Here is a 57,671-nt window from a genome sequence, read left to right on the forward strand (position 1 = left end):
GGCAGAGGCGCGGCGGCCGCGGTCGACGGCGGCGCGGCGGGGGCCGGCTGCGCGCTCGCGGGGAGCGTGACGGCGAGGCCCAGCGAGAGCGCGGCGAGCGGCGCGAGGCGGCGCGCGAGGCCGGGGATCGACGTGCGCTTGCGTGTGTCCATGGGCGGAGTCCCTTTCATCGTCGATCCACGGCTCAGAACTGCCACCGGAGCGCAGCGGCCCGCGGGCCGACCACGACCTCGGGGCGCGGATCGAATGCGGTCGGGGTGCGCGAGACGAACTTCTCGTCGGAGAGCAGCCCCGCCACGAAGAGCGCGACGCCCGTGGCCTGCCCGAGGCCGTCGAGCATGAGCATGAAGACACCAAAGCTCTCGGCGTCGGAGGTGCTGATCGCGACGAAGGGACCGATGACCGGGATGAAGAGCGGCGTGTAGTAGCCGGAGACCACGCCTTCGCTGCCGGCGAAGCTGCCCGCGAAGAGGACCGACATCCCGTAGAGCGGCGCGAACGTCGCGAGGCCCGCGGTCGCCATCTTGTAACGCGGCCTCGTCTCGATGCCGTAGCCGGGCGGGATCGGATCGCCTTCCTTGTACGGCAAGCGCGAGGGTCCGAAGATGGGCGGCGCATAGGAGCCGCGCGGCGGATACCCCGGCGGCGCCGCGCCCATCGGCAACGGAGGTTGTTGCGGGAGCGCGCCCGGCGGCGGAGGCTGCTGCTGCGGCATCGCGCTCGGCGGCGGAGGTTGTTGCTGCGATGGCATCACGCCCGGCGGCGGAGGCGGCTGCGCCCCCTGCGCCTGGGAGATGCTTGCAACACCAAGGATCGTCAGCGCTGCGCTGAAAGAAAGGAGCGTTCGTCGCGTCGTCACATCGTCCCCACGAGGCCCAGACCCGCTCCATGCGGGCCGAACCGGAGAGGCATCACGGTCACGGAGGCATCGGTGGATCGGACGAGCCGCTTTTCCTGGGCGACGACGCCGGCGATGAACATCGCGATGCCGCCCGATTGCGCGATCCCGTCGAGCGCGAGCCAGAAGGTCCCGGCCCCCTCGGAGTCGAGCGTGCCCATCGCGACGAAGGGCCCGACGCCCGGGATGTAGAGCGGCCAGAGCCCCGAGTCGCTCGAGACGCTGTCGCCGATCGAGGCGATCATGGCGGAGAAGAACCACGCGACGCCGAACGTCACGCCGCCGCCGATGGCGAGGCCCTTGCGAATGCGGCTGTCGACGCGGTAGCCCGGCGGGATCGGATCGCCCTCCTCGTACGGGAGCGTCGCGGGGAGCGAAGAGCCTGGCGGGCCGTATCCATAGCTGTTTGGCCCGTACCCCGGCGGCGGATATCCCGGCGGCGGATACCCCTGCGGATACCCGGGCGGCGGCGCGTACCCCGGCGGCGGATAGCCCTGCGGATACCCTTGCGGATAGCCCTGCGGATACCCGGGCGGCGGCGCGTACCCCGGCGGCGGCAGCGGCGCGACCTGCGGTGCCGTGGCCTCGTAGCCCGGCGGCGGCGGCGGAGGCGCCGACGTGTCGGGCTGCGCGGGCGCTTGCGCGGCGGCGCTCTGCGAGGAGACGCCTACCGCGACGAAGAGCGCCGCTGCGAGCGCACGAGGAGCTCCCTTCGTTCTGTTCGCCTTCGCCTCGAGCATGCAGGTTCCTCCGCCCTCGCGCGTGGTGCTGCGCGCACGCGCGTAAAAACGGAGAATACGTGAGGCACCCAGGAGGTCAACGCGGCTTTTTCGTTCCGGACCGGCCCGCCGCGGCCTCGACGCGGAGCTCTCGCGCACGTGCCGCCGCCCACGCGGAAGCGGGCGCGAACGCGGCCACGTGCCTCGCCTCGACGAGCGCGTCGGGCCCGGCGAGATCGAGATCGGGGACGAACCCACGCGTCTCGTCGAAGTCGCCGAGCGGATCCACGACAGCGCGCGTGCCGAGCGTGATCACGAGGCGCGAACGCGGGAGCAAGAACCACGCGACCTCGCCGACCGCCATGCTGCCGCGCGTGCGCTCGCCTGCGACGAGCAGCCCCGGGATCTGCCGCGCCAGCGCGACGAACATCTCGCACGCCGAAGCGCAGCCGCGATCGACGAGGACGACGCCGCGACCCGCGAGCGGCGCGGGCGCCGTGCCTTGCAAGCTCTCGCCGTTGCGGACGATCTCGACGCGTCCTTCTCCGCGCGCGGCGAGATCGTCGGCGAGCTGTTCGAGCCGCGTGATGTGTTCGAAGAACATCGCGCGCGCGGCCTCCGGCACGTCGCCCCGCGCGAGGCGCCTCTTCGCCGCGTTCACGCGCCCGAGCGCGGCGGTCACGGACTGGACCTCGCGCGTGCCGAGCGCATGGATCGGCCCGTGCGCGAGCGCGAGCAGGAAGCGCTCGGCGAAGGCGTAGTTCCCGCCGCCGTTGCCGCGCAGATCCACGACGAACGCTGGCGCCGCGCGGAGGCGTTCGGCGAGGCGCGGCAACGTGCCGAGCGCCGCGGCCGCGGCCGTCTCGAAGGTGCGCACCACGACGACGGGCACTTCGCCTTCGACGAGCTCCACGGGCGGCGCAGCGCTCGCCGGCGGCGCGGGTGGAGCGGGCAACGCTTCGAGGCGGAGCGGCCTGTCGCCGCCGTGGCCGAAGGCGAGGTGGCCGTCGTCGGCGCGGAGCAGATCCCGCAGGAGGGTCGCGAGCTCGAAGGGGGAGAAGGTCGCGCGGCTCTGGATCACGCGGCGCGCTTCGTCGATGCGCGCGCGCGGCGGCACGGGCGCGTGGCCCTCGGGCGCGGCGTACGCGTCGGCGAAGACGTCGAGCGCGAAGTCGAGATCCGCCTCGGCGAGCGCGGCCGTGACCTCGCGCGGCTCGACGTCGAAGTCGTTCGGGCTCGCGACGAGCGCGGCGAAGCTCGCGGTGAGGGCGGCGGAAGCGCGCTGGCTTCGATCGGGAGAGCCCCAGGATCCAGCGCACCCGGCGAGGGTGAGCCCGAGAGCGAGGAGGCCTCCGTACAGCAAGGCGCGCATCAGCCGCGAGGGTGCAACGACGAGTCACCTCGTTGCAACGGCCTCGCGACGATGCGGTGGGGATGAAGACGGGAAGGGAACGTATTTCTTGCGGAGACGATGCGCGGCTCGAGCGCCGCGCGTCTGACTACGCCTGCGCCTGCTCGGCGACGGCCTTGTAGGCCTCGGCCCACTTCTTCCACTGCTTCAGGCGCGTACCGGGCTTGCGGTTGTTCACCTTGGCGCGGGACTCCTTGCGGGCGATCTTCTCGAGCAGGTGCTGGTGCTGGCGGCTGGGACGATGCATGCGCGCGATGCTGGTCCAAGCGCGCTTGCTTCGCAAGCCCGTCGAGCAGGGGCGTGCGGCAGGTCCGCCGCGCCCCGAAAGGACCCGCGGTCAGCCGCCCCGGCTGCCCCCCTCGTCAGGCCCAAGACGACCGTAGGTGTGAATGGCGCCGATCAGGAGGAAGAGCGCGAGGAGCGTCAGGACCATGCCCAGGTCGATGAGGCCCGTATCGTTCGGGTCGCTCGGGCGGAGGCCCACGAGGCCGAGACCGACGAGCAGCGCGGTGCTGGCCACGAGCAGCGCGCGCCGCGGCCCGGCAGCGCGCTCGGACTCGCCCTGCACCAGCGTGGAGATCTTGTCGCCGAGGCTCACTTGAACTTCTTCGTCTTGGCGTACGTGATGAAGTCGCGCACGTCACGCGTCAGCGTGCGCTCGGCGGTGATCGTGGTGAGCTCGTGCGACTCGCCGGCGAGGTCGTCGTAGCGGTAGTTCGTCTGGTAGAGCAGCACGATGCGGACCTCGCCGTCCGCGCCGACGCGCTCCAGGCGGAGCTTCTCGTCGGCGCCGTTCGGCGGCTTGATCGCGTCGCCGAGCTTGTCCTGGTCCTCGTCGGAAATGTAGGCGATCCCGAACTCGTGGCCGTCGACGCTCACATCGACGCGCAAGGCTTTGCCGTTCCGCAGCTCGACATCGCGGGCAGGCGCGGGCTGCATGCCCTCCTGGGCGACGGCGCGACGGATGACCTCGAGCGCGCGGCGCTCGTCGAGGGTCCTCGTGGGGTTCGGCGCGCGGACCGGCTCGGGTCCGCATCCGAGGGCGACGGCGCCGAGGGCGGCGGTCGCGACAATCGGCAAGATGGTTCGCAAGACGGTGGCCATGAGCGCCATGAGAGTAGCCAACCAGGCCCCGCTCCGCTACTTCTCCCGCCATGGCTCGCCTCGCGGCGATCGACATCGGGTCCAACGCCATCCGGCTTCGCGTGGTCGACGTCGACCCGCCCCTGCTCACGGACGAAGGTCCGCGGTTCTACCCCTTTCGCGACGTGCTCGTCGATCGCGCGCCGGTGCGGCTCGGGCACGACGTTTTCACGAAAGGTCGCCTCGAGAACGGCGTCATCGGCGCGGCCTGCGAGGCGCTGAAGCGCTTCCGCGCGGCCATGGACGCGGCGAAGGTCGAGCGCTACCGGGCCGTCGCCACGAGCGCCGCGCGCGAGGCGCAAAACGGAGACCTCTTCGTCGAGCGCGCCGAGCGCGAGAGCCGCGTGCACGTGGAGATCATCGAGGGCGTGGAGGAAGCGCGCCTCGTGCAGCTCGCCGTCGTCGAGCGCATCGCCATGGGACAGCGCCGCTCGCTGCTCGTCGACATCGGCGGCGGCTCGACGGAGCTCACGCTGCTCGAAGGCCGCCTCCCGATCTACTCCCGCTCCTTGCCCGTCGGGACCGTCCGCCTGCTCGAAGCGTTCCTCGAAGGACGCGGCCCGATCGACATCAGCCACCGCGCGCTCCTCGAAGAGTACGTCGACCGCGTCTGCGCCGACGCCTTCCGCGAGATCGAGGACGCCTCCGACGGGCCCGTCGACGTCGTCATCGGCACGGGCGGCAACATCGAGACGCTCGCCGACCTCTGCCCGATGCCGATCGCCTTCCCCGAGGGACGCGCGATCGAGGTCCGCGCGATGCGCCGGCTGCTCGACGAGCTCTCGGCGAAGAGCGTGGACGAGCGCGTGGCCGCCTACGGCCTCCGGCCCGATCGCGCCGACACGATCGTCCCTGCGGCGACCGTGCTCTGCCGGGTCGCGGAGGCCTTCGGGCGCGAGTCGATCACGGCGCCGGGCGTGGGGCTCAAGGAAGGCGTGCTCGTGGACCTCGCGCGCCAGCACTTCGTGCCGCGTGATTTCGGGGGCGAGGCGGCCGCCGTCAGCGAGGCGTGCGTCCGGCTCGGTCGCCGTTACCACTTCGACGAGGCGCACGGCATGCTCGTGGCGCGCTTCTCGACCCGCCTCTTCGACGAGCTCGCCGCGCGCCACCGCATGAGCCCGCGCGACCGCATCCTACTCCACGCGGCGGCGCTGCTGCACGACGTCGGCGACTTCGTGCGGTACGAGGGCCACCACAAGCACAGCTACTACCTCATCGTGCACGCCGACCTGATGGGCCTGTCGCCTGCGGAGCGCGAGATCGTGGCCAACGTGGCGCGGTACCACAGGAAGAGCCCGCCGCAGCTCGACCACGAGAACTTCCGCACGCTCTCGCGCGAGGACCGGGCGAAGGTCAAGGCGATGGCGGCGATCCTGCGCGTCGCGGACGCGCTCGATCGGGAGCACCGGGCCAAGGTCGCCGGGGTCAGCGGGCGCATCGAGGGCGACACGCTGGTGCTCGAGCTCTCGGGCACGGAGGACCGCTCGCTCGAAGAGTGGACCGTCGCGGCGAAGTGCGGGATGTTGAAGGACGCGCTCGGGCTCGACGTACGCATCGTGGATGCGGCGACGGGCGCGTCGCGGACGCCGACGACGGTGCCGCCGCCCTCGCGAAAGACGCCGGTTCCGACGCCGCGGAGCTGAAGCCCGCGCGCCTTCGAAACGGGTGTTACGGGAAGAACCTCTTTCGAGGTTCGGGGGCAATGCTCGGGCAAGCCGAGCTCCGCCCCCCCAAACCCCCCGGCGCGGCCCGGGTTTGGCGCGCGCCGATTTAGCGCGCGCCGAGGTTGTCCGGGTATCCCCTCAGCGCTTGCGGCGGCCCTTTGCGGCGGGCGCCGGCGTGGCCGGGGCGGCGGGCGTGGCAGCGGCGGGCTTCGCGGGCGCGGCCTTCGCGGGCGCAGCCTTCGCCGCGGGTTTCGCGGGCGTGGCCTTCGCCGCGGTGTTTTTCGTCGGCGTGACCGTCTTCGGCGGCCGGCCGTTCGGCCCGAAGACGAGCTTGCGCAGCGCAGCGGCGGCCTTGTCCGTGTCGCCGCCTTCGCTCGACCGCACGTGCTCGACCACGGCGGCAAGCGGCTCTTCCTCGGGGAACATGAGGAGCACGAAGGGCGGGACGCCGAGCGCCTTCGCGGCGGAGACCACGGTCCCGACCGTGATCAGGACGAGCCCGCGCTCCACGCTCGACATGTGCCCCTTGGACAGACCACTCTCGTCGGCGAGGGCCGCGAGCGACATTCCGCGCTCCTGGCGCAGATCACGGATTCGGGCTCCCACCTTGGCAGCGACGGGCTCGGGAGTCGGACGACGGGGCATGGTTTTTCCACCTCGAACGTGCGCCCCGGCGTACCGGAGACGCGGAGAAGGCCAGGACGAGACGCGGCGGTTCGTCGTGGCCGCGTTCGTATGGGACGAACTCTACCATGTCGCCCTCGCCCGGCACAACGTCCCCGTAGGACGCGCATGTCCCGACAACCGCGCCCGCATTGGCGCCCTACCCTGGTCCCCTCCCCTGCCCGGATGGCTTGCCGAAGAAGAACTCCCGGAGCCGCTCGGCCGCGCGGCCCACGTCGCCGCCTTCCTCGCGGAGGACGTTATCGAGGTACGCGGAGAAGGATTCGTCCTCGTCCCGCATGCACAAGACGAACATCGGCACGCCGAGCACCCGGGCCACGGCCTGCAACGTGCCGACGCTCATGAGCGCCAGGCCATTCTCCAGGTTCGAAACGTGGCCCTTGGAAAGACCGCTCGCCCTCGCCAATTGAGAGAGCGACATATCCTTCTCGCGCCGGAGCTCTCGAATTCGAGCACCGATGAGGGCGGCGAACGGGTCCGGAACGGAACGTGTGGGCACGGGATTGCACCTCGGAAACCGTTTTTCCTGCCAAGCATGCGGTCGACCATCGGTCGACCGTTACCGTCTTCGAAGATTCGACCAGATGACCCAATGGGATCATCCAGGCCAAACCACTTACCACGTCGCGCACCTTTTCCCAATGTTCGAACGCATTTCGAACGCTCATAAATCGACACGCGGGTCATTCATTTCCGGAAACGAAATCCGGGTTCGACACAGCAAGCACGCCCGCGGCGCCCGAAGGTCCCGGCGGATGCGCCGAACCACGCTGGATTTCAGGGCAAACCCCGCAGAAGGCCCCCCGCGCCCACGGCGCGTCGCGGCGGTTGTCAGGCCAAGCGGCCCCCGCACAGGCCGGTCTCACACGACGCCACCCCCCGTCCTCGACAGGGAGGCCTCGGTACGGCCCCGCAATGATTGTCTTGACTTTTCGCTCTACTCGTGGAGCGAGCGTTTCGTCGCGCGCGCGGCGCGCTTCTTCCCGGGCCTTCCGCCCGTGCGCTCCTCGATCACCGCGCTCACGCGCCGCATATCGCCGCCGTACGCTTGCCGGATCTCCTCCAGCACGGCCGAGAGCGGATCCTCGTCGGGAAACGCCATGAGCACGAACGGCGGCACATCGAGCGCTCGCGCCACCGCGACGACCGTGCCCATCGTGACACGCACCCGCCCGCGCTCCGCGCTCGACATCTGGCTCGGCGTCAGGCCCCCCGCCTCACGCAAGCTCGCGAGCGACAGACCTCGCTCGAGCCGGAGATCACGCATCCGCGCTCCGAGCTTGCCCGCATACGGCTCCGGCAGCCCGCTCGTGATGCCCGCGCGCTCGCGGGCCGCCGCTCGCGTCTTCGATCCCTGCGCCTGCGTTTCGCTCGACCTGCGCTTCATCCTGACCCGCGACAAACCTAACACGTTCTGCGGGGCCGCGTGCACGTGCGATCGAAAAACCCAAGTCGAGTTTGTGCGAGGTTGGTCCGTCGCCCGGTTTTTCGGTCCCTAACCTCATTTTTTGACAGACGACCCGAAGGTGCCCGAAAGAGCCCGCCCCCCCTCGGGCCCGCCGGTCAGCCGAGGAAACGAACGAGCTCGGAGACGAACGTGTCGTGCGCCTCGATGTGCGGCGAATGTCCGACGTTCGGCAGGACCTCTTCCCGGTAGCTGCCGCCGTTCGCCTTGTAGGCGTCGAGCACGGCGCGCGTCTGCGACACCATGGGCTGCGCCGGGTAGACGTCGTCGCCGGGCCAGCCTGGGACCGCGCCGAGCTTGCCGAGGAAGCCGAAGTCGAAGAGCGACGTGTCGCTGACGATCTGATCGCCGTCTCCACGGATCCAGAGGACGTCGTGCCTGGGCGCGATCTTCGCGAAGCCCGAGAGGTTCACGTACTTCGGCGCGAGCGCGTTGTTCACGCCGCGCGCGCCGGGCGCGACGGTGGGCCAGTTCGAGGACGTCGTCATGTCGCCGGGGTAGTGCGCGTCGTCGACGACCATCTTCAGGATCTCCGCGACGAAGAGCTCCTCGCGCTCCTTCTCCACGCGGAACGGCGGCTTGAAGTAGAAGTCGTTCATCACCTTGCGCGGCGAGAACGCGCTCTCCTCCGAGGCGTCGCCCTCCTTCAGCCGACGCGCGAACTCGGGGTTCGCCGTGCCTCCACCCGAGCCTGCGAAGTCCGAAAAACACGGCTCGCCGTGCGCGCCGCGCGTGCCGCCGAACCCGTAGGGAGACATCGGCGCTTCGAGGACGATCTTGCCGACGAGCTCGGGGTGATCGATCGCGAGCTGCATCGCGACGCCGCCGCCGACCGACCAGCCGACGACGTGCACCTTGCCCTTGATGCCGAGCTCCGCGTGCTGGAGCAGCGCCGCGAGGTCGTCCGAGAAATCACGCAGGCCGCGCGTCGCGTCGATGGGCCCGGGCTCGGTGTCGCCGTAGCCGCGGAGGTCCGCCGCGATGGCGCGAAAGCCCGCCGGGAGCGCGGCCATCGTCTGCTCGAAGAACCGAGCAGAGGAGCAGTTGCCGTGGATGAAGAGGACGGGCACGCCGTCCGCGGGTCCGCTGACGAGCACGTGCGTGCGAAGGCGAGGCGTCTGGATCTTGAGCGACGTGATGGCGGTCATGAGCTCCTCGGGTTTTTCGGGCCAGAGGAGAGGATGCCTTCAACGCTCGCCGGTGAGAAGATCATAGAGGCGCGGCGCGAACGCCTCGGCCACGCAGTGCTCGACCTCGTCGGAGGTGCCGAACCGTAAGGCCTCCCGCGCGACAGCCTCGGCCTCGACGAGCGTCACGCGCCGGAGCGCCTCCTTGATCTCGGGGATCGCGGCCGCCTCCATCGAAAAGTCACGCATGCCGAGGCCCACGAGCAGGACCGCGGCGAGCGGATCACTCGCCATCGCCCCGCAGATCGAGACGGGGCAATCCCAGCCCTCGCCCGCGCGCACCACGCTGCGGATGAGCCGCAGGATCGCAGGATCGAAGGACGAGGCGAGGTAGGCGAGCGAGCGGCTCGTGCGGTCGACGGCGAGCGTGTACTGGACGAGGTCGTTCGTCCCGAGGCTCATGAAGCTCGCCTCCTGCGCGAAGAGATCCACGAGCACCGCGGCCGCCGGCACCTCGACCATGATCCCGAGCGGAATCTCGTCCGCGCACGGGAGTCCCCGCTCCTTCACCTGCTCGATCGCCTTCTCCAGGAGGACGCGCACCTGCCGCAGCTCGGAGAGGCTGGCGATCATGGGGATCATGATCTTCACCTCGCCGTACGCGCTCGCCCGGACCATCGCACGCAGGTGTTCGAGGAAGACCTCGGGCTGCGAGAGCGCGAGCCGCACGGCGCGAAGGCCGAGCATCGGGTTCATCTCGGGCGGGAGCTTGAGGCTCGAGATGAACTTGTCGCCGCCGATGTCGAACGTGCGCAGCGTGACGGGCATCGGGCGCATCGTCTCGACGACGGCGCGGAAGATCTCGAACTGCTGATCCTCGGTCGGCGGCAGCGAACGATCGATGTAGAGGAACTCGGTGCGGTAGAGGCCGATGCCCTCGGCGCCGTGATCACGCGCGAGGATCGCCTCGGCCGGGAGCTCGACGTTCGCGCGCAGCGTGACGCGCACGCCGTCCTGCGTCGTCGCTTCACGATCCCGCGAGACGGAGAGCTCCCGCGAGAGCGCGGTGTGCCGCTCGCCGCGGGCGCGCGCCTCGTCGAGCTCGCGCGCCTCCGGGCGCACGAGGACCGAGCCACGCAGGCCGTCGACGACGACTTGGTCACCGCCGGAGATCCGCGCGAGCGCGTCGGTCACCCCGACGACGGCGGGGATCTCCAGCGCGCGCGCCATGATCGCCGTGTGGCTCGTCCGCGTGCCGACCTCGGTCACGAAGCCGACGACGGGCTGGTTGATCATCGCCGCCGTGTCCGCGGGCGAGAGGTCGTGTGCGACGACGATGGAGGGCCCGTCGAGGCGCAGGTGCTGCTGCTCGGGCCCGGTCGTGCCGAAGGCGCGCAGGATGCGATCGCCGATGAAGAGCACGTCGTGGCTGCGCTCGCTCAGGTACGGATCGTCGAGCGCCGCGAGCCGCTTGGCGATCACGTCGGACGCCTCGGCGACGGCCCACTCGGCGGCGCGCTTCTCCTTCTGGATCTGGTGACGCACGGCCTCGGCGAGCACCGGGTCGCCCGTCATGAGCACGTACGCTTCGAGGATGGAGGCCTCGGCGCTGCGCTCGGTGAGGCGCTGCGTCATCTCGCGCAGGTCGCGCTGCGCGCGCGCGACGGCCTCCTCGAAACGCGCGACCTCGATGTCGACCTCCCCCGGACCGATCGTGCGACGCGGGCAAGGCGCGCGGCTCTTGCCGAAGACGACGACCTTGCCGATTGCGACGCCCGGCGAGCCCGCGATGCCGCGGAGAACGTCGGTCGGTTTCGAGGGAGGCTCCGCGCTCATTCGGGCTCTCCGAAGCGATCGGCGATGAGCTTGCCGATCGCCGCCACGGCCTCGGCCGAGGCCTCGCCGCGGGCCTTCACCTCGATCACGCTGCCGACGCCGCCGCAGAGCAGGAGCACGCCCATCACGCTCTTCGCGTTCGCCTCCTGCCCGTCGGGCCCGGCGACCGTGACCTCGCACGGGTACTTGCCGGCGAGCTGCACGAGCTTCGTGGCCGCCCGCGCGTGCAAGCCGCGCGCGTTGACGATCGTGAACCGCCCCGTCGCGCTCGCGTCGCTCACGTGTTCCCTCCGCCGTCGGTGGAGCGCGGCGCCCCCTCCGCCCCTTCGATGGCGACCCGATCGAGCGGCTGTGGATCGGACTCGAGCGGCGCGGTGTGCTCCGCCCTGCCGACGTCACGATGCGCGACCGAGATGGGTAGCTCCACCTTCCTGCGTAGATTGTCGGCCAAAACCTCCGCGAGCGCCACCGATCGATGACGCCCTCCGGTGCAGCCGACGCCGATGGTCAGGTAGCTCTTCCCTTCCCGCTCGTACCGGGGGAGCGAGAACTCGAGCAGCGATCCGATCTTTTCGAGGAGCTCGGACGCCTCGGGGCTCCGCAGGACGAAATCGCGCACCGCGGGGTGGCTCCCGGGCAGCCGCCGTAGCTCCGGGACGAAATGCGGGTTGTCGAGGAACCGCACGTCGAAGATCAGATCCGCATCGACCGGGACGCCGAACTTGAATCCGAACGAGACGAAGCGCGTGCTCATGCGCGGCGCCTCGGCCTTGCCCGGCCCGAGGTGCGCGATGATCTGGCGGCGCAGCTCGTGCACGCTGAGGCGCGTCGTGTCGAGATCGATCGTGGCGAGCGCGCGCAGCGGGGCGAGGCGCTCGCGCTCGAGGTGCACGCCGTCGAGCACGGCGAGGCCGCCGGAGCTGCCGGGCGCGCGTGAGGCCGCGGCCGAGAGCGGGTGCGGCCGTCGTGTCTCGTTGAAGCGACGGAGCAGCGCCTCGTCGGTCGCGTCGAGGAAGAGGATGGCCATGTCGCGCCCCTCGGCGATGCGCGAGAGCGTGGGCGCGGCGCCGTCGAGGAAGGCGAAGGCGCGCACGTCGATGCCGAGGCCGATGCGGCGGATGCCGCCGGACTCGCAGACCTCGATCGTGGCGGGCACGAGGGACGTCGGGAGGTTGTCGACGCAGAAGTAGCCGAGGTCTTCCAGGGCATGGAGCGCGGTGGACTTGCCGGCCCCCGAGAGCCCGGTGACCACGACGACGCGGCTCTTGTCGCTCATCGATCTCGCCTCCCTCCGCTCAGAAGCGCGCCTTCGAGGTTGCCGAAGAACTCACGCGCGGCGTGGTGCCCCGCGTTCTTGAGCAATTCGTTCCGCGCAGCGACCTCGATGATCGTCGACATGTCGCGCCCCGGCCGCACCGGGATCACGAGCTCGCGCACCTTCACGCCGAGGATCGTGTGGTACCGGTCCTCGAGGCCGAGCCGGTCGTACTCGACGTCCTTCGACCACTCGACGAGCTTGATGACCACGTCGATGCGCTTGCGCTCGCGGATCGCCGTCACGCCGAAGAGATCCTTCACGTTGAGGATGCCGAGCCCGCGCACCTCCAGGTGGTGGCGCAGGAGGTGCGCGGCCGCGCCGAAGACCATGCCCGGCGGGCGGTAGTCGCACTCGACGACGTCGTCGGCGATGAGGCGATGCCCCCGCATCACGAGGTCGAGCGCGCACTCGCTCTTGCCGATCGCGCTCGGCCCCGTGAGGAGCACGCCCACGCCGAAGACGTCGACGAGCACGCCGTGCATGCGCACGCGCGGCGCGAGCCTGTCGTCGAGCAGCGCGTGCACCGCCGTGATGGTCACGCTCGATCGCTCCGCCGAGCGCAGCAGCGGCGTCCCCGACGCCTCGGCCGCGGCCACGAGCTCCGGCACGCCTTCCGCGGGGGCCTCGGCCTCGCCGCGCGAGGCGCGCGTGACGATCACGCAGCAGAGATCCCGCGCGAAGAAATCGCGGAGTTTCTTCGCGCGGTCGTCCCCTTCGAGCGTGTGCAAAAACGAGAGCTCGGTCTGGCCGAAGATCTGGATGCGCGACGCGGTGATGCCGTGGAAGTGCCCCACGAGCGCGAGGCCCGACTTCTGGATGCGCGTCGACTCGATGATGCGATCGAGGCCCGCCTCGCCCGCGATGATCTCGAGCCCCACGCCGAGGCCGGGATCGGCGAGCAGCGCGCGCACGCTCATCGAGGGGCGCGGAGCCGGCACGCTACGAGGCGCCTCGTCGGTCACGGGCCCCTGCCCTCCTCGGCGGCGATGATCGCGAAGGCGTCGACGCCGCTCGGAGCGAGGAGCAAGCGCTTGCGGAACTCGTCGTCGCGAAGGAGCCGCGACACGCGCGCCAGCGTCTTCAGGTGTTCGCCCGCGGCGCGCTTCGGGCCGACGACGGCGAAGAGGATGCTCACGGGCGCGCGGTCGATCGCGTCGAAGTCGATCGGGTGCGGGCAGAGCAGGACCGCGCCCACGTGCCGATCGAGGCCTTCGAGCGCGCCGTGCGGGATGGCCACGCCGCTGCCCACGCCGGTCGACTGGAGTCGTTCGCGCTCGACGAGCACGCGCTCGATCTCCGCCGCCGACGCGACGGGGACGAGGCCGCGGGCGAGCAGCTCGGCGATGCGATGCAGCGCCTCGGGCTTGGAGCGGACGACGCCCTCGGCCTCGTTCGCCACCGAGACGTGGTCCGCGCTCAGGATCTCGAGAACACCCATGATCGTGCCGGGGGGGTTGGGAGAGCGGGGCGTGCGCCGCGCGACCGCTGGAGGGGCGCCAGCGCGGCGCTCGGCTGCGCCGTGGAATCGACCGTTGCCTGTCCCCCCCCGTGCCTCGGCGGAAGCACGGGCGAGCCCTACTACGGAAAGGCTCGCCTGGCGAGGGCGTAGAGCGTGAGGCTCGCTTTCAGTCGCGCGCGCGTCCTTCGGCGACCTCGGAGGCCTCGGCCGCGAACTCGGCCGCGCTCGTCCCTCCGCGCTTCCTCGCCATGCTCGCCGTCTTGTCCGCTTCGATCTGACGGTCCAGCTTGTCGATGACCTTGTCGATCGAGGCGTACATGTCCTGGCTGCGGACCGTGGCGTGGAATTGCTGGCTCCCCGAGGAGATCCTCACGTCCGCGATGTGGTCGAGGCCTTCGACGGACAACGTGACCTGCGCGGTCATGGCTTGACGGAGGAACCTTTGCAGCTTGGCGACCTTGTCGTGCGCGTGCTGCTTCACCGCGTCCGTACCCACCATGTGTCGGAACGTGATTGCGATGTTCATCGAGGGCTGCCTTCCTTTCCTTCCGGGGCGGCGCACCTGAGGTGCGCTCGTCACGGCGCCATCGGCCATCGTATCACCGCAGGCCGAGCCGACGCGCGTGGATTAGATGCGCCTCGGGCGTCGCAACGATGCCGGACCCTTGGACCGGTGGAAGCTCGCGTGACCGCTACGTTTGCCGGCCAACGCCTCGTTTCCATCGTGCTGCCGAGACACTGCATGTCCTCGATGAAACCCGCGGTGCTGCCCGGACAATCCCGCGTCGCACACTTTCGTCGTCAGTGCGCGGCGTAACGAGACTGCACGAGCGGATGAGCTCGAAACGCCTCGGGGGAAGCTTCGAGCGCGATCTCTCCATCGAGGAGGAGGACGGCGCGATCGCTGAGGCGCAAGGCCGCGTCGACGTGATGATCGGAGACGAGGACCGCGGCCCCCGCGTCGGCGAGCGCACGCAGCCGCTCGGCGACCCGCATCGCGCCGAGCGGATCGACGGCGGCGAACGGCTCGTCACAAACGAGGACACGAGGCGCGGCCGAGAGCGCTCGTGTGATCTCCAGCCGCCGCCGCTCGCCGCCGGAGAGCCGCGCGGCCTGCATGTCGAAGAGGCCCTCGAGGCCGAGCTCGCGGGCGATCGCGAGCGCGTCGGGCGCGCCGGCCGAACGCGCTCGGCGGGTCAGGCGATCGAAGACGGCGAGGTTGTCGCGCACCGAGAGATCGGGCAGCACGCTCGGCGTCTGCGGGACGTAGCCGAGGCCGCGGCGCGCGCGCTCGTACAGCGGGAGCCGCGTGACGTCTTCGCCTGCGAGGACGACTTTACCTTCCAGCGGGGAGAGCTCGCCGACGAGCACGCGGAACAGCGTCGTCTTGCCGGCGCCGCTCGGCCCGAACACGGCGACGACCTCACCGGGCCGCGCTTCGAGGGACGCGTGGTGGAGGAGCGTGCGACCCGAGAGGCGCACGGAGATGGAGGAAGCGTGGAGCGACATCGAGCGAGGCAGAACAAAGCTTAGCGGTGAGCTGGTAGGGTGCGCCCGTGGCTTTCCTCTACGCGCTCTGGAAGGAAGCGCTCCTCGCGCACACGTTCTGGCTCGTCACGGCGCTCGTGATCGCGCTCGTCGCGAGCCGCTTCTCCACGCCGAGTGAGCCGCGGCTCCGTCCGCTCGGCTTCTTCTTGTCGATGCACGTGCTCTCGCTCCTCGGGGCGGCGGCGCTCGCGGTGACGGGCTCGGCGTTCGTGGACGAGATCCGGATCCCGGCGGCGGTCTTCGGCGGCGTCGCGTTCGTGGGCGCGTCGGCCGTGCTGCTCTTCCACGTCGTCTTGCCGCGCCTCCGCCTGCACGCGCCGCGCATCGTCGAGGATGTGATGGTGGCGATCTTCTCGGTCGTCACGGCGGTGACGATCACGAGCCGCGCGGGCATCAACCTCTCGGGCCTCATCGCCACGAGCGCCGTGCTCACGGCGATCCTCGGCTTCTCCTTGCAGGACGTCATCGGCAACGTCGCCGGCGGCCTCGCGCTCCAGCTCGACAACTCCATCGAGGTCGGCGACCGCATCAAGGTCAACGACGTGAGCGGCCGCGTCACGGAGATCCGCTGGCGATACACGGCGATCGAGACGGGCAACTGGGAGACGGTGCTCGTGCCGAACAACGTGCTCATGAAGTCCCAGGTCACCGTGTTCGGCCGCCGCCACGGCAAACCTTCGTATTTGCGCCGCGTGATCCATTTCAATGTGGATTTCCGGTACCAGCCCTCGGACGTCATCGACGTCGTGCGGGACGCCGTGAAGAACGCCAAGATGCCGCATGTCGCGGAGGACCCCGCGCCGAGCTGCGTGCTGCTCGACCTCGGCGAGTCGTACGGTCGTTATGCATTGCGGTACTGGTTGACCGACCTCGACGCGGATACACCGACCGACTCCGACGTCCGCACGCGGATCTTCTTCGCGCTGGAGCGCGCGGGCATGCACCTCGCCATCCCCGCGGCCTCGGTCTTTTTGACCGAGGAGGCGAGCCGCGCGGCGCAGAAACACGCGAAGCGCCTCTCGCGACGCAAACAGCTCCTCGACATGGTCCCGCTCTTCCAGACGCTCTCCGCCGCGGAGCGAAACGAGCTCGCCGAGCAGCTCAGATATGCGCCCTTCACGCGCGGCGAGATCATCACCCATCAGGGCGACGCCGAGCAGCATTGCCTTTACCTCATCGAGGACGGCACGGCGGCCGTGCGCATCTCCGAGAACGGCCGGCTGCTCCCGGTGAAGAAGCTCGGCCCCGGAAGCTTTTTCGGCGAGATGTCGCTGCTCACGGGCACGCCGCGGCTCGCCACCGTGGTCGCCGAGACGGACGTCGAATGCTTCCGGCTCGAAAAAGAACCCTTCCAGCGCGTGATCGAAAAACGCCCCGAGCTCGCCGGGGAGCTCGCCGGCGTGCTCGCGCAGCGGGCCGAGGAGCTGCGCGCCGCGCGGGAGGGGAAGGACGAGCCAAACGAGGCTGCGCCGTCCGTCGTGAAGGCGGAGCGGGATCTCTTCGATCGGATCCGGAATTTCTTCGAGCTCGGAGCGCCGTAGCAAGAGAGGCGGAGGCGCAGGCGCGGACGGGGTAATGGGAGGGAGGGGATTCCGCTCGGGGACGGCGAAACTTCGGTCAGAGCGCGGTGCTGTAATTCGTGATGTAGTGGATCAGCTCGACATTGCCGACCGAGTTGGTCACCGCGGCGACGAGGTGCTCGGAGGTCGGGGTCGCGCCGACGGCGACGGCCGAGATCGCCCCGGCATCCCGCGTGCCCACGCGGCCGAGGATGCCGCTCGAATCCACGCTGAACGACAGCACGCTCAGGGCGCCGCTGGTCACCACGCCGACGGCCACGTCGCGATCACCGACCTCGACCGACGAGAGGGCGGAGATCGGGCCGGCGTTCCACTCCGACAGGCGCGAGAGTCCGCCGAGGCTCGTGAGCTGATAGACTTGCACCCACAGCTCGTCCGTCGTCACCTCGCGCGCCGACACGACCGCGAATTCACGACCTGCGTTGCCGACGACCGAAATGTCGACATCGGACGCTGTGAGGGTTCCGCCGGCCGCCTTCGACGCGACCGTGCTCCCGGCCAGGGAGACGGTCATGCCATTGGTGCTGATCGACCAGGAGCGAACGACCACGGCATTGTCCGAGGTGCGGCGCTCGGCGGTGACGACCCCCTTGAAGAAGCCTGAATCGCCGCTCAGCGCCTTGCCCGCCACCACGCGGGCGACGTCGACGTCGCTGATCGCCGTGCTGGAGATCGCCGAGCCACGCAGGTCGACGCTCAGGTTCGTGAACGCCTGCGTCGCGCCGAAGTTGGTCACCTGGAGATATCCGGTGCTCGTGTTCCTCTGGGCCACCGTCACGCCGTCGTGGTTCGGGGCGGTGGTCGCCTTGACGAGGGTGACGTCGGTGGAAGAGGTGTAGCCCAAGGTGCCCTCGACGACGCTGTTGTTCAACCCGAAGGCGTAGGGAACGAGCTGCAGCTTGCCATTGCCGTTGCGGATCGCGGCGACGAAGTCCTTCTCCGTCGGATTGATCGTCGCGGCGTCGACCGACGTGGCCGTGCTCTTCTCCACGGTCGTGCCCGTCGTGAAGGTATCGTCGGACTCGATCGTGTAGCCGACGGCCTCCAGGTTGTGATCGGCGTTGATGTAGACGGCGGCGCCCTGGACCGTGCCATAGAAGGGATCGGTCGTGACCATGACCGACGAGCTGATGCCGACGGCCACGTCGATCGAATCGCGGCGGATCCCCTGCGGGTCACTCCACAACAGGTTTCGCTGACCCGACCCGAAGTACCAGCCCGAGCCGTCCATCCGGAGCCACCCATCGTTGTCGGCATTCGACGTGTTGTCGATCGGCTGCCTCCAGGCCTCGTCGAACTCGAGCATCTCGCCCTGCCCAACACAGGGCTCCCCCAGGCTGGTCTCGCCATACGGTTTGACGTGCATATGCAGGTGCGGCCACGCCGACGCGCCGGTGGCGCCGATCCGCCCGACCAGCTCCCCCTTGCGAATCGTCGTGGGGGTGGCGAGGACGGTCGACGGGACAATCTTCGTCCAATCGGTCGCTACCTCGGAGCAGGAGTTCGCGACCGGGTTGCTGTAATTGTAAACGGTGGTGATCGGGCAGAGCGCCGAGCTGATGCTGTCCTGCTTCAGGTGGGCGAGCACGACGACCTTGTCGTCATCGGTCCGAATGGCGACGAAGTTACCAGCGGCCATACAGACCCCTCCGTTGCCGCCACCTGGGCAGTTGACCGAATCCCCCTCCAGGTCGTCATCCGGCATGCGTCGCCAGCAGGCGATCACCTCTCCATCCACCGGCGAGTAGATCGGCATGTTCCACGACACATGATCCGACGGAATCGTGGGTCGAGCCGCCTCCCCTGGCGTCTTGGATTCCGTCCATGCGCCGAGCGTCGAATCCCACCGCTTCGCCCAGATGTCGGACTCGCAATAAGGCCATGCCGCCGAACAGTTTCCGTGCTCGGCTTGCGCATACGTCATGTAGGTGTTTCCCGGGAGGCCGTCGCCGCGCCACGGCAACTTGACGCGGTAGGCCTCCGCCACCGAAGGCGACGCGAACGCGAGCCCGAGGCCGAGCAAGGAACAGAGCTGCTTGAGGTTGCGATTCATGATGAAACCCCGATCAATCGTCACGTCGGACGTGCAGCGTCCTCGATGACATGTCGAGCCATGCGCTCATGCACCAAGGACTGTGGATGGAGTGATTTCATGGCCTGATTGGCGCAGGCCACGGCGGAAGCCGACGCCGCCCTTCGTCGGCCGTCGCGCCCCCTCCTGCATCCGTCGTACCAGCGTGAAACCCGGGACGGATGTCTTGCGCCGCCGTACGTCCAGGAGGGCCCTGTCGCGTTCGCGTGACGATCGCGGCCCTTCGACGTCATGGCGTCGTGACAGCGTAATGATGGCGTGACAGTTCTCCCGAGAGGCAGCCTTCCGTTTTCCTTGCGGTGGGCGAGCGGCTCGACTACGGACGGCCGCCGATGCCGTCGAAAAACCACGTCTCCCATTCTCTCAGCGTCCTGTGCGTCGCTGCCCTCGCCGTCGCTTCGTGCTCCAAGAAGGACGACGCCACGAAGGCCGAGCCTACGAAGACCGAAGGCGCCGCGGCCCCGAACGGCTCGGCGGCGGCGGCGAATCCTCCCTCCGCGCGCGTGCCCAGCGCCATCGCGGCGAAATGCAATCTCCCCGAGCCCACCCCCGCGAAGCTCGGCGCTCCCGATTCTTCGTACGCCGCGATGTTCGATGCGGTCGCCAAGTGCGATGCGGATGCGTATGGGAGGTGTGACGCCGCCGATGACCTCGTGGAGAAGGCCAAGAAGAGCGTGCCGGAGGGGGGCGAGGCCCCCGGGGGCGTGGTCGCCGCCTGCGTCGCGGGCCTCGATCATGCCTCGGAACGCGCGCGCAAGACGGCCGCCGATTGCTTGATGGAGATCGGCCAGTTCAACATCAAGAAAGAAAAAGCTTTCGTGGTGGCGCGGCTCCTCGACAAGGTCGAGGCCGCGAAAGACAGCCTCGAGCGGCTCCCGTACGCTCAAGCCCTCGGCAAGCTCGACACGGCAGGCGCGGGGTATACGTGCCGCGTGATCCGCCTCATCGACAAGCTCCCCAAGGACGAGGCGGCGACCGCCGACCTGATGGGCAGCCTTCACGGCTTCCTCAGCCACGCGACCGACGTCCCCTTCGATTACGCGTACGAGCTCGTCATGGCCGACCAGCCGGGCGTCACGTCGGCCCGCGCGATGGAGTTCATCGCGACATTCTGGCCCGAGGCGCGAAAAGGCGAGGTGTGCGACCGCCTGGGGAACATTCTGAAGGCGGGCGTCGACGGGTGGGGGCAGGCGTCGACGGCCGTCTGGAAGGACGAGAGCTGCAAGCATCGCGACGCGGTGGTCACGAACGCCGTCGCGAAGCTCAAATGGCTCGAGCCGAAGGCGAACTTCAAGGAGATCGACAGGCCGCTCTTGAATGCCAACTTCATCGATGATCTGCCCACCTGGGAGGGCATCTCGGACGCTCAGAAGAAGAGCGTGTGCGACGCGGCGAAGTCCCTCGAAGCAAACGCCAAGAACGAAGACGCGCAATCGCTGGCCAAGAAGATCGTCAGGAACTGCAAGTAACCGGGCGGCGAGGGCCGCGCGCGTGGCCGTCGAATCACATCCCGCCGCAGGCCTCGTACTCCGCTTTGCACGCGCCCATCGCCGCCTGCTGCACGCACGGCGTGCAATCCCCCGTGATCCCCTCGCCGGCGCACTCCACCTTGCACGCGTCCGCGCACACGCCCGCCGCGCAGACGCAGGCAATGAGCGCGTCTGCGAGGTCGTCCTTGGTCGGATCACAGCCTTGCACGCACGGACAGCAGAGGCCGTCCCCCGCGCAGCACCCGTCGCTGCGCCCCGCGGGGCAGGTGCAATCGTCGCCATTCTCCGCCATGCAAGGTCCCCAGTTGCCGTCAGCCTGGCACGTCGTGACGCCCGGCGGCTGGATCGCATGACAAGTGCACGAGGTGGTCGAGCCCGGCACGCAAGCCGCCCCGCCTCCGCCGCCCGTGCCCGACGCGCTCGTCGAGCTCGCAGCCGATCCGCCGCTGCCCGGCGGGCTCGGGTCGACCGTGGAGCCACACGCGGCGGCGAACGCAACCGTGATCAGACCGAAAACGAGAAATGATCGCATGGGCGTCCCATACCACCGATCGCGCCGCGAACGGAACCGCGGAACGCGCCGCCCTCAAAGCTCGCGCGCGATTCGCAGAATTTCCTCATGCAACCATCGATGCGCGGGATCGTGATCATACGACGCGTGCCACAGCATCGAAATCCCGGAGCGGGGCAGCGTGATCGGGACGTCCGCCGTCGCGAGGCCCAGCGTCTCGGCCGCGGCGAGCGCCACGCTCCGGCGCAGCGTCGCCACGGCGCGGAGCCGGCGGAGCAGGTACGGGACGCCCACGGCGTGCGGCGTGCTCACGGCGATGCGCCGCTTCAATCGGCGCTTCGCGAGCGCCTGGTCGATGCCGTCCTCCAGCGCCCCGCGTGACGAGATTCGCACGTGCGGAATCGCGGCGTAACGCGCAGCCGTCATGGGCACGGAAGGGTCGTGCCCGCGGGGATCGAAGAGGCAGAGATACGAATCGCCGGTGCAGATCACGCGGCGCTTGTGGTGCGTGCGGCCCTCGCTGAGGACGCCGATCGCGAGGTCGAGATCGGCCGCGTCGAGCATGTCGGGGACCTCGGCCGGCGCGAAGGGGCGGACGTCGATCCGGACCTTCGAGCCGATCCCTTCGAGGTGCGCGAGCAGCGGCGGCAGGAGCGCGATCTCCATGTCGTCGTACACGGCAATGCGGAAATGACGCTCGTCCCGCGCCGGGTCGAAGGGCGCGCTCGCCTACAGCGTCGCCTGGATGCCGGCGAGCGCGTCGCAGGTTGCGTGGCGACGCAGCCTCCGGCGCCGAGCGCCCCGGGGGTCGCCGCACGGAAAAAAAACGCCATCGCCGCGGATGGACGCCTGCCGCCTGCGAAGCAGATGCACGTGAAGACGCCGGACGGGCTCTCGATCGCGGTGCAGGAATGGGGCAATCCCCAAGGTCCCGAGGTCCTCTTCATTCACGGCCTCTCGCAGAGCCACCTCTCGTGGGCTCCGCAGATCCATAGCAGCCTCGCGAAAGATTTCCGGATCGTGACGTACGACCTGCGCGGCCACGGCGTCTCGGACAAGCCCCTCGAGGCGAAGTATTATCAGGAGGATCGACGCTGGGGGGACGAGCTGCGGGCCGTGATCGAGGGGGCGGGATTGAAGCGCCCCGTCGTCGTCGGATGGTCGCTCGGGGGTGTGGTGATCCTCGATTATTTGCGTGCACATGGAGACGGGGCGCTCGGCGGCGTCGTGTTCGTGGACGCGGTGACGCGCCTCGATCGAGCGCTGCTCGGCGAGCCACTCCCGCTCACGTCCGAGGACCTGTCCACGAGGCTCGCGGCCATGCGGGAATTTTTGCGCGCGTGCTTCGTCGTGCAGCCGCCGCCTGCGGAGTTCGAGACGATGTTCGCGTACAACGCCATGGTGCCCGTCGAGGTCCAGGCCGCGGTCGGGAACATTCCGCTCGAAGGCGCGGACGAGACGCTGCGGGCGCTTTCGGTCCCGGCGCTCGTGATTCACGGCGCGGAGGACCGCCTCGCGAAGGTCGGAATGGCGACGCGCACGGCGTCGCTCGTCCGCGGCGCGCGGCTGTCGATGTACGAGGGCGTGGGGCACGCCCCTTTCTACGAGGCGCGTGATCGATTCAACACGGAGATCGCAGGCTTTTTGCGAGAGGTGAATGGGGCGCGGCCGGTGCCGGAGGGGATCGCGAAGAGATAGGGGGCAGCTCCCACACGCCTATGCGACGCGGCCGCCTTGGCGTATGTGCGATGTAACCACTCGTAACTGGCGGCCCTCCTCGCCTCACCCCATCCTGCGCATTCACCTCGAAACGCTCGTGGGAGCGCGGCTCGGGGATTGAAGGGAGACGGCATTGATCCGCAAAAAGCTCATTCGGGGTCTCGGTCTCGCTACGGTGATCCTCGCCGCAGCGGCATGCCAGGGTACAGACGCGGATGTGGGCGATGTGCGCGACACGCGCCGCGCGGACATCCCTGGGCACGTGGCGGCGCTGCCGGCCGCGGAGGTGGTGCAGATCGACGACGACGCGATCCCTCGATTCGTCACAGGGAACCTGGGCCAGCTCGCGACAGCGGCTCACATCGAAACGACCGATTTCGACGCGGCGCTCTCGGCCATCGCCCCGGTGTTCCTCGCGGACGCGAGCGAGCTCTCGCTCCGGCGTGCTCGGACCGATGAGCAGGGGGCCCAGCACTTCCGCTTCTCGCAGACCAAGAATGGCCTGCCCGTCCTCGGCGCGGAGCTCGTGCTCCACGTGCGTGACGGGGTGATCATCGCGGCCAATGGCAGCGCGCGCAGCGACCTGCCGGCGGACGAGGCGCCCACCATCGAGCTTTCGGACGCGCTCGGCGCGGCCCGGGACGGCACCGAGGCGGCGGACGTCTCCGTGGACGGCGAGGCGCCGCTCGCCTATTACGCGGCCGGAAAGCGGCTCGCGCTCGTTTACCAAGTCGAGGTCCACGGCCGGCTCGAGGACGGCACCCCGGTGCGGGACACCGTGCTCGTGGACGCGGCGGACGGCTCGATCGCGCTCCGGATGCCGCACATCCACACCGCCAAGAACCGGAAGGTGTATACGGCCAACAATCTACCCGACCTCCCGGGTTTCAACACCCTCCCGGGCACGCTGATGCGGAGCGAGGGTCAGGCGGCGAGCAGCGATACCACCGTCAACATCAACTACGATTGGCTCGGCAAGACGTACGACTGCTACAAGAATCTGTTCGGCCGCGACTCCTACAACAACGCCGGCGCTGCGCTCATCAGCTCCGTTCATTTCGACACCAACTACGTCAACGCGTACTGGAACGGAACGCAGATGGTGTACGGCGACGGGGACGGCGTGACCTCCTCGAACCTGGCGCATTCGATGGATGTGACGGCCCACGAGCTCACCCACGCCGTCACCGGCAGCGAGTCGAACCTCACCTACGAGGGCCAGTCCGGCGGCCTGAACGAGGCGATGAGCGACATCTTCGGCGCGGTCTGCGAATGGTATCGCGATGGCCAGGTCGTGAGCGCCAAGACGTGGATCGTGGGCGACGAGGTATGGACGCCGGCGATCGCGGGCGACGGCCTGCGCTACATGGCGAACCCGGCCCAGGACGGTGAATCTCTCGATTTCTACAATGCCGACGCCGGCTCCGCCGACGTCCACCTGAGCTCGGGTATCGCCAATCTGGCGTTTTACCTCCTCTCGCAGGGCGGCACGCACCCGCAGGGCAAGTCCTCCGTCAACGTGACCGGCATCGGCATCCTCAAGGCGGCCCGGGTCTTCTACAAGGCGAACGTCGACATCCTGACCTCGTACGCCACCTTCTACGACGCCAAGGTCGCGACCGTGCAGGCGGCGACGCAGCTCGGGTTCACCCAGGCGGAGATCGACGCGGTCACCAAGGCCTGGGACGCCGTCAACGTCTTCCCGCCGCCGCCGCCGCCGTCCACCCCGCTCCAGAACAACGTGCCGCTCAGCAACATCAGCGGCGGCGTGGGCCAAGCGAAGTATTACGCGCTCGACGTCCCGGCGGGCGCCACGAACCTGACCTTCCAGATCAGCGCCGGCGTCAGCAACTCCTACATCATGTCCGTCTATTTCGGCTCGTTGGCGCAGGGCACGGATTGCTTCCTGATGGCCAACGGAAGCGCGCAGAGCTGCACCATCTCGAACATCCAGGCTGGGACCTATTATGTAGAGCTCCAGAGCTTTCTCTTCTCGTACTCGGGCGTCACCCTGAAGGGCTCGTTCACCGCGCCGGCAGCCACGACCGCCGACCTCGTGATCAACGAGATCGACTATGACACCGTCGGCACCGATGGCAGCGAATACGTCGAGATCTACAACCCGGCCGGCGGCGCCGTCAGCCTCTCCGGGTGCTCGCTCGTCCTCGTCAATGGCGCGAACGGCGCTGTCTATAGCACGTTCGATCTGAGCCCGGCCGGCTCTCTCGCCGCCGGCCAATACCTCGTGGTCGGGTCGAGCACGGTGTCGGTGCCCGCCGGCGCGAAGAAGATCAATTTCTCGACGTCGTCGAATGTCATCCAGAACGACACGGAGGGCGTGGCGCTGGTGTGCGGCGCGAGCGTCGTCGACAAGCTCTCCTACGAGGGCAGCGTCACCGCGGCGATCCTTCCGGGCGTGGGCACCGTGAGCCTGGTGGAGGGCACGGCGTTCACCACCGCGGACAGCAACACCCTGACCCGCTCGCTTTGCCGCGTGCCGAACGGCGCCGATACGGACAACGCCTCGGTCGACTGGAACGTCTGCGCGAACCTCACCCCGGGCGCTGCCAACTAGAGCATCGAACAATTCGATGCTCTGGAAGATCGCGAAGCGATCTTCCCTCGGGGGGTGAATCGGCCGGGCTTCGCCTGGCCGAGAGGGGGACGCGAGGCGTCCCCCTCGGGACGAAAGAGCCTAGAACATCGAGCGGTTGTCAAACCGCTCGATGTTCTAGGACAGCATCTCCGAAGCTCGTCGTGGTTCGCCTGCGATGAGCTCTGAGCGCGCTCGGCTCTTCAGGATACGGCGTACACGCGTCTGCCAATGTCCTCCTCCCATCGTGGAAATAACGGAGGCGGAGTCGCGTCGCCGCCGGCATTCGCGCGTCGATCGTGGACACACGCCGGCGAGCGTCTCATGTCATCCGTAGGTGCGATCGACAGAGCGGGGGCCGGCGCGTACGCGCTTGGCCTCGAAGCTCATGGGGCCGAGCGTGAAGCACGGAGGACGCGATGCTGAAAACAACACCATTCGTCGTGCTCGGGTTTTTGGCCTTCCTCGGGGTCTCGAAAGATGCCTCGGCAGCGTGCTCTTGGGGATGGAACAGGACGCACTCTCGCTTCGAGTGCGAGGACGAGAGCACTTCGTGCCACGGGGAGGCGGAGGTGAGCCAGACGGCGACGATCAGCAATACAACGGGGGCGACCCGGAATTTCTCCCTCGCGTGCGGGACGGGCTCCAGTTCCCAATTCTCGCTCGAGCCGCGCGAGACCCGCGATTACACTTGTCGGTGGAGATATTCATGCGGCGGTGACACGAAGCTCTACATCTCGTTCGCTTCGTCGCCTGGCGTGGCTGTCCAAAGAAGGCGCTTGTACAACGGAATGACGTACAATTTCGGGATGATTGGGAACGACATCGCATTGTTCGAGATGGTGTTCAGCCGGTAGACGCAGCGGCCGACGCGGCCCGCGGGAGGTGTCGCCCCTACCCGCGCCAGCTGGCCCCGGCACGCGCCTTGCCACGCGCCGTGGCATGACCAAGCTTATCGATGCCGCTGCACGGTTCTCCCTGGCCCTGGCCGTGACGACCGGCCTCACCCTTGCCGTCCCCGTGGAAGCACGCGCCGCCGACGCCCAACCCGCGCCCGCCGACAAGGCGACCGAGGTCGCCGACATCGGCCTGCGCACCGTGGGTTATCTCGGATATGGCGGCGCGTACCTCTCCATGGGCGTGAGCGGCTACTACCGCCCCCACCGCAACGTCGGCGTGGGCGGCTACTTCGACGGTTCGTTCACGGGGGACGCGCTCGGGGGGGATGCTTGCTTTTACGACGATTACGGCTGCTCGCGCGGCATGTTCCGGGCCGGGGCGGCGGCGCGCTTCGACGTGCTTCCGAGCTACGTCGTCGATCCCTGGGTGGGCGTCGAGGCCGGAGCGGTCTGGCTGCGCAGCAACGGCATCGACGAGGCCCATTCGCTGCGCGTCGTGGGCGATCTCGAAGCCGACCTGGGCATCGACGTGCGCGTGCCGTACGTGTCGTTTGGTCCTTACGGCCTGGTGAGCGCGGCGCTCGGCGCCGATGGCGTCACGTTTGGCCGGGTGGGCGTCGGGTTCCGGGTGGCGGCGCGATTTTGAGACAGTACGACACCGCTGTCACTGGTCTTCGCTCAGCTCTCGGCGGGCGCGACGCTCGTCGGCTCGGCTTCGGGCTCGTCGGCCTCGGCGTCTCCGGCCTTCCGGCTCGCCTCGACGACCGGGAAGATCACGTCCTGTAGCTCGCGATCCCGCGGGAAGGCGGCGCGGACGACGCCGATCACCTTGTCCACCGCGTCGTGGTGGGCGTCGCGGAGCGCGAGCTCGACCTGGAAGGCTTCGTCGTGCGCGGCGAGCGCTGCGAGGTGCGCGTCGACGGCGGCTTCCAGGCTCCCGAGCGCGCAGAGGAGCTTCGGCAACCAGGCGGCGCGGTATACGTCGATCCCCGCGAGTTTTGCGTTTTGCAGCCGCTCGACGAGCTCCTTCAGGGGCCTCACCTGACGTTTTCCCATGGGGATGACGACGGGGCGCAGGCCTTTTGGAAAGAGGCACGCGCAGATTCGACCACGCCGGCCGCCGTCCTCGATTTCCGCGGCGCGGAGGGACGAGCGAATCACGCGCTCGGCGCCGAGCTCGGCGAACCGGAGCGCGGCGCGGGCCTCGACGACGGGGATGCGCAGGGCGCGGCGTTTGTCTTGCTGGGCGCCGAGGGCGTCGTTGACGGCCCGGATGTCATTCGCGGCGGCGGTGGTCTCCGGGAATTGCGAGAGGCCGGCGGCGAGCTCGACGCCATACTCGAAACGGACGGTCGACGAGACATTCTGGCGGTACTTGCGCATGGTGGTCCCCTGGGCCCGAGGCCCGGTATGTGCGTGTTCGGCAAACCCGCGCGGAGAGGCGCGCGAGCAGGTGCTCGTTGAACGAAAGGCGGAAGGTTTCATTCGTGGAGGAGCAGGAAGCCGACGTCGGCGTGGTCAGCGGGGGGTTGATCGGCGTCAGGGGCGCTGTTCACGATGAACAGCGGCGGCTCTTGCTCGTCAGGGTCTGCTGCTCACGATGGACAGCGGCGGTTCTTGGGGCGTCAGAGGACGCGGGTCACGATGGACAGCGGCGGTTCTTGTGCGTCAGGGGCCGCTGATCACGATGGACAGCGGCGGTTGATGGGCGCCAGGGGCCGCTCGTCACGATGGACAGCGGGGGCTCTTGCTCATCAGGGGGCGCTCGTCACGATGGACAGCGATGGTTTTTGCTCGTCAGCGGGCGCTGATCACGAGAAACAGACGGCGCGGGCCGCTCGCACGCCGGCCCATCGCGCGTCTACAAGAGCTCGGCGCATTCGATCCCGCTGATCGACAGCCCCCAGTCGTCGCCGATGTCATAACGGCGGAGCTCTGCGTCGATGATGCGGAGCGCCTCGTCGGCGTAGCGAAAGTCGTGGACGCGGCTCGACATGTTCCACTGGTCGAGCGGCACGTTGTGGTCGGCGCAGGCCCCGAGCCCCAGGGTATCGGCGTTCTCCCCGAGCGCCTTCTTCATCGCCCCGAGCACCGACGAGCCGATCGCCATGAAATGCACCTTCGGGCACGCGACGGGGTCGGCGTCGGGGGCGTCGCATGCATTCGGATCGCGCTTGCTGTAATCGATCTGGCGCTTCCCGTGGCCGTGCACGCGGATGTAATACTCCGGGGCGTCCGGATACGAGCCCCTACAGCTCTTCGGCGGCTCGAACGAGACCCCTTCGGCGCTCGAGACGAGCGTGATCTGCGAGGGCTGCCCCTTCACCAGTGCGCTCGGGCAGTCGTCCGCGGCCAAGGCCGGCAGGGTAGGCCCGCAGCCGACGAAAGCGGCGCAAGCCACGAGGACGAGGAGGTGAAGCCGCATTGTCACGAGCGCTTCGCGCCCGAAAGCTCGTTGTCTGAGCATGCCATGTATTCTCCGGCAGACGTTTCGATGGAAACCGTGCACGCGCCGTCCAAGCAGCCATCGTGCCAGCCCGAAGCGCCCCGCGCCGACGCTACCGCCGATGCATCGCTGTCGACGGGGAGTTCACTCGCCGCTTCCGTTGTGGACTCTCCGTCGACAGTGCTCGGGGCTGGCTCGCGACCGGGCGCCCTCGTACCGCCTCTTCCTGCGACCTTGGGGCGGCTGTTTTGCACGGCACGGCGCATGCCATAGGGCTCCGGTCATGGGGAACGATCGACGTCGTGAGATTCCGGCGATCGCCGTCGCGCTCCTCGTGCACGTCCTGCTTTTGAGGCTGTTGCACCGCGAACTGCCGCTTCCGCCTCCCGCTTCGCCTCCGCCGTCCGTCGAGGCGGATGCGACGATCGATATCGAGCCCGTGACGCCGCCCGCGCCCACGCCCGCGACGACGCCTGCCACCGCCACCGCCACCGCGCCCGCCCGCGTGACCGCCACCGCCCGCGTCGCCGAATCCGCTCCCGCTCCCGAATCCGCTCCCGCTCCCGAATCCGCTCCCGCTCCCGAACCCGCTCCCGCTCCCGAATCCGCTCCCGCTCCCCGTGCTGCCGGGGACGAATACGGCGGCCCTCCGCCCACGCATCCTGGCTCCGGCGTTCCTGGCCTCGGGACGCCCATCTGGTCCGTTCCTGGCGTCGTCTCTGCGCCCTCCGGCGGCAAACCTGCGGCAACGACGATGGACGCGGCCCCCGTCGATCGTGAGAGCGCGAGCCGCGTTCTCTCCGGCACATTGCACTCCCAGGACAAAGAAAGAGGGATCGAAATCCCTGCCGCCGGCCGCGTCGCGCAGACCGTCGCCTCGGCGGTGCGTGCCTCTGCGGTCAAGGACGCGCGCGCCACGTTCGAGGTGAAGCTCAGCGCGGACGGGCGTGTCGAAGGCGTCCGGCTCGTCAGCTCCACCGACAACGACGCGAATCACTGGGCGGGCGTCGTCGCATCCGTGCGCGCTTCGCTCGACGGCCAGGCGCTGCAAATGGGCTCCGACAAACAGGGCGTCACGGTCGTCGTGAAGGTCGAGTCGAGGATCCAGCTTCCATCGGGGGCCAAGGGGCCGGTCATCAAGCCCAAGTGCGCCAACGAGGCGATGTTGCGGATCGCCGCCAGGACGAAGGAGGCCCTGAAGACGGGCGAGGTGCACGGCCACCCTGACGAGAAGGGGAATTCCATTCCCGACAGCGACGTGCTCGACGATGAGGAGCTCCGGTACTTCTGCATCCCGGTCGGCATTCACGCAATAGGGGATCTGTCGGACATCGGCGCGCACGAGGTGAACGTCGTGAGCGTATCGTTCGAGGTCAAACGGGCCGGGGAGAAACCATTGCTGCCCGGCGCGCCGAAGCCCATCGACCGGCGCGTCCCTTGGCTGCCGGAAGACCCCAGGTTCCAAAGGCCGCCGCCGGTGAAAAAGAAGAAAAAGTAGCGCGGGGCATCATTTCGACGACGGCGCGCCGAGGCTCGGATGGATCGGCCATCGATGGACGAGCACCCTCCCGTCCGCCGTCGCGGAGGCGATGCCCTTGCCGTCCAATCTCGCGGCCACGCCGGTGACCTCGACCTCGCCGGAGCCCAGCATGACCTGCGTCTTGCCGGTGACGATGCCCCAGATGCGCAGGTTCTCCGCGCCGGTCACGATCGAACCAGCGATGCCTGCGCCCGGTAGAAACGCCACGGAGACGATGGGCTTCTTGTGCCCCCGCAGCGTCTTTTCTAGCGTCCATCGTCGGGTCGCCCAGAGGACCAGGGCTCCGTCGTGGCACCCCGCCGCGAGGTAACTGCCATCTGGGGCGAATGCCAGGCTCCGCACGGCGCTGCCATGACCGCGCAGCACTTGCATCGGACGAAATGAAGCGTCCCACACGCGCACCGTTCGGTCGGCGGGTGAGCCCGTGGCCCACAGGCCGAGCCTTCTGTCAAATGCAATGGCACGCACGCCCCCGCCTTGCGCGGACGCGACCTGCAGGCGCTCCCCCTTGGTCAGGCTCCACAAAACCACCTGGTCGTCATGGCCCGACGACGCCAGGGCCTTTGCGCTCGGATTGATGGCCAGGGCCCGCACAAAGGGCGTCGGGTGCAGGAGGGATATCTGCTGCGTCCCTGTGTCGGCGTCGAACACGCGGATCTGGCCGTCTGCGTACCCAACCGCGACGTAGCCGGCGCCCGTCGCGAGACAGTCTGCTCGCACATTCGCACGATTCCACCAGCGCATGCGCTTTCGAGCGAGGTCGAAGCAGACCACCTCCCCCGTCGCAAACGCCACGAAAAGCGATTCGCCGCGCTCGTCGAAGGAAAGGGCACGTCCCCAGGTCGGAATGCCGAGGATATCGAGCGACAAGACCCCTCGCTCCGGGTCGTCGGCGATCTCGAGGCGCAGCTCTTCGCCGCCGTCCGGACCTGCCGCCGGCGCCGCCTTTCCGACGCTCCGTGGGGCCGGCTCGAAGCGCGCGCCGATCGCATCCGGCAGGAGCTTCCCGGGCGCCCTCGAGCGCGGCACCTCCTCAGGCTCCGTGTCGGCGTGGGGCAGCGATACCTGCGGGCCCGCGGGGATGCTCGAGCGCCGCTCCCGTTCCGGCGCCGGTTTCATGGCGGAGGCGAGCGCATCTGCCATTTCCATCGCCGAGCCGAAGCGGCCCGCCACGTCGACCGAGAGTGCCCGCGCCATCCACGCGTCGACGGATCTCGGCAGCTCGGGCCGCAGCGAGCTCGGCGGCCGGAATTCACCTTTCGCGATGGCAATCGCCAGGACGACGAGCGTCGACCCTTCGAACGGGAGTTTTCCGGTGAGCATCTCATACGTGACGACGGCCATGGACCAGAGGTCCGTGCGGAGATCGACCCGCTTCGTGTCGTCGTATTGCTCCGGGCTCATGTAGGGCGGGGTCCCCATCGCGACGCCCGTCGCCGTCAGATCCGAGGTCGCGTCGAGCTGCTTCGCAATGCCGAAATCGAGGACCTTTACGAAGGGCTCGCCCTCGTCATCGATCACGAAGAGGTTGTCCGGCTTGATGTCGCGATGGATGACGCCGAGCTTGTGCGCCGCCCCAACGCCCCTCGCGGTCTGACCGAAGAGCCGCAGCACATCCTCGGGAGGCAGCGGACCGAGGCGCTGCAGGCGTCGTTTCAAGGTCTCGCCTTCGAGCAGCTCCATCACGATGTAGGGCTGCCCGTCCTCCGTCATTCCGTGATCGAAGACCGTGGCGACGTAAGGGCTGCGAATTCGAGCGGCGGCCTGGGCCTCCTGGCGAAATCGCTGCGTGGAAGGCGCATTGCTGATATGCACCGGCGCCATGAGCTTGACCGCGACCTGGGTGCCGAGCGCGAGGTTCTCCGCAGCCCATACCGAGCCCATTCCGCCCATGCCCAGGCAACGCAGAAGCTTGAGCGTCGGCGTCAGGTGCTGTCCGGCGTTCAGGAGCGGCATGGTTCGATCCGGCTCTCGCGCATCGCCCGCGATGCTACCGCGATTCTTCCCGGGCCGGGTGGCTTTGTGGCAGCATCGCGGCCGGCATGGACGACACGACGGAGCGGCCGGACGAGCGGCCCTGGGGCCTCCATGAAGAGGTCGGGCACGTGCGGCGGGCGCTCGCCGAGCGCGAGCAGGAGCTGTCGTGCCTCGTCGCGCTGGACGACCTGGTTCGTCTCGACACAGTGCCGGGCGGGGAGATCTGCCAGCGCATGGTGGACCTCGTGCCGCTGACGTTCCTCGAAGGTGAGCCGGTTGCGGCGCGGGTGAGCCTCGGGGACCAAGACTTCGCGACGCGGACGTTCCACGAGGGGCGCGGAGGCCACGTCACGCGGATCCTCAACGGGGATCAGGAGATCGGCGCGCTCACGGTGCATCGTGTCGAGGGGCCGGCCGTCGCGTCGCTGCTCTCGCCGCAGAAGAGGCGCTTTCTCGCGCTCGTCGCGAAGCGGTTCGGCGAGGTTGTGCAGCGTCGGCTCGCGGTGGAGCAACAGGCGGAGCTCGCAGGGAAGCTCGCGCTGATCGAGAGGCAGCAAGAGGTCATCCGTTTTCTGACCGTGCCCATCATCGAGGTCTGGAAGGGTGTGCTGCTCGTTTCCCTCAACGGCGTCGTGGATTCGATGCGCTTCGCGCAGGTCACGGAGAACACGCTCGATACGATTGTCAACAAGCAGCCATACTTCGTGCTCCTGGATTTGACGGGCGTCGACGTCATCGATACCAGCACGGGAAACTTCTTCATGAGATTGCTGCAGTGTATACGCCTGATGGGCGTCACCGGCATGCTTACCGGTGCCCAGCCGATGGTGGTGCATACCTTGATGGACATGGAGTTTCCGAGCGAGCACATGCGCGCCACCCTGCGCGACGCTTTGCAAGAATGCGTGCGGCAGATGCGCCGACAATGACCTGAAGAGCCCAAGCGTCCGTCCCCGCGCAGCCGACCTCGGGGAAAACCTCAGGCTGCGTGCACGGTTTCGCAGCATGGCCGAGGACAAGCGCTGAGCGGTCGCTGGTTCACCCGTCCTCCTTGCCTTACGCTTCCCCTCGGGGGCGGCGGCGCGCGGCGCGTCGAGAGACGACTGCATGAAGAAACGCGACCGACCAGACGAACGGTCGCCTGCTCGTGGCGCGGTGTCCACGCGCGCAATGGCATACGCCCGCGCCGAGTCCCCTCCCGAGCCCGAAACGCGAGCGGACGCGAGCACGTCCCCGTTGCCCGAACGCGCGGCGCGGCCTGCCAGGCGCGTCCCTTCTCGCGCGACCTCGGCGCCCCTGCCCGTGGGCGTCGGCGCCACCATCAAGCATTACGAGCTCATCCGCGAGCTCGGCCGGGGCGGCATGGGGACGGTCTTCCTGGCCCGCGATACGAAGCTCGGCCGCCTGGTCGCGATCAAGCTCCTCCACGAATACAGCGGCGACAAGGCCGAGCGCTTTCTGGCCGAGGCGCGGGCCACGGCTCGCTGCAAGCACGAGAACATCGTGGTCATTCACGAGGTGGACGAGATCCGCGGATATCCGTACATGGTGCTCGAATACATCGAAGGCCGGACGCTGCGCGACTGGATGACCGGGCCGAGCGCGCCCGGAGCGATGTCGCCGAGCCAGGCCATCGAGCTCGTGCTCCCCGTCGTGCGCGCGCTGGTCCGCGCGCACCGGTTCGGGATCGTGCATCGGGATCTCAAGCCGGAGAACATCCTGCTCGACGACGCGGGGCCGATCAAGGTGGTCGATTTCGGCATTGCAAAGCAGGTCGAGGTCCAGGTGGCCTCGACGATCACGGGCGCGCACGCGGAGCCCGCCGTCGCCGTCGCCGAGCGCCGGGACGAGGCGATCGTCGGGTCGCCCCCGTACATGTCCCCCGAGCAATTGCTGGGCAAGGGAATCGATCCCCGCGCCGATGTCTGGGCCGTGGGCATCATGCTCCACGAGCTGCTCACGGGGGCGCACCCGCTCGACCCGTTCTCGTTCGCGCGGCTCTCGGAGGTCCTGGACCTCGATGTCCCCATGCCCAGCATCCACGAGAAACGCGCCGACCTGGGCGCGCTGGGCGACGTCGTCGACCGCTGCCTGAAAAAGCGCAAGGACGAGCGCATGGGCTCGGCCAAGGAGCTGCTCGCGGAGCTCGAGGCGCTCTTGCCCGGCAAGCAGCCGCTCCCGCTGCGGGAAGACGAGAGCCCGTTCGCCGGCCTCGCCGCGTTCCAGGAGGCGGACGCCAGGCGATTCTTCGGTCGCGATCGTGATATCGCCGCCGTGACGAGATGGCTGCGCAACCAGCCGCTCCTGACCGTGGCCGGGCCCTCCGGGGCGGGCAAATCGTCGTTCGTGCGCGCGGGCGTGATTCCCGCATTGAAGCGCTCGGGGGACGGCTGGGAAGCGTTCCTCCTGCGCCCGGGTCGCGAGCCGCTGTTCGCGCTCGTCGATGTGCTCGTGCAGGTGATCGAGACGGCAGGCTCGGCCGAATACGATCACGACGGGCTCGTCGCCACCTTGCGCGCGCAACCGGGCCAGCTGGGCGCTCGGCTGCGCGCCCGCTGCCGTCGTCGCGGACCGAGGCACCGGATCGTGCTTTTCGTCGATCAATTCGAGGAGCTCTACACGCTCGGCGCCGCCCCCGAGGAGCGGGCCGCGTTCGTCGCCTGTCTGGAGGGAGCAGCCGACGACGCCTCGTCTCCGCTGCGCGTGCTCCTCGCCATTCGCTCCGACTTTCTCGATCGCATGGCCGGCGAGCGCCGTTTCATGGCCGACGTGGCCCGCGGGCTCTGGTTCTTGCCGCCCATGGCGCGCGACGGCCTGCGGGAAGCCTTGATACGGCCCCTCGAAGCCTCCGGTCATCGATTCCAGACCGAGGAGACGGTCGAGCAGGTGCTCCACACGCTGGAGAGCACGCGGAGCCCTTTGCCGCTCCTGCAATTCACGGCGACGAAGCTCTGGGAGTCGCGGGATCGCGAGCGCCGGCTGCTCACGCAGGAGGGGTATGAAAAGATCGGCGGCGTGGCCGGCGCGCTGTCCGCCCACGCGGATGCCGTGCTCGCGGCGATGTCGCTTTCCGAGCAGCGGCTCGCGCGCGCGGTCTTGCTACGCCTGGTGACGCCCGAACGCACGCGCGCGGTCGTGAGCCTGGACGAGCTCTGCGAGCTTGCCCAGGCTCGCGACGGCGAGGAGAGCGCCCACGATGCCATTGCGCGCGTGGTTCAGCATCTGGCCGACGCGCGGCTCTTGCTCATCGAGACGGGGGGCGAGCGCCAGGGGACGACCGTGGAGCTGGTCCATGAATCCTTGATCGATCGGTGGGCGAAGCTCGGGCAATGGCTCGCGGAGAGCGAGCGAGATGCGCAGTTCCTGGCCCGCCTGCGCGCCGCAGCGCAGCCGTGGGAGGCGAGCGGGCGAGCCGAGGGCCTGCTCTGGCGCGATCGCGCGGCGCAGGATGCACGCGCGTGGTACGAGCGCCGTCGCGCCGAGCAGGGCGCCGATTGGCGCGCCGGGCTCGGGCCACGCGAAGAGCGTTATCTTTTGGCTGTCGTCGCCCTGTCCAGGCGCGCGCGGCGATTGCGAAGGCGGCTTGCCCTGGGCGTGATGGCCACGCTCGGCGTGATTGCTGTGGTCGTGTCGTACCTGGCGGTTCGCGCCAGCCATGAAGCGGCTCGTGCGCAGGAGGAAGCCCGGAACGCGCGCAATGCCACCCGCATGGCCACGGCGCGCGAGCTGCAAGCCGATCCCACGACCGTGCTCGCCATCTTGCGCGAAATCGAGCCGCCCGTTCTGCCGCGAGAGTGGTCGTTCCTCGCGCGCTGGGCGCTGCACAGCGGGGTCGCTCCCGCGGTGATCAGCCAGCCGGGTGGGGTCAGCGACGCGCGCTATAGCCCCGACGGCAAGCACATCGTCACCGGATCGCATGACCACACCGCGCGGGTGTGGAATGCGGATGGGACGGGCGAGCCCCTGGCCCTTCGGGGGCACGAGGACGTCGTCGATTCCGCGGCCTATAGCCCCGACGGCAAGCGCATCGTCACCGCGTCCTGGGACAAGACCGTGCGGATATGGAATGCCGATGGCACGGGCGAGCCCCTGGTCCTTCGAGGTCACGAGGACAAGGTCAATTCGGCGGCATTTTGCCCCGACGGCAAGCGCATCGTCACCGCGTCGTATGACCGCACCGCGCGGGTGTGGAATGCCGATGGCACGGGCGAGCCCCTGGTCCTTCGAGGTCACCAGGATGCAATTTATTGGGCGGCGTGGAGCCCCGACGGCAAGCGCATCGTCACCGCGTCCTGGGACAAGACCGTGCGGGTGTGGAATGCCGATGGCACGGGCGAGCCCCTGGTTTTTCGGGGTCACGGGGATGGGGTCATGGGGGCGGCCTTCAGCCCCGATGGCAAGCGCATCGTCACCGCGTCCTGGGACAAGACCGCGCGGGTGTGGAATGCCGATGGCACGGGCGCGCCTCTGGTTCTTCGGGGTCACGACGAGGGGATTTCCTCTGCGGCGTGGAGCCCCGACGGCAAGCGCATCGCCACCTCGTCCCAGGACAGGACCGTGCGGGTGTGGAATGCCGACGGCGCGGGCGAGCCGCTGATCCTTCGAGGGCACGCAGATAGGGTCGATTCGACGGCGTGGAGCCCCGACGGCAAGCGCATCGTCACCGCGTCGTATGACAACACCGCGCGGGTGTGGAATGCCGACGGCACGGGCGACCCCCTGGTCCTCCGGGGTCACGGGGCTGGCGCCGTCTCCCCGGCGTGGAGCCCCGACGGCAAGCACATCGTCACCGCGTCGTATGACGACACCGCGCGGGTATGGAATGCCGATGGCACGGGCGAGCCCCTGGTCCTTCGTCATCGGCATTGGGTCCTGGGGGCGGCCTTCAGCCCCGACGGCAAGCGTATCCTCACCGCTTCGCACGACAAGACGGCGCGGGTGTGGAATGCCGATGGCACGGGCGAGCCCCTGGTCCTTCGGGGGCACGAAATGGAAGTCCTTTCGGCGGCCTTCAGCCCCGACGGCAAGCGCATCGTCACGGCGTCGTCCGACAAGACCGTGCGGGTGTGGAATGCCGATGGCACGGTCGAGCCCCTGGTCCTTCGGGGGCACGAGGATGCCGTCCGTTCGGCGTCGCTTTCCCCAGACGGCAAGCGCATCGTCACCGCCTCCCAGGACAGAACGGCGCGCGTTTGGAATGCCGACGGCACGGGCGAACCCCTGGTCCTTCGGGGGCACGAGAAAGGGCTCCGCTCGGCGGCCTTCAGCCCCGACGGCAATCGCATCGCCACGACGTCGTCCGACAAGACCGTGCGCGTGTGGAATGCCGATGGCACAGGCGAGCCCCTGATTCTTCGAGGTCATGAGCACTGGGTCAAATCGGTGGCATGGAGCCCCGACGGCAAGCGCATCGTCACCGCCTCCCAGGACAGAACGGCGCGCGTTTGGAATGCCGACGGCACGGGCGAGCCCCTGGTGCTTCGTGGCTCCGATTCCCCGGTCAACGGCGCGGCGTGGAGCCCCGATGGCAGGCGCATCGTCACCACGTCCGACGACGGGGCCGTGCGGGTGTGGACCGACCTCGAGCCGCTCAGCGGCCTCGATGACCCGAAGTTATGGTCCGCGACCACCTACTGCATGCCCATCGAGCGCCGGATCGAGCTGCTGCGCGTGACCGAAGCCATGGCCCGCGCCAACCGGGGAGCTTGCCTGCGCCGCGTCGAGGAGGCCCGCGCGATGGCCCAACCCATCGGGCGCCGGCCGGAGATTCGATAGGGGAACCCGGTTTGCATCTCCATAGGGCGCGTGCGACCCTCCGAAGGCCGCGAGGGTCCACGCCGAGCGGCGCTTCGGTGAAGAGATGCGCTACCTTGCCCCTTTTGCTTTCCTTGCCATGCTCGCCGCCGGTTGTGGAAATCCACCTCCCGGCGACAATCCAACCGAAAAAGACGCCGGGCCCGACGTCTCCACGCCCATGGGACCAGGGATTTCGGGCATCCTGAAGGACCACGCGGAAAAGCCCATCGGCGGCGGTAAGGTCCTCGCCTGCATGGCGACCATCTGCCTCTTCGGCGACGCCGAGCCGGACGGCACATTCCATTTCCCGATCGAGCCCACGGCCGAGGTCGCATTGAAGACCCTGCCGGACCCGACCGCCACACCACGGAAGTCCGCCGCGCTCTGTCCCGTACGAATCGTCGACGATTCCTTGATCGACGTGGGCTCCCTCCACGTCCCGAGCCTTCCGGAGGGCGTGCTGCTCGGGCCCGCCGCGGCGGATCCGCAGACGTTGATGGCCGGCGACGGCATCGTGCTGACCCTGCGCGTCGCCGATCTCACGCCATACCTCGGTGATACGCTCGTCGACGTCGCCGCGCGGCGCATTCCGCCGTCCCAATCCTGTCCGTGGGTCGTTCCTGCGGGGGAGGAGCTCGTCGCCGTGTATGCCCTGCACCCCTTCGCCGCCGTGAGCTCTTCCCCCATTGCCGTCCGTGCCCCGTCGGATTTGCCCGCTGGAACGAAGGTTCGATTTCGAACGATCAGCGAAATCGACGGCGCCTTCTCGGAGCCGGTCCCGGGCGAGGCCGATGGCACGAACGTTGCGACGGCGCCGCAGACGGGCCTGAACGAGCTGACTTGGCTCGTGATATCGAAAGAATGATCTGGCACAGAAAGGCACGATGATGACGCTTCCTTCGTGGGTACGAACGATCTCCCGCACGCGCGCCGCGCTCCTCGGCACCTCCTCGCTCCTGCTCTTCGCCGCCTGCTCCGACGCCCCGCCGTCGCAGCAGCAGCCGCCCCCGGCTCCGGGCCTCACGTGCGGCGAGGGCACGCAGGCGGTCGGCAACGAGTGCGTGCCGAGCGCGCTCGAACTGGGTCATTACCTGAGTCCGCTCGTCCAGCTTCAAAACCTCGCCGAGGTCGGTAGCCATACCGACGAGGTGCGCATTCGCGAGGACAACCTGCTCCTCAATTGCAGCTACACGTTCAATGTGATCGACGCCGAGCACGCGAATGACATGGAGGCCCTCACGGGCAAGGGCCTCAAGCACACGATCCCCGGCGATTCGCGCACGCCCGGCTGCAAGCACCTCGCGTGGGACGACAAGCTCGTCTTCACGACGCACCTCGGCAACATCCGAAACCCGGCGTTCCTCAGCGGCTGGGACATCACCGATCCCGAGGCGCCCGTGCAGCTCCAGGTCCTCCAGGAGCCGGGCGTCAGCTACGAGGGCGTCGACGTCGCGAATCACCACATCTTCGTCGGCCTGCACGAAAATGGCCTCGGCGTGTACGACTACGACGCGGCCAATGGCTTCACGCGCGTCGGGAGCCTCGGCGGCTTCACGAATGCGTGGGGCGTCGCTGCGCGAGGCAATCACGTGTTCGTCGCCGACGGCATCGGCGGGTTCGCCACGGTCGACGCCACGGATCCGGCGAAGCCCGTCGAGCTCGGCCGCGTCGCGGTCGGCGGGCAGGCGCGCGGCGTCGTCGTCGACGGGAATTTCGCCTATGTCGCCGCCGGCTCCGCGGGCGTCGCCGTGGTCGATATCGCAGACCTCACGAAGCCGAAGGTGGTCGGCCGGGCGGAGATGCCCGGCACGGCGCTCCGCGTCGCGTTCTCCGAGGGCCGCATTTTCGTGGCCGCGTGGAACGACGTGCGCGTCTACGACGTGGCCAAGCCGGAGGCTCCGCGCTTCGTCGCCGCCGTCCGCATTCCGAGGCCCTTCGATTACGAGGATGCCGATCGCGAGCTGCCGACGATGCGCACGTTCGGCGTCGCCGCGCGGGGGCAGGACGTGTTCATCGGCGCCTGGGAGAACCCGTATTCGTATCGCCTGGAGGCCGACCGCCTCGCCCCGAACATTCGCCTCCCCGAGACGGCGGCCCGCCTCGATTTCGGCAAGGTCGCGGCCGGCGCCTCGAAGACGATCCAGGTCCCGGTCACGAACCAGGGCACGGCGCCGCTCACGCTCGTGGACAACTGGATCAGCGGCAATGCCTTCAGCGTCGAGCCGAAGCAGGTCCGGATCGAGCCGGGCGAGACGTTCTCGCTCGAAGTGACGTACGTCGCGTCGGCCGCCGAGGAGGAGGTCGGGTATCTGCACATCGTCTCGGACGACCCCGCGGCCCCCCTTCGCAAGGCCTACCTCGTCGGCAATGCGCCGGGCGTCACCGTCGGCAGCCCCCTGCCCCCCACGACGGCCACGCTGCTCGACGGCACGGCGTGGTCGTCGGAGGCCTCGGCCGGCAAGGTGCTATTGCTGAGCTACTTCGCCACGTTCTGCCCCGTGTGCGCGAATCACCTGCCGGACGTGGAGGAGCGATTCTGGCAGTCGTACCGGGACAAGGGCCTCGAAATCGTCGCGCTGAACCCGCGGGAGACGACGGACCAGATCGGCGACGTGCAGGCGTATTGCGAGAACATCCGGGTCTCTTTCCCGCTCGGCGTCGAGGAGCCCGCGAGCACGTACGCGGCCGTCACGGCAAACTTCGTCGGGCCCAATCCCTTCCCGGTCGACGTGATCGTCGGCAAGGACGGAACCGTCCGGTACGCGAGCCACGAATACGATCCGGACGCGATGACCGCGGTGATCGAAGAGCTCCTCGCCGAGTGAGTTTCCCTCCGCTGCGGCCATGCCCGGTCAGGGCATGAACTTCGGCATCGTCCCCCCGACATCGCATTTCACGCAGCCCGAAGACGCGCTACGCTTGCCCGATGCTCGCCCGGTCGCGCATCCTCGCGGGAGCCGCCCTGCGCGGCGCGCTCCCGCTCCTTCTCGCGGCGTGCGACCGAGCCCCCCATGCCTCGCCTGCGCCCACGGCCGCGGCCACGGCGGCGTCGCCCCCGCCTGCGTCGAGCGAGCCGGCCCCTTCCGCCCCCGCACTCCCGCCGCTCGGCGGTGATTGGCTCGTGCGCCTCCCGCTCGAAGGTTTTCGCGAGGCCGTGATCGCGGCGCCGATCGGGACGACGTCGCCGCGGCCCATCCTGATCGGGGTGCACGGATCCCGTGATCGCCCGGAATGGGCCTGCGGCGAGTTTCTCGGCGTGACGAAGGGGTATCCGTTCATCCTTTGTCCCCACGGCATTCCTTTTCGCGAAGGGCCGGAGCCGCTGTTCGGGTTCGCGACGGCCGAGGAGCTCGAGCGCGAAATCGACGCGGGCCTGAAGGCGCTCCGCGCGCATTTCGGGCCGTACGTGGCCGAAGGGCCGATGATTTATGGAGGGTTTTCCCGCGGCGCCTTCCTCGGCGTGCCCATCCTCGCGGACGATCCGGCGCGTTTCCCTGTCGCCATCCTGGGCGAGGGCGGACAAACCTCCTGGACGGAGGACCGCGCCTCCCGGTTCGCGCGCGGCGGAGGCAAGCGGGTCCTCTTCGTTTGCTCCACGGCGGCCTGCGAATCCGCGACGCCGCCCGCCCTCGCCATTTTGAAACGAGCGGGCGTCGAGGCGAAGATGATCTCCGCCGGTCACATCGGGCATATCGTCGACGATCGCGTGGTCACCCTGATCCGCGGCTCGTGGCCCTGGGTCGTGCAGGATCGAACGGGGCCGCTCGGTCCCTGGTGAATCGCGCCCGGTGCCCCTACGAATTCGACGTCGGCAGCCGGACCGTGAATGCGCTGCCCTGACCCGCGCCCGCGCTCTCGGCCGTCACCGCCCCGCCGTGCATCTCGACGAGCTGCTTGACGAGCGTGAGCCCGATCCCGAGCCCCCCTTGCGCGCGATCGAGGGACACATCGCCCTGCGTGAACAGATCGAAGATACGCGGCAGGAGCGTCGGGTCGATCCCCATGCCCGTATCCGTGATTCGTACGACCACGTCCTCCCCGTTTTGCGCGACGGTGATGCCGACTTGCCCTCCCCGCGGCGTGAATTTGATCGCGTTGTTGAGCAGGTTCGCGAAGACCTGCGTCAGCCGCGTGAGGTCCGCGCGCACCCGCACCGGCGCCGGAGGCAAATGCACCGCGAGCGCCTGCTGCCGCGCCTCCACGAGCGGACGCACCATTTCCACGGCCTGCGTCACGGCCACGCCGAGGTCGATGATCTCGGGATGGAGCGTGATCTTCCCCTGGCTCACCCGCGACGCGTCGAGCAGGTCGTCGACGAGCCGGGACAACGTCGTCACCTGACGCTCGATGATCATGCAGGCGTCCTGCACCCGCGTGTCCGAGAGCGAGGCCGTCCTGTATCGCACGACGGTCGCCGCGTTGAGGATCGGCGCCAGCGGATTGCGCAGCTCGTGGGCGAGCATGGCGAGGAATTCATCCTTGCGCCGGTCCGCGTCCTGGAGCGCCAGCGTCCGCGCCCGCAGACCTTCCTCCAGCGCTCTGCGCTCGCTGATGTCCTCCACGAGCCCGTCCACCACCGTCCGGCCGTCCTCGCCCCCCACGCGCTCGCTCACCCGCGCCCATACCCGCGAGCCGTCCGGCCGACGCACCTCCATTTCACGCTTCGCCGTGACGCTCTCGCGCTCGGCGCCGCGGACCTCGTCCGATCCGGACGGCGAGAAGAGGCCTTCGATGCTCGCTCCCCGGGCCTCCTCCAGCGTGCTCCGGCCGATGATCCGCAAAAACGCCGGATTGCACGAGAGGAGCGCCCCCTCGGGGGTGGCGCGAAACACCCCGACGTCGAGCGCGTCCGTGAGCCGCTGGAGGTGGGTCTCGACCTGGGCGAGCCGCCGCTTGGCGGTGCTCCGCTCGATCGCGTGCCGGACGGCGAGCGGCAGCCGGGCCATCCGGTGGGCGCTCTTGACCACGTAATCGTCGGCCCCGGCCTTCATGGCCTCGACCGCCACCTCCTCGTTGCCGCTGCCCGTGAACAGGACGACCGGGCAATCGGGCCAGTGGCGCTTGACGATCTCGAGGATCTGAATGCCATTGATCCATTGCATCATGTAATCGGTCACGACCGCGTCGTACCCGCCCCGGGCGAGCGCCCGCTCGAGGCCGGCCTTGTCGAAGACTTCGTCCGCCTCGGCGTCCGGAAACTCGTGCGAGAGGAACCGGATGGCCACGAGGCGGTCGTCCGGGTTGTCATCCAGGACGAGGAAACGCATGGCGTTCAGGCGACCTCCGTGTCCGCCCGCCGATTGAGCATGAGCCAGTAGGCCCCGAGCGCCTTCACCGCGTCGAGCAGCCCCTCGAAGCTGACGGGTTTGACCAGGTACGAATTGCACCCGAGGTCGTACGCCTTGCGCACGTCGGTGCTCTCCATCGACGACGTCAGCACGACGACCGGGAGCCGCCGGAGCCCCGGCTGACTCCGCAGCCATTCGAGGACCTCCAGCCCGGAGCGCCGCGGCAGCTTCAAATCGAGCAAGACGAGCGCCGGCAGCGGGTTCGAGCGGCGGTCGTCGTAGGGGGGCTGCCCGGACAGGTAATCGACGGCCGCGTCGCCATTGTCCACGATGTGGAGCGGGCACGAGAGCTCGGCTTTCCTGAAGGCGCGGCGAATCATGAGCACGTCCGTCGAGTCGTCCTCGACCACGAGTACGCAGAGGTTGTCGAGGCTCATACGGACTCCTGCTTCGGCAGCTCGATCCAGAACCGGCTCCCCCCGCCCGGGCGGGCCTCCACCCCGCACGATCCGCGCATCCGCTCCGCGCCTTTTCGCACGATGGCAAGGCCGATGCCGGTGCCCGGGTACGCCTCCTGCGCGTGGAGACGCTCGAAGACCCGGAAGATCCGCTCCCGGTGCTCGGGCTCGACGCCGATGCCGTTGTCCGCGACCCAGAGCCGGACGCGCTCGCCGCGGTCCTCGGAGCACACGCGTACCAGCGGATTCTTGCCCGCTGCCACGAATTTGATCGCATTGCCGAGGAGGTTCGTCATCACCTGCCCGAGGGTCGGCCGATGCGCGACGACCCAGCCGAGCGGCCACGCCACCTTCACCTCGGCCCCTCGCTCGCGGATTTCCGGCCGCATCTGTCCGAGAACGTCGGTCAGCACGTCGTCCAAGTCGAGCGGTTGCAATCGAATCGCCTCTCGCGTCAGCCGGGCATAAGCGAGGAGGTCCTTGATGAGGTCGTCCATCCGGACCGCGGCCGCCACGATGCGCTCGGTGTATTCCCGGGCCTCGGGAGGCAGGTCCTCCGCATAATCCTCGGCCAGGGCGTCGGCGAGGGAATGCATGTTCCGCAGGGGAGCCCGGAGGTCGTGGGCGATCGTGTAGGAGAACGCCTCGAGCTCCGCGTTCGCCTCGGAGAGCGCCCGGGTGCGCTCGTCCACCCGCTGCTCGAGCTCGGCATTGAGCCGGCGCACCTCCTCCTCCGTCTGCTTCCGGGCCGTGATGTCGCGCGAGACCCCGACGAGGCCCACCAAGGCCCCGCTCTCGTCCCGGAGCGGGGCCTTGGTCGTCAAATAGGTCCGGATCGCGCCCGGCGGGCCGAATTCCTCCTCCTCCGTGAACTCCCGGCCGGTGCTGAAGACGAGCTCATCGAGCTCGGTCATCCGGCGACCCTGCTCGGGTAGCGGGGCGAAGTCGGCATCGCGGCGCCCGATCGCCTCTTTCTCGGTCCGGCCGAGCACCTTGAGCGTGGAGGGGTTCGCGAGCGTGAGCCGACCCTGGACGTCCTTTGCGTAGATGAGGTCGCTCGTGGAATCGGTGACCGCCCGCAGGAGCGCTTTTCGCTCCGAGAGGCCCGCTTCCGCCTCGGCCCGCTCCGTCACGTTCTGGAAGACGAGCATGGCCCGCGGCGGCTCGCCCTGCGCGCTGCGAAGGAGGGTCGCGGTCACCCGCACCTGGATTTCACGCCCATCCTTGCGGACGAACCGTGTGTCGCTCTCGAACATCGGGCGATCCCCGTGGACGGCCGCCTGGAACCGCTCCCAATCCGCCGCTCGGTGGTCCGGGTGCGTGAGCTCGGAGAACGTCATTCGCGCGAGCTCGTCCGCCGTGCACCCCGTGATTTCGCAGAGCATGTGATTCACGCGTAGAAATCGCCCGGTCGAGACCTCGACCTGCGCCTCGCCGACGCCGGCTCGCTCGAAGGCCTCCCGGAACTCCTCTTCGCTCGCCGCGAGCCGCCTTTTCGCCTCGTGCTCGGCCGTCCCGTCCTGGAACACGAGCACGACCCCGCGGACCCGGCCGGCGTCGTCCAGGATCGGCGCCCCGGAATCCGAGATGGTATATTCCCGTTCGTCGCGGGCAATGAGCAGCGTATGATTGCCGAGCCCGACCACGGATCCGTCCCGCAAGACGCGCGTGACCGGGTTTTCCATGGGCCCCCGATCGGCCTCGCGCACGATGTGGAACACCTCGGCGAGCGGGCGGCCGACGGCGTCCGCGACTCCCCACCCCGTGAGTTTTTCCGCGGACGGGTTCATGAATGCGACGCGCCCGACCTCGTCGGTCGCGACGACCCCGTCGCCGATGCTGCGGAGCGTGACCCGGAGCCATTCCTCGCTCGCCTGCGCCTTTTGCTCCGCGACCTCGGCGCGGGCGAGCGCGCGGTGAAGCAAATTCGTCAAATAACTCAGGCCGGCGCTGGTGCACAAGAAGAACACGAGCTGTGCCCGCGCCGTCGCCATCGAGAGCTCGAGCGACAACTGCGGGTGCAGAATGAAAAAGGTGGCCGAGAGGGCGCCCAGGAGGGTGGCGAGGATGGCCGCCCGCAGCCCGCCGTACCAGGCCGCGACCATGACGGCCAGGGTGAAGATCAGGAAGGGGGAATGCTCCCCGAGCACGGGGACGAGCGCGACGCGGATCAACGTCACCACGGCGACGGCCGCGATGGCCACGCCATACCGCGCAAGGAGCCGCTTGCCTATCCGCTCACGAGGTGGCTTGGAGCTCGTGCTCCCGTCCGGGGTCGACCAGACCGGCGAGCTCGATCGGGCATCGTACAACATTTCATGCCTGTACGTAGCCCGCGCGGCCGTGAAGGTAACTCCCCCAAAAGGGATGTGTGCTCCTCGAAGAGGTCGGGGACGAGGTGCAGGCGCTCAGCCGTTTCGTCGCGCGGTAGCGGCCATCCGCTCGGCGACGATCCCGCCGGGACCCGACTGTGGTGGCATGCGTCGAGCGACGCTCGGGACGGCGTACGCCGCGGGCCGGGCGAGGCCCGCGTGGTCAGACGAGCGCGCGGCGCAGCGCCGCGATTTGCCGCTCGAAAAACGATTTCGCGACGTTCGCGCGCCGGAGCACGTCGAATCCGTGGAAGGCGCCCGGGACGATCTCCAGATCGACGGGGACACCGGCGGCTTCGAGTCGCTTTGCATACGCGACGTCCTCGTCGTGGAAGAGGTCGAAGGTCCCCACGCCAATCCAGGTGGGCGGCAAGCCTGCGAGGGATTCGGCGCGCGCAGGGGCGGCGTACGCCGGCACGTCCGCCCCGCAAGGCTCGCGTCCGAGATACGACGTCCATCCAAAGCGATTGCTCTCCGCATTCCAGAGCCGATGATTCGTGCCGTCGATGGTCTTGCCCACCGTCCGGTCGTCGAGCATCGGATACACGAGGAGCTGGAATGCGACGGGGATCTCCTTCCGGTCGCGCGCGAGGAGCGTGAGCCCCGCCGCGAGCCCACCGCCGGCGCTCGCGCCCGCAATGACGATGCGGTCCGTACGCACGCGGAGAGCCTCGGCGTTCGCGTGGAGCCACGTGAGCGTCGCGTAGAGGTCGTCCATGGCGGCGGGAAAGGGATGCTCGGGCGCGAGACGATACGAAGGCGCGACGACGGTCATCCCGAGCTCGCGCGCGAAGCGCGTCGCCACCACGTCGTCCTGCGCGGGCGAGCCCAGGATGAAGCCGCCGCCGTGAATCCACAACATCGCCGGCGTGGGCCGCGTGGCGCCGTCGGGCACGAAGACGCGCGCCGTCCGTGCGCCCGGAATGTCACGGAGGGACGCACGCACGCCCGGGGTGCTGCGAGGCGCGCCCGCGTCGCGAGCGAGCCGGCGAATGACCTTCAAGAATCGAGGGCCGGCCGTGATGCGGGGCAAGAAGCGCGCGACGAGGGCCAGATCAGGATGGAAGTTACTCATGGCGTTTCCTTCGGTTTCATCGTGGCCGAGCGTCCGTCTCGGCCACGGTGATGGCCCGGGAAGGAGCCGGCGTTATGCGCTCTCTTCCAGCCGCAGCGCCGCGCCCGGACAAACGGTGATCGCTTCCTGCACCGCCTTGTATTGCTCCGGCGGCGGCGTCTCGTCGAGCAGCACGACGATCCCGTCATCGCGCTGATCGAAGACCTTCGGCGCGACCATCACGCATTGCCCAGCGCCACAGCATTTTTCATATTCCACGAGCACGCGCATTCCCATGACGAACCTTCTTCCTTTATTTGTCCCGAACGCTCATTTCGATTTCGTGAACGGGGCCAGCCAGAGCCCGACGAGCGCGTCGACGAGCCCCGCGCCCGCGTCCTCCCAGGTGGCGCGCGGCGTGGCTGTCCCCGCTTGCAGCGCCCGCTCCCGCTCGGCGCACATGTGCACGATGAGGTGCCGGCTCATGTCGGCCCGCTCCTCGAGCACCTCCGCCGGCAAGATCGGCAAGAGCCGCTCGAACGCCCTCGTCGTCTCCCGCATCGACGCCGAGGCGACCGTCTCTTCGTGCATCATCCGCCACAGAGCCGGATCCGTCGTCGCTTGCGCGAGAAACCGCGCATACCAGCTCGGGCTCCCGAGCGACGCGAGGTGCTCCGTGATCGGCAAGACGAGGCAGGCGAGCCAGTCACGAAGCGCATCCGATCCCTTGATCTTCTCCAGCATCTCCTCGCGCCGCCGCTCGATGGATGGGGCATGCCGACGCACGATCGCGAGCACGAGGTCGTTCTTCGTCCCGAAGTGGTACCCGACCGCGAAGTTGTTCGCCTGTCCGGCCGCCTCGCTCACTTGACGATTCGAGACCGCCGCGACGCCGTGCTCCGCGAAGAGCCTCTCCGCCGCGGCGAGAATGACCTCTCGCGTCTCGCTCCCGTGCGTCTGCCTCACCCTCGAGCCGGTCATGCTCACCAGCGTACCAGAACCTTCTCGATTCCGCCGACGAGCAATCCTTCACGCCGCGGCAGCTCCTCCGGCTTCACCGCGAGATCGAGCGTCGGTAGCCGCTTGACGAGCACCTGCAGCGTCGTCTGGAGCTCCGTCCGCGCGAGCGCCTGCCCGAGGCACGAGTGCGCGCCCGCGCCGAAGGTGATGTGCGCGTTCGGCGAACGATCGAGCTTCATCTCGCTCGCGCCTTCGAAGAACGATTCGTCGCGGTTCGCCGAGGACATGCTGCAGATCACGGTCGTCCCGCGCGGGAGAGACTGGCCCGCGACCTCGGTGTCCTCGGAGATGAACCGGGGCAAACCGAAGCCCATGTTCGCATCGAAGCGCAGCGATTCCTCCACGGCCGTGCGAATGAGCGAAGGATTCGCGAGGAGCCGCTCCCAGCGGCTTCGATCCGAGAGCAGCATCGACATCATCTTCCCGATCATGTTCGAGGTCGTCTCGTGCCCGGCCACCAGGATCCCCTGAGCCGTCATCATCAGCTCGCGCTCGGTGAGCACGTCATCCTTGTCGGTGGCCGTGATGAGCTCGCTGAGCAGATCATCCCCCGGCTGGGCCCGCTTCGCGGCGATGTGGCCCATGAGGAAATGGGCGAACTCCATCTGGGCCTTGTTGACCTCCTCCTGGGTGAACTGCGTCATGGTGAGCATCGCATTGGACCAGTACGCGAGTTTGTCGCGGTCATCCACGGCGATGCCGAGCAGATCGGCGATGACCCAGACGGGCAGCGGGAACGCGAAATCGCTCACGAGATCCGCGGGCGGGCCTTTTTTCACCATCTCGTCGACGAGCTGGTTCGCCATCGCCTCGATCTTCGTCTGCAGCGCCTGGATCCGCTTCACCGTGAACGCGCGGTTGATGAGCCGCCGCCACCTTTGATGCGACTCGCCGCCCGAGAGGGACGCCGCATCGGGGTTTTCGAAGACGCTGCCGCCCTCGTTGGTCGTGATGCGCGCCGCGCCTTCCTGCGCGAGGTTGCGGGAGAACCGCGGGTCCGAAAGCACCGCGCGGACATCGTTGTATCGCGTGAGCAAAACCGCCTTGTCCCCGCTCGGCAGCCGAACGTGGGCCACCGGGCACCCTTTGCGCAACTGATCCCACTCCGCAGGCGGCTCCAGAGCCGACGGGGCACGGAGAGGATAATCCAAGACCTGATCGTTGCTTTCACTGCTCATTGGAAGACGACCTCCACGCCCAGGTCTAAGGCACACGACTTACGAAGTCAAGCGACTTAAACTTGCTCTCGGAGGGTCGACAACAGTGCATCTGCTTACTGTTTTCACAGTAAAACAGTTGGCCTTGTCACTAACACGTCGCGATGGGAGCGCTCGTCGCCCGCTTGGCTGCCCTGCGCGCCCGGCTCGGCGTGGCGTCCTGTCTCAGAAGCAGGGGCAATTGGCGAGATTGGCCGTGCACGCGCATACGGCCTTGCAGTGCGGGGCCGCGATCGCGAGGCTCACGGGGCGGCCGTCGATCGTCGCCTCGATATTCGCCTCGAGCGTCGACGCATCCACCTGCGTGACGACCACCTCGCCGCTGTCCGCGATCAAGTCTTCTTTGCCGGCAGCCGAGAAGCGCCGCGTTCGCACGATGGCAACGCAGCTCCCGTCGTGCGGAACGGGGGGAAGATCGGGCCCCGCGCTGATCTTGCAGGTGCCGGGGAGCTCGCCGAGGAGCTCCACCTTCAAAAAGGAGACAGGCGTCCCATTCTCCTCGAGCACGTTCTCCACCTCGAGGAAATACGCGCACGAATCCGGCTCCGCGAAGCCAATGATCGAATATCCGTCGGGCTTCTCCACCTGGTCGATGTAAAGCCCGCCGAAGGCGGACGATGCGACGCAGAGCTCACCGTCCTCGGCCACCGGCAACGTCGCGCAGCCACCGCCGCCAGCCCCGCCCGCGCCGGCGCCGCCCGAGCCAGCCCCGCCCGTCACGCCCTTTTCCGGCTCATTCCCACAACCCGTCGCGATCGCAAATGCAACGATCACAAGCCCAAGACACGCTTTTAATGTCATGCGCGCGCCGCTTTGCACGTGCCGTGCCCAGGGCAAAGCGGTGGGTTCTCGCGACGTGAATCAAAGCCTGAGCACCGCCAGGACCACGACAACACGGACCGTGTCGTGACAGCGCTGTCAGGGGCGTCGCGGCCCTATTTCTTCTCCGCGCCCTCCGGCACCGGCATCGCCCCCTTCACGTCCGAGAGCGACACCTTGAGGCTCACGAGATCGATCGTCGCCTTCTCCGCGCTGATCCACCCCGCCCCTCGCTGGAGACGCACGCCGCCCCGCAACGAGAGCATCTGCTTGCCGAGGTCGATCTCCACCTCGGGCGCCTCCGCGCGGACGCCCTTCACCTCCGCGACGACCCCACCCGTGCCCTTCGCCCACGTCACGTTCGGCACCTCGTCGTACCGAACCTCCACCCGCGGCGCGCGCACCACGAGGCCGCCTCTCGTCAGGCGCACGTGACCTTCGAGCACGGCACGCTTCGCCGCGATGTCGATGTCGAGCTGATCGGCGGAGAGCTCCACCGCCTCCTTCGGCGGCGGCGCGGCTTTCGGAGGCTCGGCGAGCGATCGAGGCGCGATCGTCGTCGCGAGCAGCGCGAGAGCCAAGGAGAGGCGCGGGCCGAACGGCACGGCCTCACTCTATCAGGCTAGTAGCTCCTGACCACGCGCGGCGAGACGCCTCGCTCGAGCGCGCGCCGCACGACGTGCGCAGGGTGGCCCGAAGAGAGGGCGATCTCCGCGATGGTCGGGTTCCGTCCGAGCGAAGCGCGGAGAGATCGCGCAGCGCCGAGCACGCGCTTCATGACGGTGACCTCCGTCGCGTCGATCGCCTCGCCGACCACGAGTCCGAGTGCCTCGAGGCGATCGACGATGTGATCGACCTCCTCGTACGAGACGCCACGCGGGCCGATGATCTCTGCGATGTCGTTGAGGTCGACTCGACCCGATCGGTGATGACGCGCGTACAGCTCGTCGATGATGCTCTGGATCACGGGGCGCACGAGACGGTCTTGGCACGTCCGCGCGCCCACTGCATCCGAAGGCGCATGCCTCGGCCGTGCGCGGCCGTTGCGTCGGCCCGTCGGCTACCGTAAGCGTGGAGTCTGCTTGGCAGGCCGAACGGCCTCGCCGCAGTGTCCTTTCTCCTCCGCAGTCCACGAGGAACGCTCCGATGAACCAACGCCGCCGTCTCTTGTCCACGACCTCGCTCGCTTCGATGACGACAGGCCTGCTCCTCGCCGCCGCCACGCTCCAAGGCTGCGCCACGAGCGTCAACACAGGCGGCGGCGGCGGCGAAGGCGGAGACGACAACGGCTCGGGCGGCACCGGAAACGTCGACAGCGTCGGCGGCATGGGCGGCGTCGGCGGCATGGGCGGTGTCGGCGGCATGGGCGGCGTCGGCGGCATGGGCGGCGTCGGCGGCGCGTCGTCGTCGTCTTCCTCGTCGTCGTCTTCTTCCTCGTCGTCGTCTTCTTCCTCGTCGTCGTCGTCCTCGTCCTCGAGCGGCTCGGGAGGCGGGTTCGAGCCGCCCGTGGGCACGGCGGACTACCCGGCGGAGACGGAGCAGAACAACCTGTCCGCGACCGCGGATCCGCTCGCCGCAGGCACGAAGGGGTTCACGGCATCCATCTACCCGACGGGGGACGTCGACGTGTTCTCGGTCGACGTGACCGTGGCCGGCACGGGCCTCAAGGTGTCGACGGGCGACGGCATGGGCGGCTGCCCGGCCGGCGTGGCCACGCTCGTGCGCGTCTCCGGACCGGACGGCTTCCTCGACTCGGACACCGACAGCGGGCCCGGCTCCTGCTCGCAGCTCCTGCCCGCCGCCAACCCGGCCCTCGGCAACCTCACCGTGGGCACGTACTTCGTGCAGGTCGAGAGCGCGACGTTCTCGCAGCTGCCCTTCTACGTGACCGACATCCAGCTCGTCGAGCCGGGCTGCGGCGACGGGCTCGTGCAGGGCGCCGAGCAGTGCGACGACGGCAACGCGACGGCCGGCGACGGCTGCGCGCCCGACTGCAAGCTCGAAGGCAACTACCCGACCGAGGTGGAGCCGAACCAACCCCAGAGCCAGGCGAACTCGCTCACCGGCTCCGACGGCGTGGTCGCCGCGATCCAGCCCGCGACCGACAAGGACTACTTCACGTTCGACGTGCCCGTGGCCGGCACCCGCCTGCGGGTCGAGGTCACGAACGGCCAGGGCGGCTGCCCGAGCGGGTTCGACTCGAAGATCTACCTCTACAACGCGCAGGGGACGGAGCTCGCGCAGGACGACGACGACGGGATCGACGGCTGCTCGCTGCTCGATCCGACGTTCGACGCCGAGGTCGCGAACCTGCCCGCGGGCAAGTACACGGTGATGGTCGAGGAGTACCTGAACGACGAGGCGCAGGCCTCGTACGTGCTCGAGTACAAGCTCACGCCGCCCGGCTGCGGCGACACGTTCGTGCAGGTCGGCGAGCAGTGCGACGACGGGAACACGACCGCGGGCGACGGCTGCTCGGCGACGTGCCAGCTCGAAGGCAACTACCTGACCGAGATGGAGGCGAACCAGCCGAACAACAAGGCGAACTCGCTCGTCGGGTACGACGGCGTCGTCGCGTCGATCATGCCCGTGGGGGACCAGGACTACTTCAGCTTCCAGGTCACGGAGCCGGGATCGAGCGTGACGATCGAGGTGACGGACGGGCAAGGCGGCTGCCCGAGCGGCTTCGACTCGAAGATCTACCTCTACTCGCCCACGAACCAGCTCATCGTGTCGGACGACGAGGACGGCGTGGACTCGTGCTCCCTCATCAACCCCGTGCTCGACAGCGCCGCGACGAGCCTGCCCGTCGGCACGTACGTGGTCATGGTGGAGGAGTACCTGAACGACGAGTCGCAGGCTTCGTATGTGCTCAAAGTAAGGGCGGCGGCGCCGGGCTGCGGCGACGGGATCCTCTCGAACCCGCCCGAGCAGTGCGACGACGGGAACACGACCGCCGGCGACGGCTGCAGCGCGACGTGCATGGCCGAGGCGCCGTGGGAGGTCGAGCCGAACGGGACGACGGCCACGGCGACGCCGGCCTGGCCCATGACGACGAGCTGGTACGGGAAGATCGATCCGCTCGCCGACGTCGACTACTTCGCGTTCGACCTGCCGGCGGGCAAGAGCCCGGTGCTCGCGACGCACACGATCGGCAACGCGAACGCCTGCGACTTCGACACGGTGATCCAGCTCTTCGACGCGACCGGCACGCTGCTCGTGGAGGATGACGACGACGGCACCAACAGCTGCTCGTCGATGTCGAAGGCGAACGACGCGGCGCTCGGCAGCCTCGCGGCGGGCACGTATTACGTGCTCGTCCACGACTACAACGACAACGACAAGATCTCCGGATACCAGCTCAGCCTGACGCTCCAGTGAAGCGGTCGCCATGCTGCGCGCTTCGTCCTTCGTCGTGACGGCCGCGCTCCTCGCGGGCTGCAGCCCCGAGGAGGTAGTGAACCCCGCGGGCGCGAGAATCGAGGGCTACCGCGAGGTCGTCCCGTTCGCCGCGCCGCCCGCGGGGGTCGAGACGCAGAACGCGAACAACAACCTCGACGTCGTGCGGCACGAGGGGCGCGTCTACCTCGCGTTCCGCACGGCGCCGAGCCACTTCGCGAGCGCGGAGACCGTGCTCTACGTCGTGTCGAGCGAGGACCAGGAGACCTGGCGCTACGAGACGCACGTGGCGATGGGGACCGATCTGCGCGAGATGCGCTTTCTCTCGCTCGAAGGAAAGCTCGTCCTCTACTTCGCGGTGCTCGGCTCGAACCCGCTCGACTTCGAGCCGCAGGGCATGATGGCCATGACCTACGAGGGCGGCGCGTGGAGCGAACCCGCGAAGCTCTACGAGCCGGGCTTCATCCCGTGGCGCGCGAAGGAGATCGACGGCGCCGCGTACCTCGTCGGGTACGTCGGCGGCGAGAACATCTACGACTTCGACGGCGAGCCGATCCGGATCCACCTGCTCCGCACCGAGGACGGTCTGACGTTCGAGCCGCTCGTGCCCGGGCGACCGGTGGTGCAGGAGGGAGGCGGATCCGAAACGGACTTTGTCCTCCTCGCCCATGGCGATCTCGTCGCCGTGCAGCGCAACGAGGCCGGCGACGCGCTCGGCTTCGGCTCGAAGATCTGCCGCGCGAAGGCCGCCGATCTCGGGACCTGGGACTGCAAGCCCGACAAGAAGAAGTACGACTCGCCGCTGCTCTTCCGGAGCGGCGACGACGTCTGGCTCATCGGTCGGCGTAACCTCACGGAGACGGGCAACTTCGATCTCGATCGGGACGATCTCTCGCTCTCGGATCAAGCAGGCGTCTACGCGGTCGAGTACTCGTTCCAGCCGAAGCGCTGCTCGCTCTGGCGCGTCGATCCCGAGACGCTGACGGTGTCGTTCGAGCTCGACCTCCCCTCGCGCGGGGACACCTGCTTCGCCTCGATCGTGCCCGCAGGCGAAGGCGCGTACGACGTCTACAACTACACGAGCCCGCTCGAGGGCGACGAGGAGCCCCGCTGGATCGACGGACAAGGCGGGCCCACGCGCATCTATCGGGTCCGGCTCGACGTGCCACGCTAGGGATCGTTCACGTGTCGTTCCTCGCGCCGAAAGGGACCGAGCTCGTTCGCCTGCTGGGCGGCGGCAGCGTGTTCGAGGTGGCCCTCGTGCGCGAGGGCGACCGCGAGCTCGTGTGCAAGCGGCTCGTGCCGCGCGCGCTCGCCGCGCGGGAAGGACGCGTGGCGATGGTGCGTGAGGCGCGGCTCCTGTCGATGATCGAGCACCCCGCGTTGCCGTCGCTCGTGCGCGTGGGGAACGACGCGCGAGGGCCGTTCTTCCTGGAGACGTTCGCGGTCGGGATGTCGGTGTCGTCGCTCGTGCGCGGGTGGCAGGAGAGAGGCGCGCGGGTGCCGAGGACGCTCGTGAGGCACGTGGCGATCCAGGCACTCGAAGCGCTCGCCGAGATCCACGCGCTCGCCGACGAGGCAGGCCCGCTCGACGTGGTGCATGGAGATCTCGGCCCCGCGCACGTGCTGCTCGGTCCGCTCGGCGAAGCGCGGCTCGTGGACCTCGGCGCCGCGCGGTTCCGTGGGCTCGAAGCCGAGCTCGACACGGACGATCGCGGCACGTTGCCGTACGCGGCGCCGGAGATCGCGTCGGGCGAGGCGAAGCCGTCGCAAGCGACCGACGTGTACGCGATGGCCGCGACGCTGCTCTTCCTGGCGACGGGCGAGCGTCTCTGTGAGGCCGACACGGAGGCCGCGATGCTGGCCGAGGTGGCGACGCGCGGGCTGCGGCGCGAGCTCGTCCTTCGCGCGGAGGCGTTCGAGGCGAAGGAGCGCGAGGCGCTGTTCGACGCGCTCGACCCGGATCCGTCGCGGCGGCGCGTGTCGGCGCGGGATCTGGCGGGCGCGCTCGCTCCGGTGCCACGTGCGCCAGACCTGCGCTAGAGTCGCGCGATCACGATGAAGAACAAGGACGCGCCCTTCCCCGTTTCCCTCGACACCCTAGCCATTCACGCCGGTCAGGAGCCCGATCCGGTCAGCGGAGCGGTGATGATGCCGATCGTGCTCGCGAGCACGTTCGCGCAGGAGAGCCCGGGGGTGCACAAGGGCTTCGAGTACTCGCGCAGCGGCAACCCCACGCGCCGCGCGCTCGAAGCGTGCCTCGCCGCCCTCGAAGGCGGCATGCACGGCTACAGCTTCGGCAGCGGTCTCGCGGCGACGACGACGCTCCTGCACACGCTCGAGCCCGGCGCGCACATCCTCTGCGGCGACGACGTCTACGGCGGCACGTTCCGCCTGATGGACAAGGTCATGGGCCCGATGGGGATCTCGTCGAGCTTCGTCGACATGCGTGATCCCGCCGCGGTGCGCGCGGCGATCCGGCCCTCGACGCGCCTGCTCTGGATCGAGACGCCGACGAACCCGATGCTCAAGGTCTTCGACATCGCCGCGCTCGCGAAGGTCGCGCGCGAGGCGAAGATCACCTTCGTCGTCGACAACACGTTCGCCACGCCCATGCTCCAGCGCCCGCTCGATCTCGGTGCGGACATCGTCGTGCACTCGGTGACGAAGTACCTGAACGGGCACTCGGACGTCGTCGGCGGGGCCATCGTGACGTCGAACCCGAAGCTCGCGGAGCGCATCGGCTTCCTGCAGAACGCGATGGGCGGCGTGCCGAGCCCGTTCGACTGCTACCTCGTGCTGCGCGGCCTGAAGACGCTGCCCGTGCGCGTGCGTCATCAAAGCATGGCAGCGCTCGCGCTCGCCGAGCGGCTCGCGCGTCATCCGCGCGTCGAGCGTGTCCACTACCCGGGGCTCGCGTCGCACCCGGATCACGCCGTGGCGGCGCGGCAGATGCGCGGCGGCTTCGGGGGCATGATCTCGGTCGAGGTCGCGGGAGGGCTCACGGCGGCGCGGACCATGCTGGAGCGGCTGCACATCTTCTCGTGCGCGGAGAGCCTCGGCGGCGTGGAGTCGCTCGCCGAGCACCCGGCGATCATGACGCACGCGTCGGTCCCCGAGGAGACGCGCAAGGTGCTCGGCATCTCCGACGGCCTCGTGCGGCTCTCGGTGGGTCTCGAAGCGGTCGACGATCTCTGGAAGGATCTCGAACACGCGCTCGGTTGAGGGTCGACATCCGGGGCGTAGCCGGAGCTACGCCCCCGGGCCCGAAATGCGGTAGAACCTGGGGCGACGGCGCATCGGCGCGCCGCGGAAACCAGGGAGACCTTCGATGCTGCGCGTTGCCTGTCTTGCTTTCCCGCTCGTCGCGTTCGCCTTCCTCGGCGGTTGCAGCGACCCCGTGCCCCCCACGCCCCAAGGCGCGTTCAACGTCCAGTTCACGGACACCGGCGCCGACTGCTCGATCGCGTCGCACCGGTCCGAGGCGGGCGCGATCACCGACACGAAGAAGACGACCGTCCTCATCGACGGCGTGGAAGGCGCGAGCGTGAGCTGCTCGGTCTCGGGCGCCGGGCCGTTCAACGTGAGCGCGAAGATCTCGCTCGGCAGCGACGGGATCAACCTGTCGATCCCCGCGATCAACGTGGGCGCGACGGAGATGAGCCCCGCGGCCGGGTCGTTCGCCTTCTGGTCGGACCGGACGGCCGGCGACGCGTTCAGCTCGGCGAAGTGCAACTTCTACTTCAAGGAAGGCACGGGCGAGGGCGTCGCGGGAGGCAAACTCTGGGTCTCGTTCGAGTGCCCTGAGGTCGTCGAGTCGCAGAGCAAGTGTGGCATCTCCGAGAGCCACGTGATCCTCGAGAACTGCGATCAGTGATCCTCACCCCGCGCCCCTCTCCCCGCGTGGGAGAGGGGTGAAGACGGGGGCGTGACGCCGGAGCTCAGCGATCGCTGTCGTCGCCGATGGTCACGGCGATGCGGTGCGCAGGGACCTGAAGCGTGGGCTCGTCGCCGTACTCCACGTCGTCCTGCAGGAAGCGGATCGCCAGCACGGTGATGTTGTCCTCGCCGCCGAGCTCGTTCGCCTTCGCGATGAGGCGCCTGCACATCTCGGACGTGTCCTGCGAGG

Annotated in this window: 50 protein-coding genes and 1 pseudogene (1 of these 51 running past the window's edge); 17 read left to right on the plus strand and 34 right to left on the minus strand. The window is 68.8% G+C overall.

The genetic code is table 11. The annotated features are described in order from the left end of the window. Positions 1-184 precede the first annotated feature (184 nt). From QHF85_RS23095 to QHF85_RS23120, 6 genes are all read right to left on the minus strand, one after another. Positions 185-859, minus strand: a complete 675-nt coding sequence (locus QHF85_RS23095; protein WP_281329443.1) for a hypothetical protein — start codon at positions 857-859, stop codon at positions 185-187. Further along, positions 856-1,638 (minus strand): hypothetical protein, encoded by a 783-nt coding sequence (locus tag QHF85_RS23100; protein WP_281329444.1) that lies wholly within the window; start codon positions 1,636-1,638, stop codon positions 856-858. Before QHF85_RS23100 ends, QHF85_RS23095 begins: the two co-directional genes overlap by 4 nt. A 76-nt stretch (positions 1,639-1,714) precedes the next feature. Then, positions 1,715-2,989, minus strand: coding sequence for a S41 family peptidase (locus QHF85_RS23105; protein ID WP_281329445.1), 1,275 nt, complete (start codon positions 2,987-2,989; stop codon positions 1,715-1,717). A gap of 127 nt (positions 2,990-3,116) precedes the next feature. Next, a complete protein-coding gene (locus tag QHF85_RS23110) occupies positions 3,117-3,275 on the minus strand; it encodes a hypothetical protein (RefSeq protein WP_281329446.1) in 159 nt (52 codons plus the stop codon). Between the two features lie 90 nt (positions 3,276-3,365). After that, the gene (locus QHF85_RS23115; protein ID WP_281329447.1) at positions 3,366-3,626 is read right to left on the minus strand and encodes a hypothetical protein; all 261 of its coding nucleotides are present in this window, start codon (positions 3,624-3,626) and stop codon (positions 3,366-3,368) included. Beyond that, the gene (locus QHF85_RS23120; RefSeq protein ID WP_281329448.1) at positions 3,623-4,132 is read right to left on the minus strand and encodes a hypothetical protein; all 510 of its coding nucleotides are present in this window, start codon (positions 4,130-4,132) and stop codon (positions 3,623-3,625) included. Before QHF85_RS23120 ends, QHF85_RS23115 begins: the two co-directional genes overlap by 4 nt. Positions 4,133-4,182: 50 nt before the next feature. Here QHF85_RS23120 and QHF85_RS23125 point away from each other — a divergent pair, with 50 nt between their 5' ends. Continuing rightward, on the plus strand, positions 4,183-5,814 hold the full coding sequence (locus QHF85_RS23125; RefSeq protein ID WP_281329449.1) for a Ppx/GppA phosphatase family protein: 1,632 nt from the start codon (positions 4,183-4,185) through the stop codon (positions 5,812-5,814). Between the two features lie 159 nt (positions 5,815-5,973). On the opposite strand, the gene QHF85_RS23130 is transcribed toward QHF85_RS23125, so the two are convergent. The 11 genes from QHF85_RS23130 to QHF85_RS23180 form a co-directional block, all read right to left on the minus strand. After that, entirely contained in the window at positions 5,974-6,480 is a 507-nt protein-coding gene (locus tag QHF85_RS23130) for a helix-turn-helix transcriptional regulator (protein WP_281329450.1), read from the minus strand. Between the two features lie 178 nt (positions 6,481-6,658). After that, a complete protein-coding gene (locus QHF85_RS23135; protein WP_281329451.1) occupies positions 6,659-7,018 on the minus strand; it encodes a helix-turn-helix transcriptional regulator in 360 nt (119 codons plus the stop codon). A gap of 438 nt (positions 7,019-7,456) precedes the next feature. Then, positions 7,457-7,906 carry a helix-turn-helix domain-containing protein gene (locus QHF85_RS23140; protein ID WP_281329452.1) on the minus strand — a complete coding sequence of 150 codons (450 nt, stop codon included), beginning with the start codon at positions 7,904-7,906 and terminating at the stop codon, positions 7,457-7,459. 176 nt (positions 7,907-8,082) lie between these two features. Then, a complete protein-coding gene (locus QHF85_RS23145) occupies positions 8,083-9,132 on the minus strand; it encodes an alpha/beta hydrolase (RefSeq protein WP_281329453.1) in 1,050 nt (349 codons plus the stop codon). Between the two features lie 39 nt (positions 9,133-9,171). Further along, the gene (ptsP, locus tag QHF85_RS23150; protein WP_281329454.1) at positions 9,172-10,947 is read right to left on the minus strand and encodes a phosphoenolpyruvate--protein phosphotransferase; all 1,776 of its coding nucleotides are present in this window, start codon (positions 10,945-10,947) and stop codon (positions 9,172-9,174) included. After that, a complete protein-coding gene (locus QHF85_RS23155; RefSeq protein ID WP_281329455.1) occupies positions 10,944-11,228 on the minus strand; it encodes an HPr family phosphocarrier protein in 285 nt (94 codons plus the stop codon). Before QHF85_RS23155 ends, ptsP begins: the two co-directional genes overlap by 4 nt. Continuing rightward, on the minus strand, positions 11,225-12,223 hold the full coding sequence (gene rapZ / locus QHF85_RS23160; RefSeq protein WP_281329456.1) for an RNase adapter RapZ: 999 nt from the start codon (positions 12,221-12,223) through the stop codon (positions 11,225-11,227). The genes QHF85_RS23155 and rapZ overlap by 4 nt, the downstream gene beginning before the upstream one ends. Beyond that, positions 12,220-13,227, minus strand: coding sequence for an HPr(Ser) kinase/phosphatase (gene hprK / locus QHF85_RS23165; RefSeq protein WP_281329457.1), 1,008 nt, complete (start codon positions 13,225-13,227; stop codon positions 12,220-12,222). Before hprK ends, rapZ begins: the two co-directional genes overlap by 4 nt. Continuing rightward, entirely contained in the window at positions 13,224-13,703 is a 480-nt protein-coding gene (locus QHF85_RS23170; RefSeq protein ID WP_281329458.1) for a PTS sugar transporter subunit IIA, read from the minus strand. The genes hprK and QHF85_RS23170 overlap by 4 nt, the downstream gene beginning before the upstream one ends. Positions 13,704-13,890: 187 nt before the next feature. Beyond that, positions 13,891-14,250: a ribosome-associated translation inhibitor RaiA gene (gene raiA, locus QHF85_RS23175; RefSeq protein ID WP_281329459.1), complete on the minus strand. Its 360-nt coding sequence runs from the start codon at positions 14,248-14,250 to the stop codon at positions 13,891-13,893. 275 nt (positions 14,251-14,525) lie between these two features. Further along, positions 14,526-15,233, minus strand: coding sequence for an ATP-binding cassette domain-containing protein (locus QHF85_RS23180; protein WP_281329460.1), 708 nt, complete (start codon positions 15,231-15,233; stop codon positions 14,526-14,528). A gap of 47 nt (positions 15,234-15,280) precedes the next feature. On the opposite strand from QHF85_RS23180, the gene QHF85_RS23185 reads away from it, so the two are divergent. Continuing rightward, positions 15,281-16,813 (plus strand): mechanosensitive ion channel family protein, encoded by a 1,533-nt coding sequence (locus QHF85_RS23185; protein ID WP_281329461.1) that lies wholly within the window; start codon positions 15,281-15,283, stop codon positions 16,811-16,813. A gap of 76 nt (positions 16,814-16,889) precedes the next feature. Here QHF85_RS23185 and QHF85_RS23190 read toward each other — a convergent pair whose 3' ends face one another. After that, a complete protein-coding gene (locus QHF85_RS23190) occupies positions 16,890-18,905 on the minus strand; it encodes a hypothetical protein (RefSeq protein ID WP_281329462.1) in 2,016 nt (671 codons plus the stop codon). Between the two features lie 371 nt (positions 18,906-19,276). Here QHF85_RS23190 and QHF85_RS23195 point away from each other — a divergent pair, with 371 nt between their 5' ends. Continuing rightward, positions 19,277-20,413: a hypothetical protein gene (locus QHF85_RS23195; protein WP_281329463.1), complete on the plus strand. Its 1,137-nt coding sequence runs from the start codon at positions 19,277-19,279 to the stop codon at positions 20,411-20,413. Positions 20,414-20,447: 34 nt separating this feature from the next. Here the strand turns inward: QHF85_RS23195 and QHF85_RS23200 are convergent, their stop codons facing one another. Further along, entirely contained in the window at positions 20,448-20,966 is a 519-nt protein-coding gene (locus QHF85_RS23200) for a hypothetical protein (RefSeq protein WP_281329464.1), read from the minus strand. 54 nt (positions 20,967-21,020) lie between these two features. Beyond that, a pseudogene (locus QHF85_RS23205) lies at positions 21,021-21,635 on the minus strand (LysR substrate-binding domain-containing protein); the annotation flags it as partial. 183 nt (positions 21,636-21,818) lie between these two features. Here QHF85_RS23205 and QHF85_RS23210 point away from each other — a divergent pair. The 3 genes from QHF85_RS23210 to QHF85_RS23220 all read left to right on the plus strand — a co-directional run bounded on the left by QHF85_RS23210 (position 21,819) and on the right by QHF85_RS23220 (position 26,802). Next, positions 21,819-22,643 carry an alpha/beta hydrolase gene (locus QHF85_RS23210; protein ID WP_281329465.1) on the plus strand — a complete coding sequence of 275 codons (825 nt, stop codon included), beginning with the start codon at positions 21,819-21,821 and terminating at the stop codon, positions 22,641-22,643. A gap of 247 nt (positions 22,644-22,890) precedes the next feature. Beyond that, positions 22,891-25,239 carry a M4 family metallopeptidase gene (locus tag QHF85_RS23215; protein WP_281329466.1) on the plus strand — a complete coding sequence of 783 codons (2,349 nt, stop codon included), beginning with the start codon at positions 22,891-22,893 and terminating at the stop codon, positions 25,237-25,239. Positions 25,240-26,199: 960 nt separating this feature from the next. After that, positions 26,200-26,802, plus strand: coding sequence for a hypothetical protein (locus QHF85_RS23220; RefSeq protein WP_281329467.1), 603 nt, complete (start codon positions 26,200-26,202; stop codon positions 26,800-26,802). Between the two features lie 32 nt (positions 26,803-26,834). On the opposite strand, the gene QHF85_RS23225 is transcribed toward QHF85_RS23220, so the two are convergent. Both QHF85_RS23225 and QHF85_RS23230 read right to left on the minus strand, forming a co-directional pair. Continuing rightward, the gene (locus QHF85_RS23225) at positions 26,835-27,539 is read right to left on the minus strand and encodes a hypothetical protein (RefSeq protein ID WP_281329468.1); all 705 of its coding nucleotides are present in this window, start codon (positions 27,537-27,539) and stop codon (positions 26,835-26,837) included. Between the two features lie 478 nt (positions 27,540-28,017). Further along, positions 28,018-28,623: a hypothetical protein gene (locus QHF85_RS23230; RefSeq protein WP_281329469.1), complete on the minus strand. Its 606-nt coding sequence runs from the start codon at positions 28,621-28,623 to the stop codon at positions 28,018-28,020. Positions 28,624-28,885: 262 nt separating this feature from the next. On the opposite strand from QHF85_RS23230, the gene QHF85_RS23235 reads away from it, so the two are divergent. Next, positions 28,886-30,100, plus strand: coding sequence for a hypothetical protein (locus QHF85_RS23235; RefSeq protein ID WP_281329470.1), 1,215 nt, complete (start codon positions 28,886-28,888; stop codon positions 30,098-30,100). Positions 30,101-30,109: 9 nt separating this feature from the next. Here the strand turns inward: QHF85_RS23235 and QHF85_RS23240 are convergent, their stop codons facing one another. After that, a complete protein-coding gene (locus tag QHF85_RS23240) occupies positions 30,110-32,098 on the minus strand; it encodes a serine/threonine-protein kinase (protein ID WP_281329471.1) in 1,989 nt (662 codons plus the stop codon). Positions 32,099-32,184: 86 nt separating this feature from the next. Here QHF85_RS23240 and QHF85_RS23245 point away from each other — a divergent pair, with 86 nt between their 5' ends. The 5 genes from QHF85_RS23245 (at position 32,185) to QHF85_RS23265 (ending at position 41,693) form a co-directional block, all read left to right on the plus strand. Then, positions 32,185-33,048, plus strand: a complete 864-nt coding sequence (locus tag QHF85_RS23245; RefSeq protein WP_281329472.1) for an STAS domain-containing protein — start codon at positions 32,185-32,187, stop codon at positions 33,046-33,048. Positions 33,049-33,289: 241 nt separating this feature from the next. Continuing rightward, positions 33,290-37,894: a protein kinase gene (locus QHF85_RS23250; protein WP_281329473.1), complete on the plus strand. Its 4,605-nt coding sequence runs from the start codon at positions 33,290-33,292 to the stop codon at positions 37,892-37,894. A gap of 85 nt (positions 37,895-37,979) precedes the next feature. After that, complete coding sequence (locus tag QHF85_RS23255; RefSeq protein WP_281329474.1) at positions 37,980-38,780, plus strand: hypothetical protein; 801 nt, start codon at positions 37,980-37,982, stop codon at positions 38,778-38,780. Positions 38,781-38,799: 19 nt separating this feature from the next. Next, the gene (locus QHF85_RS23260) at positions 38,800-40,740 is read left to right on the plus strand and encodes a redoxin domain-containing protein (protein ID WP_281329475.1); all 1,941 of its coding nucleotides are present in this window, start codon (positions 38,800-38,802) and stop codon (positions 40,738-40,740) included. A 101-nt stretch (positions 40,741-40,841) separates the two neighbouring features. Next, entirely contained in the window at positions 40,842-41,693 is an 852-nt protein-coding gene (locus tag QHF85_RS23265; protein WP_281329476.1) for a hypothetical protein, read from the plus strand. Positions 41,694-41,709: 16 nt separating this feature from the next. Here QHF85_RS23265 and QHF85_RS23270 read toward each other — a convergent pair whose 3' ends face one another. The 10 genes from QHF85_RS23270 to QHF85_RS23315 all read right to left on the minus strand — a co-directional run bounded on the left by QHF85_RS23270 (position 41,710) and on the right by QHF85_RS23315 (position 51,119). Beyond that, entirely contained in the window at positions 41,710-43,182 is a 1,473-nt protein-coding gene (locus QHF85_RS23270; RefSeq protein ID WP_281329477.1) for an ATP-binding protein, read from the minus strand. 5 nt (positions 43,183-43,187) lie between these two features. Continuing rightward, the gene (locus tag QHF85_RS23275; protein WP_281329478.1) at positions 43,188-43,640 is read right to left on the minus strand and encodes a response regulator; all 453 of its coding nucleotides are present in this window, start codon (positions 43,638-43,640) and stop codon (positions 43,188-43,190) included. Next, positions 43,637-45,976 carry a PAS domain S-box protein gene (locus QHF85_RS23280; protein ID WP_281329479.1) on the minus strand — a complete coding sequence of 780 codons (2,340 nt, stop codon included), beginning with the start codon at positions 45,974-45,976 and terminating at the stop codon, positions 43,637-43,639. The genes QHF85_RS23275 and QHF85_RS23280 overlap by 4 nt, the downstream gene beginning before the upstream one ends. A 220-nt stretch (positions 45,977-46,196) precedes the next feature. After that, positions 46,197-47,108 carry an alpha/beta hydrolase gene (locus QHF85_RS23285; protein ID WP_281329480.1) on the minus strand — a complete coding sequence of 304 codons (912 nt, stop codon included), beginning with the start codon at positions 47,106-47,108 and terminating at the stop codon, positions 46,197-46,199. A 72-nt stretch (positions 47,109-47,180) separates the two neighbouring features. Next, complete coding sequence (locus QHF85_RS23290; protein ID WP_348652757.1) at positions 47,181-47,378, minus strand: ferredoxin; 198 nt, start codon at positions 47,376-47,378, stop codon at positions 47,181-47,183. A 39-nt stretch (positions 47,379-47,417) separates the two neighbouring features. Beyond that, complete coding sequence (locus QHF85_RS23295; protein ID WP_281329482.1) at positions 47,418-48,068, minus strand: TetR/AcrR family transcriptional regulator; 651 nt, start codon at positions 48,066-48,068, stop codon at positions 47,418-47,420. Between the two features lie 2 nt (positions 48,069-48,070). Further along, positions 48,071-49,285, minus strand: a complete 1,215-nt coding sequence (locus QHF85_RS23300) for a cytochrome P450 (RefSeq protein WP_348652756.1) — start codon at positions 49,283-49,285, stop codon at positions 48,071-48,073. A 204-nt stretch (positions 49,286-49,489) separates the two neighbouring features. Next, a complete protein-coding gene (locus QHF85_RS23305) occupies positions 49,490-50,098 on the minus strand; it encodes a hypothetical protein (protein ID WP_281329484.1) in 609 nt (202 codons plus the stop codon). A gap of 161 nt (positions 50,099-50,259) precedes the next feature. Next, entirely contained in the window at positions 50,260-50,748 is a 489-nt protein-coding gene (locus tag QHF85_RS23310; protein WP_281329485.1) for an LptA/OstA family protein, read from the minus strand. A 17-nt stretch (positions 50,749-50,765) separates the two neighbouring features. Next, complete coding sequence (locus tag QHF85_RS23315) at positions 50,766-51,119, minus strand: sigma-70 domain-containing protein (protein ID WP_281329486.1); 354 nt, start codon at positions 51,117-51,119, stop codon at positions 50,766-50,768. Positions 51,120-51,289: 170 nt separating this feature from the next. On the opposite strand from QHF85_RS23315, the gene QHF85_RS23320 reads away from it, so the two are divergent. From QHF85_RS23320 to QHF85_RS23340, 5 genes are all read left to right on the plus strand, one after another. Beyond that, positions 51,290-53,524, plus strand: a complete 2,235-nt coding sequence (locus QHF85_RS23320; protein WP_281329487.1) for a DVUA0089 family protein — start codon at positions 51,290-51,292, stop codon at positions 53,522-53,524. 10 nt (positions 53,525-53,534) lie between these two features. Next, a complete protein-coding gene (locus QHF85_RS23325) occupies positions 53,535-54,716 on the plus strand; it encodes a hypothetical protein (protein ID WP_281329488.1) in 1,182 nt (393 codons plus the stop codon). Positions 54,717-54,727: 11 nt separating this feature from the next. After that, on the plus strand, positions 54,728-55,585 hold the full coding sequence (locus QHF85_RS23330) for a protein kinase (RefSeq protein ID WP_281329489.1): 858 nt from the start codon (positions 54,728-54,730) through the stop codon (positions 55,583-55,585). 15 nt (positions 55,586-55,600) lie between these two features. Then, positions 55,601-56,767, plus strand: a complete 1,167-nt coding sequence (locus tag QHF85_RS23335; protein ID WP_281329490.1) for a cystathionine gamma-synthase — start codon at positions 55,601-55,603, stop codon at positions 56,765-56,767. 106 nt (positions 56,768-56,873) lie between these two features. Then, positions 56,874-57,419, plus strand: coding sequence for a hypothetical protein (locus QHF85_RS23340; protein ID WP_281329491.1), 546 nt, complete (start codon positions 56,874-56,876; stop codon positions 57,417-57,419). Positions 57,420-57,483: 64 nt separating this feature from the next. On the opposite strand, the gene QHF85_RS23345 is transcribed toward QHF85_RS23340, so the two are convergent. Next, on the minus strand, positions 57,484-57,671 hold the end of the coding sequence (locus QHF85_RS23345; protein ID WP_281329492.1) for a Stp1/IreP family PP2C-type Ser/Thr phosphatase. The gene runs 661 nt beyond the window's last position; only the last 188 of its 849 coding nucleotides appear in the window; the start codon falls outside the window, past its right edge; it ends in the stop codon at positions 57,484-57,486.

Origin of the sequence: Polyangium sp. 6x1 (genome assembly GCF_029946515.1) — a bacterium.
Classification (GTDB): Bacteria; Myxococcota_A; Polyangia; order Polyangiales; family Polyangiaceae; genus Polyangium.

What these genes read in the sequence shown, in the direction of transcription:
- QHF85_RS23100 (WP_281329444.1), bottom strand. Translation starts at nt 1,638, where the DNA reads ATGCTCGAGGCGAAGGCGAACAGAACGAAGGGAGCTCCTCGTGCGCTC.
- QHF85_RS23105 (WP_281329445.1), bottom strand. Translation starts at nt 2,989, where the DNA reads ATGCGCGCCTTGCTGTACGGAGGCCTCCTCGCTCTCGGGCTCACCCTC.
- QHF85_RS23110 (WP_281329446.1), bottom strand. Translation starts at nt 3,275, where the DNA reads ATGCATCGTCCCAGCCGCCAGCACCAGCACCTGCTCGAGAAGATCGCC.
- QHF85_RS23120 (WP_281329448.1), bottom strand. Translation starts at nt 4,132, where the DNA reads ATGGCCACCGTCTTGCGAACCATCTTGCCGATTGTCGCGACCGCCGCC.
- QHF85_RS23125 (WP_281329449.1), top strand. Translation starts at nt 4,183, where the DNA reads ATGGCTCGCCTCGCGGCGATCGACATCGGGTCCAACGCCATCCGGCTT.
- QHF85_RS23130 (WP_281329450.1), bottom strand. Translation starts at nt 6,480, where the DNA reads ATGCCCCGTCGTCCGACTCCCGAGCCCGTCGCTGCCAAGGTGGGAGCC.
- QHF85_RS23140 (WP_281329452.1), bottom strand. Translation starts at nt 7,906, where the DNA reads ATGAAGCGCAGGTCGAGCGAAACGCAGGCGCAGGGATCGAAGACGCGA.
- QHF85_RS23145 (WP_281329453.1), bottom strand. Translation starts at nt 9,132, where the DNA reads ATGACCGCCATCACGTCGCTCAAGATCCAGACGCCTCGCCTTCGCACG.
- ptsP (WP_281329454.1), bottom strand. Translation starts at nt 10,947, where the DNA reads ATGAGCGCGGAGCCTCCCTCGAAACCGACCGACGTTCTCCGCGGCATC.
- rapZ (WP_281329456.1), bottom strand. Translation starts at nt 12,223, where the DNA reads ATGAGCGACAAGAGCCGCGTCGTCGTGGTCACCGGGCTCTCGGGGGCC.
- QHF85_RS23170 (WP_281329458.1), bottom strand. Translation starts at nt 13,703, where the DNA reads ATGGGTGTTCTCGAGATCCTGAGCGCGGACCACGTCTCGGTGGCGAAC.
- raiA (WP_281329459.1), bottom strand. Translation starts at nt 14,250, where the DNA reads ATGAACATCGCAATCACGTTCCGACACATGGTGGGTACGGACGCGGTG.
- QHF85_RS23180 (WP_281329460.1), bottom strand. Translation starts at nt 15,233, where the DNA reads ATGTCGCTCCACGCTTCCTCCATCTCCGTGCGCCTCTCGGGTCGCACG.
- QHF85_RS23190 (WP_281329462.1), bottom strand. Translation starts at nt 18,905, where the DNA reads ATGAATCGCAACCTCAAGCAGCTCTGTTCCTTGCTCGGCCTCGGGCTC.
- QHF85_RS23195 (WP_281329463.1), top strand. Translation starts at nt 19,277, where the DNA reads ATGCCGTCGAAAAACCACGTCTCCCATTCTCTCAGCGTCCTGTGCGTC.
- QHF85_RS23200 (WP_281329464.1), bottom strand. Translation starts at nt 20,966, where the DNA reads ATGCGATCATTTCTCGTTTTCGGTCTGATCACGGTTGCGTTCGCCGCC.
- QHF85_RS23220 (WP_281329467.1), top strand. Translation starts at nt 26,200, where the DNA reads ATGACCAAGCTTATCGATGCCGCTGCACGGTTCTCCCTGGCCCTGGCC.
- QHF85_RS23225 (WP_281329468.1), bottom strand. Translation starts at nt 27,539, where the DNA reads ATGCGCAAGTACCGCCAGAATGTCTCGTCGACCGTCCGTTTCGAGTAT.
- QHF85_RS23230 (WP_281329469.1), bottom strand. Translation starts at nt 28,623, where the DNA reads ATGCTCAGACAACGAGCTTTCGGGCGCGAAGCGCTCGTGACAATGCGG.
- QHF85_RS23235 (WP_281329470.1), top strand. Translation starts at nt 28,886, where the DNA reads ATGGGGAACGATCGACGTCGTGAGATTCCGGCGATCGCCGTCGCGCTC.
- QHF85_RS23240 (WP_281329471.1), bottom strand. Translation starts at nt 32,098, where the DNA reads ATGCCGCTCCTGAACGCCGGACAGCACCTGACGCCGACGCTCAAGCTT.
- QHF85_RS23245 (WP_281329472.1), top strand. Translation starts at nt 32,185, where the DNA reads ATGGACGACACGACGGAGCGGCCGGACGAGCGGCCCTGGGGCCTCCAT.
- QHF85_RS23250 (WP_281329473.1), top strand. Translation starts at nt 33,290, where the DNA reads ATGGCATACGCCCGCGCCGAGTCCCCTCCCGAGCCCGAAACGCGAGCG.
- QHF85_RS23255 (WP_281329474.1), top strand. Translation starts at nt 37,980, where the DNA reads ATGCGCTACCTTGCCCCTTTTGCTTTCCTTGCCATGCTCGCCGCCGGT.
- QHF85_RS23260 (WP_281329475.1), top strand. Translation starts at nt 38,800, where the DNA reads ATGATGACGCTTCCTTCGTGGGTACGAACGATCTCCCGCACGCGCGCC.
- QHF85_RS23265 (WP_281329476.1), top strand. Translation starts at nt 40,842, where the DNA reads ATGCTCGCCCGGTCGCGCATCCTCGCGGGAGCCGCCCTGCGCGGCGCG.
- QHF85_RS23270 (WP_281329477.1), bottom strand. Translation starts at nt 43,182, where the DNA reads ATGCGTTTCCTCGTCCTGGATGACAACCCGGACGACCGCCTCGTGGCC.
- QHF85_RS23275 (WP_281329478.1), bottom strand. Translation starts at nt 43,640, where the DNA reads ATGAGCCTCGACAACCTCTGCGTACTCGTGGTCGAGGACGACTCGACG.
- QHF85_RS23280 (WP_281329479.1), bottom strand. Translation starts at nt 45,976, where the DNA reads ATGTTGTACGATGCCCGATCGAGCTCGCCGGTCTGGTCGACCCCGGAC.
- QHF85_RS23285 (WP_281329480.1), bottom strand. Translation starts at nt 47,108, where the DNA reads ATGAGTAACTTCCATCCTGATCTGGCCCTCGTCGCGCGCTTCTTGCCC.
- QHF85_RS23290 (WP_348652757.1), bottom strand. Translation starts at nt 47,378, where the DNA reads ATGCGCGTGCTCGTGGAATATGAAAAATGCTGTGGCGCTGGGCAATGC.
- QHF85_RS23295 (WP_281329482.1), bottom strand. Translation starts at nt 48,068, where the DNA reads ATGACCGGCTCGAGGGTGAGGCAGACGCACGGGAGCGAGACGCGAGAG.
- QHF85_RS23300 (WP_348652756.1), bottom strand. Translation starts at nt 49,285, where the DNA reads ATGAGCAGTGAAAGCAACGATCAGGTCTTGGATTATCCTCTCCGTGCC.
- QHF85_RS23320 (WP_281329487.1), top strand. Translation starts at nt 51,290, where the DNA reads ATGAACCAACGCCGCCGTCTCTTGTCCACGACCTCGCTCGCTTCGATG.
- QHF85_RS23325 (WP_281329488.1), top strand. Translation starts at nt 53,535, where the DNA reads ATGCTGCGCGCTTCGTCCTTCGTCGTGACGGCCGCGCTCCTCGCGGGC.
- QHF85_RS23335 (WP_281329490.1), top strand. Translation starts at nt 55,601, where the DNA reads ATGAAGAACAAGGACGCGCCCTTCCCCGTTTCCCTCGACACCCTAGCC.
- QHF85_RS23340 (WP_281329491.1), top strand. Translation starts at nt 56,874, where the DNA reads ATGCTGCGCGTTGCCTGTCTTGCTTTCCCGCTCGTCGCGTTCGCCTTC.